Below are 57042 nucleotides of genomic sequence, written 5' to 3' on the forward strand. Positions count from 1 at the left end.
GGTCGAGGGCGCGACCTTGGAGGGCATGCTCGTCGGCTTGGGCGCCCCCGCGGGCGCCCTGGTGGTGATGGACCGCGGTATCGCCACCGAGGAGAACGTGGTGTGGCTGCGCGCGCAGGGCTATCGCTATCTGGTGGTGAGCCGGGAGCGTCAACGCCAATTCGATGCGGACGCGGCGATCGCGATCCAGACCGCCGGCGGGGATCCCATCGCCGTGCAGCGCGTCCTCGACGCCGAGGGCGAGGAGGTTCGCCTCTACTGTTACTCCGAGCGCCGGGCACACAAGGAAGAAGGCATCGCCGAGCGGTTCTGCACCCGTTTCGAGGTGGCCCTGCAGGCCCTGCACGAGGGACTGGCGCGCCCGCGCACCACCAAGCGCATCGCCAAGCTGTGGGAACGTATCGGGCGGTTGAAGGAGAAGAGTCACGGCGTCGCGCAGCACTACAGCATCACCGTCGAGCCGGATGCCGGCGGGGTCAACGCCCAAGCCATCCGCTGGGAACGCCGACCGGTCGACGGCACCTTGGTCACGCACCCCGGGGTCTATTGCCTGCGCACCAACGAGCTGACCTGGGAGTCGGAGCAGCTGTGGCGCACCTACGTCATGCTCACCGACCTGGAGGCGGTGTTCCGCTCCTTGAAGTCGGAGTTGGGTCTGCGTCCGGTTTACCATCAGACGGCGGAACGCACCGAGGGACACCTGTTCATCACCGTGCTCGCCTACCAGTTCGTCCAGATCATCCGGCGGCGCCTGCAGGCGCACGGCATCACCGACCGGTGGTCCAGTCTGCGTGCGATCCTCGCCGGCCAATGCCGGGTGACCGCCACCTTCCGCCGTCCCGACGGGCGTGCCCTACATGTGCGCAAGGCCACCCAACCGGAACCGGCGCAGCTGGCGATCATCCGGGCCCTCGGCAGCGACCCCACCCCGGGAGGTGTGCATAAAATGATTGTTTGATCCCTCATCCCGAAGAATGGCATGTTTGTAGTGCCACTCGCCCACTTCGTTCGGCGTAAGCCAATGAAAGGAAAGGGAGCTTGGGGTGGGGTGTTAAACTTAGGGTAACAAACGCGGTTCAGGCAACTTGGTCGATGGCGTGAAGACGACCTTGCTCGCGTAGGCGCTGCTGAACGCCACCAGCGCTCAGCTCAAAGCCGTTGGGCCAGCATAGTGCACCGAACTCCAGAAAGAAGCGGCGAAAGAAGGGGCGTCCTCCAGGGGCTTTACCATATCGGTGCCGCGCACGATCAGCGGCGCAAGGTCGTAGTCGCCCCCGGTGCCGTCGGATAAGGCGAGTCGGATGACCTTGTCCTGCACGAAGTCGGCTCGCACGATCTTAATCATTGTCTGCTCCCGGAATGCGTTGCAGCGGCTGGAGCGCAATGGCGCGCTGGTCGTGGCTCACGTAGTCCAGGGCCTCGAAAATGCGTCGGTCCTGCTCGCGGGTCTCGCCGTCGGCGGAGCTCCGAATCTGCGCCTCCGAAAAGCCTTGGTCCATGTCCAGGCGCATGACGGCCGTGTTCCCATGGAAGCGCACCAACTGGTCGTTCCTCATGTTCCGGTGGTCTCCAGCGTCTCGAACAGGTCGAGCTGGGCGCAGGGCTGGACCTTAGCCCTGCCCGGTTCCACCGGCTCGCCAGCGAGCGCGCGTTGCAGCGGCCGATAGAACACATCGGTGTTCTGGAAGCCGCGGCGCCGGAGGCGGTTATTGCCGCGGAAGATGATCACATCGATGCCGTCACGGCGGCAGATTTCACAGGGGCAGTGCTTCCAAGGCATCGCCTCCAGCGTCCGCCGAAGCCGATTACGCCTGTCATCGGTTCGGACACCATTCGCTTTGCTCTAAAGCTCTTGGTCGCTTCGGGGATACGGATTGCTGTGAAGAACCCATCCTCGGTCAGGTAGTTCTCCCCGCCACTGCCCATCCACGCGCGTCGAAGGTAGGACGCACTGTCTACCGACCGCACCCCAGCCTCGCAAAGTCCCCCAGCGCCCCCAGCCGCGCCAGCCCGAACAGGTGCATATCCACATGCTCAGGGACGACCTGGTGAACTGCTTCCAGCACCCGCAAGATCTCCTTGGTCGGCGAGCGCACCAGCCCGCCCGGGGCGATATAGCGATAGCCCATGGCAACGTACTGATGCGCCGCATCAGCATAGCCTTGCGGGTCCCTGCACCGCACCGATCGGGGTCGACACGAGACTGCCTTTCTCGGCGCGCCTGCATTCCACTCGACTGAAGTCCGCCGAGTCGGAGTCCTCAAGAATTTCGCTGAAGCGGGGTATCGCCGGGAGCGGTAGGTTTAGGAGGAGCGCAGCGGCGGGCGTGGCATCATCGTCACCTTGATTCGGTGAAGTGGCGTCATGAAGAGGGGCCTCGACACATACGCCTGATGCTTGGATCGGAGGTGATTGTTCGACTGAAGCGGGATCAGTTGCGGCCCGAATGTCTGCTCGGGCAGTGGTCAGGGTTAGGACTGACCACTGTCTTTACGTTGTTCAAAACGGGTCCGATTTAGGCCCGGTTTGGGCCCCGACGAAAAAACCGGCACGAGGACGGCTTCTAAGTTTCTGATTGTATTGGTGGGCGCAGGTGGGATCGAACCACCGACCCCTGCCGTGTGAAGGCAGTGCTCTCCCGCTGAGCTATGCGCCCGATTCAGCGGCGCAATCTACCAGGCGCGGTTGGCGAGGTCAACGCCGCCGAATCGCGGCGGGGCACCGGGTGGCTCCGCAGCATCGGCGGCTTAAGGGCGAGGCCATCATCAAAGGCCGGATCGAGCGTTCTGGCCGATCGCCGCCTTGAAACTCTCCAGGATCAATCAGTGCCGACGGACGTCATCCCCGGCGGCTGTGCCGATACCTAGTCTCGGGGTATCACCGTTACCCGGTCGCCCACCCGAATCAGCCCGCCCTCGCGCACGCGCAGGCAGTGCCCGCCGTAACGCCCGAGCGCCTTGGCCATACCGGCGCCGGCGACCCGATCCAGATACCCGCAGGGCGGGCGCACCCGATGCCACGCCAACAGCGCCTCGCCGATCCGCAGGCTGCGGCCCCGTAGCTCGACCCCGACCAATCCGGAGACCACCAGGTTGCGCCGATGTTGCCCGGCGCCGAGCGGCAGACCATGCCGGCGCTCCGCGCGCTGTAGATCCTCGGCCAAGATCAGGGTGACCTGACAGCCATCGGTCAGCCGCCAGAACCCACGGCCCGCGGCATAGCGATCCTCTGCCAATCCTTGGTCGACGAGCGCCAGGGTCTGCTCACAGGCACGCATCGGCGTCCCGGCCGCATCCGCGACGAAGATCGCCGTCACGCGACCGCCGGGCACTCGGCGGAAACGCCGAACGAACCGCCCGAGCCGCGCCCTCAGCCAATCAAGAGACCCTGTCACGATGACTGGATCAGCGTCTTGCGGTAGACCCGGACGATCCGGGAGCCATCCCAGACATAGGAGAGGTGGGGACCCTGCCGGGGGATGGTGACTGCCGGTGGCCGCAACGCGGCGAGGCATTCCCCTCCGGGATCCCGCACCGACCGATAGACAATCCCCCAGGACCGCACCGCGCGCATCGCCAAGCCGAATGCTTGAGATGGCCGCCAATCGTCCGGGTCATGCAGATGGTCGTAATCCGCGCCTCGGACATCGTGCAAGGGCTTGGCCACCGCCCCCACGTAGACCCGCATGTCGATCTCTCCGGCGTCCTCTCGTGTGTAGGCAAGAAACCGGGCGCGGTGGTAGCTCGTCTCCTCGATCGCCGTGTGCAGGGTCTTGGCCGCGTAATAAACGCCGAAGCTGCCGTCGCTGAATCGGCTGGCCACGCCGATGTGCGTGAACGCGGCCATCACCGGCGTCGAGCCGGGACCACAGACACGGTCCTCGCGATCGACCAGTGCGATATCCCCGGCCTCGTCGCGCAAGCGCTCGTTGGTCAGCCCTTCGAGATAGAACAGCTCATCCATCAGATCCGGGTCCACGAGCGTCTCGAACAGGTTGATGGGCGGAAACTCCGAGGAGACGATGCGGTACTGGTGCGTCCAGTCCAGATCGCAACAGGGCGGGCGCTGCGGATCAGAGTCCCCGCTGAGCATCGAGATACCGCCGCACATCCGCAAGATCGATCAGGCTGCCGCCGAGCATCCGCTCCAGCGCCGACTGCCCGTGAAACAACGGCGCCGTATTGGGCTTCTTCACCCATTCGTCGGCCGCACGCGGCGACGGCAAGAGGATGTTCAACGCCTTGGCGATACCCAGCAGGTAACTGATGCGATCCAGGACGTCCCGCCCCAGCCGCCGGGCCGTCTTCTCCGCCTTCCATTTGAAGAAGGTCGATTCCGGCGGGTTGCCGAGCAGAATCCGCTCCTGAGCGGCCGTGAGCCCCCAACGTGCGGAAAGATTAAAAAAGGCCTGCAGGGCGGCACTGGAGAGTCGCTCCGGATCGAAGCCGGTTTGGGGATGCGGGAGTGCACTCATCGCATAAGCTCTACATGTGGAGCAACTTTATATTTATCTCTAAAAATAGAGCGTTCTGTTCGGGTTATCAAGTCCTCGGGAGATTCTCGGCAGCCAGAGCCTCGATCCAGCCGGGCCACGCACACGCCCGTTGAGATCGGTGCCGGTGCTCACCGCCCACCGCCCAGGCTCTCGATCGCTCGCGCGGCTTCCGCATCACCCGCAGCCGCAGCCTTGCGCAGCCACCCAAGTCCCGCCTCGTGCGTCGGCCCGGAGGACTCATGCTCGGCCATGAGCTGGCCGAGGCGGCGCTGGACCTCGGTGTCGCCGGCCTCGGCGGCGTCGCTGTAGTAGACGATCGCGTAGGGGATGTCCGGTGCTGCGATACAGGTTCCGGGGCGATGGGTGAGCGGGTCGTAGCGACGCGCGAGGCGGGCCGCGAAGGCGGGGTCGGTGTTTGCGGCTTCGCTGTAGAGGGCATACGCGGCGGGGCAATCGCCGGTCTGCTCGAGCTGCTCGGCGCGCTCGAAGATGGCTGCCGGGGTCGGTCCGTCGGCGAGGAATCGGCTGGCCAGCGCGATGCCTGTGAGGGTGGGATCGCGTTCCGAGGGGGGTGCCGTTTCGTCCGATTGTTCGGACTCCGGCGTGTCCACTTGGGCGGGCGGGAAGTCCGGGGGCGGCTCGACGACCAGGGGTGTATCCGGATCCGACGGCAGCGTCTCGTCGAACCATCCGAGCCACCAGGCACCGACGCCGACGCCGGCCAAGAGCAGGACGGCGGCGAGTGCGAGCCAAGGCCAGCGTGCGGCGGGTCGCGGGGTTGGTCGGGGATCCGCATGACCCTCGAGGTCGAGCGAGAAGTCGTCGGCGTCGGAATCAGGCTCGGCGTCGCGCGTGGACTCGGCTCCGGGTCTGCGGATGCTGATGGTCTCTTCCAGCGGATCCTCGGATGCGGAGCGCGACGCGGCGGCGCCGGAGCCGATCAGCTCGCCGCGGATCCGCAAGGTGCCGGCGTCCTCGACACCGTCGAGCCTGGCCACCACGCGCAACGGGGCCCCGCCGACGCCGACGATGCTGTCCACCAGGTCCGCGCCGAGGGTGAGTCTGAGTCCATCCGAGAGGGGCTCGGCCGTGAAGATGGGGTGCCAATGCGGTGTGACCTGCCACTGACGATCGAGTCCCAAGTAGCGCCCGTCGTTGCGTTGCAGGGCGAGCGAGACCGTCTCCGGGCTCGGCCGTGCGCCTCCGATCAGCAGCCGGGCGGAGCCCGGACCAGCCGGGTGGAGATCGATCTTCAGGGCCATCGGGGTCTACCTATGGTCGTTGTGGGTTGAGTGTGTTGAGGGGAGCGCGTGGTCAAGGCGATGTCCGGAGAATACTTATGCCTTGTGGGTCGGACTTGAGTCCGACCAGGCGGTACCGCCATCCAGCGGCGCCTTTCTCGGGCTGAAGCCCGACCCACCGGGAGACAGTTTCGCGACAATCGCCTTATGTCGACCCGGCGCCGCCCCCGGCGACGAGGGCTAGGATCTGGCCGAGCCGGGCGTTCTGTTCGGGCGAGATGTCGCGCCCGGCGGCGTGGCCGGCGTTGGCGATGGCGAGCGCTCGGAACGTCTCGAACCAGTCGACGATGTAGAGCGCCGGGAAATTCACCGGGGTCTCGGGCAACGCGGGCATGCCGCGGTGCGGGATCGGCGGGGGCGGAGCGAAGACCGGGCGCTGTTGGCCGACCAGGGAGCGCGGGCGGTCGTCGGGCGGCAGGTCGTCGCTGCCGAGGTAATCGACGAAGCGATTGATGCGCGTTGCGGTCACGAAGACCTGACGTTCGGCGAGCTGAGAGCGCATCGCCGCAGTCTGGGACTCCGCGCTGTCGATCAGCGCGATCAGGGCTTGATCGAGGCCGGAGCGGTCGGCTCCGGTGATGAGCTCGCCGATCAGGTCTTCGAGCGCGCCCTTGTCCAGGCCCATGTGGCGCAGCCAATGCGGGTCCTCGGGCAGTGCCTTGAGATGACCGACCCAATAGCTGAGCACCGCACGGACGAAGCGTGCGGCGTTCTCGTTGGTCGCCGCGGGGGGCGGTGCATCGGCGCCGCCCTTGGTGGTCGAGGAGTCGGCGCCCGGCGGGTAGCCGGATGCGGCCCCTCCGAGCAAGGCATCCAGATCGATCAGACCGCCGTCGCTGCTCGGCGCCGGGGTGCGGGCCGCATCCGACGCGGCCGGCGTGGTCGCCGGCGCCGGTTGGCCGACTACGGCGTCGGCACGCAGATAGAGTGCGCGCAGTCCCTCCTTGGGCGGCTGCAGCGCGCCGAGCAGAGCGGCGAAGCGATTGGGTCGCTGACGCAGAGCACCGATCACCCGATCGGCGAGGCGGCGTTTGCTGTCGACCTCGGCCGCGCCTTCGGCGCGGAAATAGGGTCCGAATCGATGCCGAACGAGCTCCTCGATCCCCGCGTCGAGCTGCTCGCCGATCCGGGCGAGCTTGCCCTCGGGCGCGGCGACCCGGCCGAGATAGGCGGCGAGGCGGGAGATTCCGCCGTCGTTGAAGCTGAGCATGGAATCCCAGGCCGCTTGGGGGTCCGCGAGATGCTTCTGGACGGTCGGGTCCTCGCAGAAGGTACGCCGCAAGAGGTCGAGACGCGCCCGTTGTCCGGGGAGGATGGCCTGCTCGCCGGACGCGTCGGTCTCGATCACGGCGGTCGCCATGCGCGGCTTGCGCACCAGAAAGAGATTGTCGAAGGGCTTGCCCGGCGACCATTCGCGCAGCCAGTCGTAGGCGCCGAAGCGCTCCAGGAGGGCGAGCTTCATCATGCCTTCCCAGCCCTTGCGCATCAGGTCCTCGGTCTCGCTCGGGACCGGGTTGAGGCGGAAGTCGAACATGGTGAAGGCCCAGATCAGCCCGGGATCGCGGCGCGCGCGGGTAGCCGGATCCGCACCCTGCGTGGCATGGACCCAGGTCTCCAGTACCGGCCCCAGGTCTTTGACATCGCTCTGCTTATGCGAAGGCGCGCAGAGCACCAGGAGGTTCATCTCCTGATCGTCGGTGTAGCGTTCGAAGAGGAAGGCGACCTTGCCGCGCAGCACCAGTTGGGCGACCGGGTCGACCTGGTCGTCCTGGAGCTGCTTGCGCACCTCGGCCAGGTTCGCGACCGCGAGGCGTCCGCGATAGCCGGGAAAGTCGAGCAGGTCGACCTGCTCCAGGAGCCCGGTGCGCGGCGTCTCGGCGAGCACGAAACGCAGCTCCGTGGTCAGGGCCGCGAGCAGCGAGCGCGGCAGCGCAACCGCCGGCAGCAGGGTCTCGCCGCGACGCGGGACGATCTCGATGCGGTCGGCGTCGTCGCGCCCGAGCCGCTCGAGGATGTCGACGTTCATGATGCTGTCGCCCTGGCTCAGCTCGCCGCTCGCGTCGGTGCGCACCAGCGCGGAGAGCGGGGCATAGGCGGCGTCGGCGTGACCGGCGTCGGCCAGTCCCCGACGCAGGGCCAGATAGGTCTCGGTCAGCTCGCGCACCTCGCCCCAGAGCACGGAGAAGAGCGCGGCGCGGTCCGCGGGCTCCAGGTAGGGCGCCAGCGCGATCGCGGTCGGCCAATAGTCGGCCTTGAGCTGCTCGGTGGTCTTGGGGAAGCGCTTTTCGAAATATTCGAGCAGGTCGACCACGTCGTCCTCGCTCACCCCGCCGGTGGGCGCGGCGGTGCGGCGCGCCTGCAGGGCGGCGAGATGGCGGCGCAGATGGCCGGGCGAGAGGTCGACCTCGACCTGCTCGCGATCGAAGTCGTTGAAGAAGGCGTTGCCGAGCACCTTGGCCAGATCGACCTCGGAGAAGAGCGAGAGCTCCAGCGGATAGCCCGGCGGTGCCGTGCTCGGGCGGCGGGTGAAGCGGGTCACCAGACCGGTCGCCTCCTTGCCGTGTCCGGGCGGGTTCACGTGCTGGATAAAGTTGAGCCGTCGCCCCTCGACGTCGGTCTCGAGCTCCCCGCTCTCCCCGGCCGCGAGTGCCGAGATCAGATAGGACTTGCCGGCCTGGGACAGGCCGAAGAAGCCGACGCTGACCGAGCGCCCGGCGGCGCGTCCGAGCCGTGTGGCAAGGTTGCGGGTCCGTCTGAGCTTGTCGGTCAGGCTGTCGGACTCGCGATCGAGCCGCCGGGAATGACGGCGCACCTCGGCCACCCACTCGATCGCCTCGCCGCTGCCCTCGTAAAGGGCACGACTGCGGCGAATCAGCTCGGCTGCGCGTGACGCGTGCGATGTGTCGGTCATGGTCTCTTCGCTTGATTCTGCTTCGTCATCATTCAATTCCTTGGTCGACGCCCGCACCGAGGCTCGATGGGTTCGCTGCGCTCTACCCATCCTACAATCCATTGTTTCAGGGCGAATTGTATGGCCCGAGAAAACGCTCGCCGTTGAAATGGATCAGATGCGACGGCGCATCCGCCACCCACACTTCAGTCTCCCATGCGATCTCCGCAAGGTAGCGGCCCATGATCGCCCGGTTCGGAAACGCGGTGACATAGACGAGCCCGGCAGTCGATCTGGCAAACAGGTCGGCAAGCTCGGTGTGCCGCTTGCCATCGACCGGCCCATGACTGGTAACCGACTCCACGAGAAGCAACCAATTCTTCGCAGCATAGTGGAGCACCACGTCAGGCATCTTGCCGTGAGAATCCACATCGACACCCAATCCCGCCAGCAAGGCTGCGTCAAAATAGCCCCACTTGTCGCCCGTGTCTCCGGCATAAACCAGCACACTGGCAGGTGCGAAGCGCGGGGCGAAGTCCTCAATGACGGCACGGATCAGCTCGCTATGCTCGCCGGGGCTGATGGTGATTCGCTGGCCCGGTACAATCTCAACCGGGATGCGGTTCTGCTCGCGTTCCTTGGCGTACTTGGCGACTAATGTTTCACGTTTCGCCAGATAGGCAGCGAGGTTGTGATGCCAAGCTGGACTGCCGAAGGTGCGCAGCAGGGCCAACGCGGCGGATTCGATCTGATAGACCGCTTTGGGGCTGTTCACCGCGCGGTCGGGATTATCTGGATTGTAAAGGGCTATTCCAGCGTCGCAGAACTGATGCATGGTCTGACGGCGTACCGTCTCCCGCGTATTCGGTGCATATTCTTTGTCGAAGTGCTCTCGCGCCCAGTCCATGATCGGGGTGATGCCAATCAGTGGGTTTTCCGCGTCGGCCCATTCTTTTCCTGGCGTGAGATTCAGCAAGGCCAGCAGACACAAGGCTGAACGCTCGTTCTGTTGTGCTCGGGGTAGGCCCAACGAAACGATGATCTGCTGTGCAGCCTCGGTGTAATCGTTCTTGTTCTTCATGCCGTCAATGCTTCCAGCCTGGCGTCGATCTGGTCTTGTGAGAGCGTTCCTTGGCTAGCGGCCCACTCGCCAAGCTCAATCAGAGCGGCACGGCTTGGGTACTTCATTAGCCGAAGGTCGGTTGCGTTGACCTGTGTGTGGCCGCTAAAGCGTCGGAAACTTTCATCTACTGCGGTCGTGTTCAGGAACACGGCCAGCCCGCGGGCCAGAGGTTCAGGCAGGCCGTGCTTGTTCTCGTGAAACAGGTTTAGATGATTCTCGAAGCCCAGCAAAGGCGCGTCGCCAAATGCCCTAGGTTCCACCGTGCTCGCCACGATTCGGCGTTTTTCCTCCTTCGAGGAGAAGCGGCGCACCACACAATAATATCCGCTCGGGTAAAGCCACCTTTCGGTGTCGGCGTTCCGCGCAATGGCGTTGGACTTCTTCGTGTTCTCTATTGGCCATGTTGTGCCGATGCTGCTGAAATGGCCGGGATAGAGCAAGGGCACGGTGCCCGGCCCCGGCATGTCGCGCAGGTGCGCTTTCAGACGGAAATCGACTACCGGCCCGGTGGAAACCTTGATGCCGAGATCGCTCAGTGTGCAGCGAATCGCCGGGAATAGTTCAATGGCGTCGTGCTCTGACGATGTGGGCACATGGATAAATCGCTCGGGGTCATGCGGAAACACGATCCGGTCGAACGGGTGTTCATGGGCGGCGAGGTCGGAAAAGCTGTCATCGGCTGATGTCGAAACCGTCACCGATTCCTGCTGGGCGCCACGCTCCAAGCGGATGATGATGTTTTCCTGCAGGACATCGTCATCCTTAAAAGCTTTGCTACGCGAGTCAAACAAGTGTATGTGGCGGATGGCCGTCCGCTCGAGGATAAAATCACGGAATGGTCGGTAATACGGCCCATTGCAGAAGCTGCGCGGGATGATGGCGACGATCTGGCCTCCCTGCGCGGCTAGAGCGACGGCCAGCGCCACGAAAGCGCTATAGAGGTTCACTGTCTCGATGCCAACACGGCGCAAGGCCAACCGGTGAGGCGAATTGCTGTTGAGCTTCTTGTACGGGGGGTTAAGAATTGCGTGAGTGAAGTGTTCCATGGGGCTGGAAAACAGGTTGCCGGCCAACGATTCAACCGCACAGTGAATGAAATCTTCTCCTTGGATATTGACGGACAAATCGCCGTTGCCATTATACTTATTTAGCGTCTTCGACAAATCGTCAATCAGATCGTGGTCAAGCTCAAAGGCATCGACCGCCACGCGCTGAAAGTGAAGCCCTCCAGTCCTCCACCGATCCAAAAAAGCAGCAGATAGGGAACCGATCCCTGCTCCCGCGTCTAAAAGGAAACAATCCCCCATTCCATCCGGGAAAAGCCCCGCCATAAATGCCGCCATTCTTTCAGGCGTGAGAAACTGACCGAAATGCGCCTTCTTTTTCGCTCCGGTACTTTTTGAGAGCTCCAATCTTCTCTGTTCAACCGTCGATAGCAAAACGGTTTCTCCTTCTCCTGTGCGCCCTAATGTTCAGCACGATAGTCCGAGGACGGCTGGCCGCCGCACTGGGATCGGTATCTGGATATCCAGATCCGTCGCCAGCTCCCGGCGAAGTCGCGTCACCATGGTACATCCGACGGGGCGAGGATTTCCTGAAGGACCTCGAGCCCGCGGCCTTGTCGGCGCTCACGGCAGGCCAGGTCACGGACGACCTGCGACGCATGTCGGTCCGCTCTGATCTCTCCGAATGGCTGATGCGTCAGATTGTCGATGGCTTGCGCTTGCTATTGGTTGACCTGGCGCAGGTTCCGGCCGGGAAAGGGGTCGACCGGGACTATTGGTGCCCACGGACTGAAGCGGCCGGGTGTGCCGCCCGTGAGAGCCCGGTGCATGCGATCTAAAGGTCGTGAGTCCGCGGCGCGTCCTCCTTGGATCCATGGCTGCAGCCGCGAGCCACAACGCGCAGGCGTCTCGCCTTCCGCCCTACGCGCAGCCGATTCGCTCGGAGCTGTTCCCTCACGGCGCGATCCCGAGCGCCGCCCGCAAGCTCGCCGCGTCGCCGATGAACTGCACGCTTGTGATGTTGCCCCCTTCCGACGTGATCAGGGTCACCTTTCCGGGCTCGCGCGGCAGCATGGCGGTCTCCTCGGGATCTCGCCCGAGCAGCATGGAATAGGGCCGCTTGCGCATCTTGGGCAGGGCGATCATCGAGGTCACCATGCCGGGCATGGCACTGATGTCGGAGACGTACCGGATGCCGACCGCGGACAGCGACTCCGTCGTTTGATCCGCCAGCGCTGTTTCCACGAGGGCCGAGACCTCGCGCTCGGCGCTGAAGATCAGCAGTCGGGTGCTCGCGTCGATGGTGTGGGTGGTGTCGTATTGGTCCTGCAGCGTCAAGGCGGGCATGGGTGTACCGTTCTCGAGCGAAGCGGCAGACGCGAAGGCGGGGAACAGGAACGGAATCAGGAGCAATCGAAACGACATCTGGCAAGACCTCGGTGAGAAACGGATACGAAGACGGGTTTTGATCGGGGCGACGCGGATCCGGGACGCCGGCTGTTGTCGAACGCGACATTGGCGGTGCATCCTCTGTCTCGGCTGCATCACACCGAGTCATCGATGGGCTGCCACGCCTTGCTAAACGGACGGCTGGGCAAGTCGCCGAAACAAAGGAGAGCACAACGGAAGGACGATAAACAGCGCACGGACCGGACGGTCACCATGTCGCTCGGGTCTGGAGATCGTTGCCTGCTCCCTGAAATCAAGGCGCGCCGACTCGGGCGGCTCGCTGTCCCCTCACGGCCGTCCGGGCGTGCGCACGGCTTTTGCTTAGATGGAGACGGCTTGATTTGGGTCGGGTGATCGATCTCGGCTCGACGAGGGCCGATACGGCATCGCCCCTTCAAGCCCCAGATACACGCCGATGTCTCCGGGGACCGGACCTCGATCGGACACACCCTTTCCGAACACCTCTCAGGAGCCTGAATGGATAAGCGAGCATTCCAGTTCTCTCCGGTCCAGCGTTACCTCGACCGTATCCATGAAGAGTTGCTCGACCTGAAGGACGGCGCCGTCGCCGATTACATCCCGGAGCTGACCCGCGCCGATCCATCCTGGCTCGGGATCGCGATGGTCACGGTCGACGGGCATGTCTACCAGGTCGGCGACTCGCGTCAGAGCTTTACCATTCAATCGATCTCCAAGGCGATCACCTATGGTCTGGCGCTTGAAGATCGTGGGCTCGACCAGGTTCTGAGCAAGGTCGGCGTCGAGCCCTCGGGCGAGGCGTTCAACTCGATCAGCTTGGAGCCCGGCACCGGGCGTCCCATGAACCCGATGATCAATGCGGGCGCCATCGCGACCACGGGTCTGATCGCGAGCACACCCGATGCCCCGCCGATGCAGCGGATTCTCGACGCCTTCGGGCGTTATACCGGCAGACCGATGGCGATCGAGGAGACGGTGTATCGCTCCGAAAGCGACACCGGCCATCGCAATCGGGCGATCGCGCACCTCCTGCTCGGTTACGGGATCCTCGATCGCACGCCCGAGGAGGTGGTCGATCTGTATTTTCGGCAGTGCTCCATCCTGGTGACCGCGCGGGATCTGGCGATGATCGGCGCCTGTCTGGCCAACAACGGGGTGAATCCGGTCACCGGTGTCGTCGCGCTGCAGTCGCGATATGTCGAGAAGGTGCTGAGTGTCATGAGCACCTGCGGCATGTACGACTTCTCGGGCGCTTGGATCTTCAACGTGGGCATGCCGGCAAAGAGCGGCGTGGGCGGCGGGATCACGGCGGTGCTGCCCGGACAGTTCGGTCTCGGGGTCTTCTCGCCGCGACTCGACGCCAAGGGCAACAGTGTCCGCGGCATCGAGGCCTGCAAGCGGCTCTCCAAGGATTTCAGTCTGCACCTCTTCCATGTCGCACGCTCGACCTCCGCTACCGTCATGCGTCAGGTTTACGACTGCGCCAAGCGTACGTCGCGCCGTCGTCGCAGCGAGGCGGAGCTCGCCGTACTCGCGGAGCAAGGGCATCGCATCCGCGTCTACGAGCTGCAGGGAGAGCTGTTGTTCGGCAGTGCCGAGTCGGTCGGCGTGGAGATCCTCTCCGAGCTCGCGCGGGTCGATTATTTGGTCCTCGATCTCAAACGGGTGATCGGGACGGACCAGGCGTCGATTCTGGTCTTGAGCGAGCTGTGCATGCGGATCGCCGACGCGGGCAAGCGGCTCTTCTTCACCGACGGCAAACACCTCTATCGCTTCCGAAAACACCTCCAGGGCCAGGCCTATCGCGGACAGGAGCCCGGCCCGCTGCACTTCGAGGACACCGATCACGCGGTGGAGTGGTGCGAGAATCAGCTGATCGCCCGGGCGGATACAGCGGGTGCCGACACCTCGGTCGCGGACCTGAGCCAGCAGTATCTGTGCGCCGCGATGACCCACGACGAGCTCGAATCGCTCAGGCGTGCCGGCCTCGAGCGGGAGTTCAAGACGGGCGAGCGGATCTTCCACGCAGGGGATCGCGCCGAGTCCATGTTCTTCATCCTGAGTGGCGAGGTCGAGGTCTGGATCGATACCGGCGCGAGCCTCCCCTTGAGCCACCACCTGAGACTCTCCAGCCTCGGCCCGGGAATGGTCTTCGGCGAGGTTGCCTTGGTGAACGAGAAGCGCCGCACGGCCAATGTCTCCGCGGCCATGGAGACCCGTTGTTTGGAGTTGCGCTTCGACGCCATCCCCGACGCACTTCTGGTGAAGATGCTGATGAGCATGGCGAGCCACTTCGCCAACAAGATCGAACGCGACACCCAACTCATCCAACAACTGGCCTGATGACGGCCACGCGCGTCAGAGCCGAGTACCCCAGACCGCAAAGACCGGGTCGGATTCGGCGAGCCGGCCGGCATACCGATCGTCGGTCGGTCGCGGAAGACCCCGCAGACTGAAGGTCTCGAGCCGGCCGAATCGGCCGGACTCCCGCAGATAGTCGAGCACGAGCGCGAGCCGCTCGAACGCATGCAACTCCTGCCAGATCCGGATCACCTTCGGGGGGAACCAGCGGTTGGAGAAGGTGAGGATACAACGCCCGCCCGGCTTCAGCACCCGGGCGACCTCGCGGAAGACCTCGAAGGGTCGGGTGAGGTACTCGACCGAGACCGTACAAATCACAGCCGAGAAATCGGCGTCGCCGAACGGCAGGGTCGGATCGCGATTCAGGTCATGGACCACGCGCGCCGTCAGCACCGGATTGGCGTCCAGCTCGGACCTATTCATGCCGAGGCCGGTCACCGCCGCGGGCTCCAAGCCGGGAGGCAGGTGCGAGTGCCAGCTCGTCATCAGGTCCAGGATGTGCGCACCGGCGGGAATCAGGCGGCCGTAGAGGCCGCCGATCTCGGCGATCGCCGTGCGGTCGAGATGGTCGACGAGTCGCGGGCTTGCATAGAAATCGGCGTCCGGACGCGGATCGGGACGCGCGAACGGGTCGTCGGACCAGAAGTCGGTCGCCTGGCCGCGCCAACGTGCCTGCATGCCGGGACCATCGTCGGTGATCAACGCAGTCACCTCGGTGCACCGCCCGACGTGCCGATCCCCGCGGGCGCGAATCGCCTCGATCCGCACGGCGACATCGAGCGCCCGTTCGGCAAGCGGGTGATTGAGATCCGCGGTCAACCGTTCCGGCTGCACATCGACCAACCGCAGCGGCCGTCGGTCGCTGCCCGAGATGCCTTCGACACCTTCGAGGACGCCGCGCGGGTAGAAGCGCCCGGCACGCGGCTCGATCCATGCTCCGGCCGGGAGGCGACGGTTGAAGTGCTCGGGTCGCAGCTCTCGCAGCAGATCGTCGCGTGGCGGCGCAAGCCATGCGCCAGGCTCGAAGCGGAGGGTCGCGCAGTGGCCGACGTGGCGATCCATGATCTCGGCCTCCAACTCGGGCGGGATCAGACCACGACAGAGTGCGAGCCGGCTAGCGACCCGGCTGTCGGTGTGCATCGCGTCCTCGCTTTGCCAATGCAGGTCGAAGCGGATGCGCGCGGGCGTTTGGATGCTCGTCTTGTCAGGCGGCTCGTGCATCGGCGTCTCAGGCATCGCATTGCCCTGGTTGCGGAAGAGGTCGCGTTTCGCCGAGCGGCGCGTGCCACGGCGACCGCAGTCGGCTGTGGCGAGCCGGGGGCTCAGGGCGTTCGCGCGACAGCCCAGATCTGGATCCGCCGAACCCCCGCCTTGCGCAGCATCCGGCTCAGCTCGGCGACGGTGCTGCCTGTGGTCACGACGTCGTCAAGGATGGCGACGTGGCTCCACGGCAGCAAGCCCTGGACCTGGAAAGCGCCTCGAATATTGCGATGGCGTGCGCGCTCGTCGAGGCCGGCCTGCGGTGGGGTGGCAGCGCTGCGGATGCAGCAGGCGTGATCGATCGGCAACGCCAGATCCCGGCCGACGACGCGCGCGATCTCCATTGCCTGGTTGTAGCCGCGGGTGCGCAGCCGAGCCGCATGCAGCGGGACCGGCAACAGCACCTGCGGGAGCGGCGGATCGACCTCGCGGACTCGATCGGCGAGACATTGGCCGAGCAAACGTACGAGATTGAGCTTTCCGCGGAACTTCGCGCCTCCGATCAACGTCGGGATCGCCGCCTCGTAGCGAAAGGCCGCGAGACTGCTCTCGAACGGCGGCGGGTGCCGCTGACAGGCGGCACACCGCGTCCCCGCGGGCATCGGGCTGTCGAAGGGCACGGCGCATTGGAAACAGCAGTCGCGGTTGTGCGGCAACTCGGCCGCACAGCCGGGACAGAGGTCGCGCCCTCCTCCGCTCGTGAGGCCGGGCGCACCGCACAGAACACAGGTCGGCGGGAACAAGACCGACGCGAGCAGGGACATCACGCCGCGCTTCTCGAGCGAATCACCGAACATCGGTTGACAACCGACCGAAGCCCACTAGCATATGTGGTTTTTCCGCACTCGGAAATCGTCCCATCACGCCCATGTCACCCAAGCCTTCCCCTCTCTCCTTGTCCATCCTGCGCCACGATTGGTCGGTCGAGGAGATTCAAGACATCCTCGACCTCCCCTTCACGGATCTGATGTTTCGCGCCCAGACGGCGCATCGACTCTACTTCGATCCCAACCGCGTCCAGGTCAGCACACTCCTGAGCATCAAGACCGGCGCCTGCCCCGAGGACTGCGGCTATTGCGCCCAGAGCGCACGTCACGAAACCGGGCTGGAGCGCGAATCCCTGATGCCGATCGACGAGGTCCTGGACGCCGCGCGGATCGCCCGCGAACAGGGTGCGACGCGCTTCTGCATGGGCGCGGCGTGGCGCAATCCGACGGACAAGAACCTCGAGCAGGTCGTCGCCATGGTCGAGGGTGTCCATGCGCTCGGCCTGGAGACCTGCGTGACCCTGGGGATGCTGACCGGTGCGCAAGCGCGCCGTCTCAAGGAGGCCGGGCTCGATTATTACAACCACAACCTCGACACCTCGCCCGAATTCTATGGTCAGGTCATCACGACACGCACCTTCCAGGACCGGCTCGACACCCTCGAGCATATCCGCGACGTGGGTCTGAAGACCTGCAGCGGAGGGATCCTCGGCATGGGCGAGTCGCGGCGCGACCGTGCCTCGATGTTGCGTCAGCTCGCCAACCTGCCGGCCCATCCCGAATCCGTTCCGATCAACCTGTTGGTCCGGGTCGAGGGTACACCGCTTCAGGCGAGCGAGGCACTGGATCCGTTCGAGTTCGTCCGCGTGGTGGCGACCGCGCGCATCCTGATGCCGGCCTCCTATGTGCGTCTGTCCGCCGGGCGCAGCGAGATGAGCGACGAGCTGCAGGCGCTCTGCTATCTCGCCGGGGCCAACTCCATCTTCTACGGCGAGCGCTTGCTGACCACGCCGAATGCCGAGTCCGATCGGGATCGCGCCTTGTTTGCGCGCTTGGGTCTGGCCTTCGAAGAGATGGACCCCGAGCGCACCGAGCCCGGCGCCTGCCACAAGGCCAAGCAGGCATTGGATGCGGTTGTCGAGAACTGACGGCCTTGCGCGCCCGTGCTAGCGCCTCGATGTCACGCAAACGGAGAATGAGATGCACGCAACGATGACGGGCACCCTGGTCCTTGCGGCCGGCCTTGCCCTCACGCTCAACACGGCCGCCGCGGACGAGGTCACGGACCAGATCGATGCGGCGAAGCAGGCTTACGCGTCCGGCGAGCTCAGAACAGCCGCGGAGACCCTGAACGGCGCCGTCGAGGCGATTCGCGCACAGATCACGGCCGGTCTTCTGACGCTGTTTCCGCCGCCTCTGGAGGGATGGGTCGCGGACGAGGCCCAGTCCCAGTCGGGCGGCCTCGCGTCCATGTTGACCGGGACCCACCTCAGTCGGCGCTACGTCCGGGAAGACAACGCCGAGGTGACCCTCACCCTGATGGCCGACTCCCCGATGATGCCGATGCTGACCATGGCCATCTCGATGCCGTTCATGATGCAAGCCAACGAGGATCTGAAGAGCTTCTCGCTCAAGGGCGAGCGCGGCATGATGGAGCACACCCCGGGCAGCGAGACCTACAAGATCACCCTGATGGTCGGTAGCCGTCTTCTGGTGCAGGGCGAGGGTTCCGGTCTGGCGGATGCGGCCCCGCTGGAGGCGTATCTGAATGCGCTGGACCTGGAGGCCATCCAGGGCGCCTTGACGGACTGAACCGCGTCCCGAGCAACATGCAGCGTTGCGTTGTGACGATGAGCGCGCCTCGACACAAGACCTCGGCAGGACGCGGTTCAGGAGATCTCAACACGGAAATTCAATGCCGGTAGGGTCGACGAGCCCCCGTAGGGTGGACGAGCGATAGCGAAGTCCACCGAACCCCGAACGCCGATCGCGCAAAGAGCAGAGTGACGCGGTTTCATTTCAGGCCCGCTCGACGGGGAAGGCCAAGACCTGATCGATGTGCGTGGCCCCCGTGGCGATCATCAACAAACGGTCGAGCCCGAGCGCGACTCCGCTTGATGCCGGCATGCCGGCCCGGAGTGCCGCGAGCAGACGCGTGTCGGGCGGGATTTCGGCCAAGCCGAGACGGCGACGCTCGGCGCAGTCGCGTGCAAAGCGCGTACCCTGCTCCGTGGCATCGGTCAGCTCGTGAAAGCCGTTCGCCAGCTCGACCCCGTCGATGTAAAGCTCGAAACGCTCGGCAACCGCCTGATCATCGAGCGGCTCTGCGGCCGGCCGGATCCGCGCCAAGGCGGCCTGGCTCGGCGGGTAGTCGCAGAGAAAACTCATGCCTGACCGCCCGAGACGCGGTTCCAGACACTGGGTGAGCAGGAGATCGAGCCAGGCGTCGCGTTCGAGATCCAGCCGATCGGCATCGGGTATGCCGGCCGTGATCGCGGCCGCGCGTAAGGTCCGCACGGGTGACGTGAAGGGATCCAGGTCCAAGACCTCGCGAAACAGGTCGCGATAGCGGATCCGCTCCATCGGCAACCGCGGGCGTTGCAGCGCGGCGCGCACCAGATCGGCCACCTCGTCCATCAGCTGCCCGTCGTCGAAGCCCGGTCGATACCACTCCAGCAGGCTGAACTCCGGGTGGTGTCGCCGCCCGCGCTCTGCGCCGCGAAAGACCTTGCAGATCTGATAGACGGGACCGCTTCCGCTGGCCAGAAGGCGCTTCATCGGAAACTCGGGCGAGGTCTGCAGGAAGAGCCTCCGATCGGCGTTCGACCCATCCCCCGATAGGCCGCCGGAGAGCGAGAGACTCGCGAGCGCCGGATCCGTGGCACCGGCGTGCGAGAGGATCGGCGTCTCGACCTCCATCACGCCGGCGGCGGCAAAAAAGGCGCGAATCCGGGCCAGCATCTCCGCACGAGCACGCAGGACAGCGGTCGTTGCGCACGAGGACCAGTCTTCGCAAGCAGGCATCAGGACGGGTGGATCGACGACGAGGGCGAGCGGACGGGGCCGGTCGTGCCGGCATCGCTCGACCGCGCCTTGCCTTCAGGCCTCCTTGGCACGCGAGACATACTCGCCGGTCCGCGTGTCGACCTTCACGAGCTCGCCGGACTGAACGAACAAGGGCACACGCACCACGGCGCCCGTCTCGAGGGTTGCCGGCTTGCCGCCGCCGCCCGAGGTGTCGCCCTTGAGCCCGGGGTCGGTCTCGGTAATCGCCAGCACCACGAAGTTGGGCGCCTCGACGATCAGCGGCACCCCATTCCAGAGCGTCACCCTGCAGATGTCTTCTTCCTTGATCCACTTGGCCGCGTCGCCCACGGCGTTTGCATCCGCCGTCATCTGCTCGAAGCTGGCCGGATCCATGAAATGCCACTCTTCGCCGTCGTTGTAGAGATACTGCATGTCGGTATCATGGACGTCGGCCGCCTCCACCGTATCGCCCGACTTGAAGGTCTTCTCGACGGTTCGCCCGGTCTTGAGATTGCGCACCCGCACGCGGTTGAATGCTTGGCCCTTGCCGGGCTTGACGAATTCGTTCTCGACGATGTTGTAAGGATCGCCGTCCAACATGATCTTGAGTCCGCCCTTGAACTCGCTGGTACTGTAAAAGGCCATATCGTCCTCGTTGACTGTGGAGCTAAACCGCACAATGGTACCGCGAAGTATCGCTGCTTGTCAGACCGCGACCTCGGACCCGTTGCGCTCCTCCGAGCGGGAGCCGGCCTGGAAACGAGACCTCGCCGAGGCCTACCGAGACGCAGCCGACCTGCTCGCCGCACTCGGTCTGCGTCCGGAGGCGATCCCGGATCTCGACCCCGCTGAATCGGGATTCCGGATGCTGGTCCCGCGCGCCTTTGCCGCCCTGATGACGCCGGGCGACCCTCGCGACCCCCTGCTCAGACAGGTCCTGCCGCTCGGGGCGGAGCGCTTGACGGTCACCGGATTCACCCGCGATCCGGTCGGCGACACGTCCGCGGATCTCGGTCACGGGCTGCTTCGAAAATATACCGGCCGCGCCCTCCTGATCGTCACGGGCGGGTGCGCCGTACACTGTCGCTATTGTTTTCGGAGACATTTCCCATACACGGCGCTCGGCCAAACGCCGGATCGCACCGCCGCCGCGGTAGCCTCCATCGCCGCGGACCCGGGGATCTCCGAGGTGATCCTCAGCGGCGGGGATCCCTTGATGCTGGATGACGATCGGCTCGGCGCACTGCTCGAGCGGCTCCACGAGATCCCGCACCTGAACCGCCTGCGGATCCATTCACGCCTCCCCGTGGTGCTTCCCTCTCGGGTGACGGAGACGCTCTGCCGACGCCTATCGGGCTCCCCTCTCGCGAGCGTCCTCGTCATCCACGCTAATCATCCGAGCGAACTCGGCGCCGATGCCGCGGACGCCCTGCGGCGACTGCGACACGCAGATGTGACCTTGCTCAATCAAAGTGTTTTGCTGCGCGGGGTCAATGACGCGGCGCAGACACTCGGTGCGCTCAGCGAGCGGCTCTTCGAGTGCGGTGTCCTCCCCTACTACCTCCACCAGCTCGATCCCGTGGAGGGCGCTGCACACTTCGCGGTTCCCGACACGCAGGCCCTCCAGCTCGGCGAGGCGTTGCGCGATCGATTGCCCGGCTATCTGGTCCCACGCCTGGTCCGCGAGCTTCCAGGTCGCGGAGCCAAGACACCCTTGAACGACGCCGCCCGCATCGGATCACCGTTCTTGTGAACTCGATCGTTTCCCTAACGGGCCGCAAAGCCGGATAATCGCGCAGACGACAATGTCCCGAAACCTCGTGGATCCCGCACTAGGTCGCATCATGTCCGCGCAACCCCAACTGCTGGCCTTGCTGTTGTTGACCACCGACACCGTCGCCGCGGAGCGCTTGGTGGAGCGCCTGCGTGCAGCCGGTCTCGCGGCCAGGGCGCTCGTGACCGCGCGTGCCGATCGATTGAACGATCTGCTCGCTCGTCGGGCCTTCGACATGATCTTGTGGTGGCGCCACGACAACGACCAAGACCTAGCGGAGGCAATCCGGCGTCGCGGCGAGCATGCAGCCGAGAGACCGCTCATCATGATCGCGACGGACACGCCCGGTCCGGATCAGGTGCTCGAGGCACAACAATTCGGCGCACGTGGCCTGCTCGCCCTCGCCGACGAGGAGCAGCTGATCTGGACCATCAGGCGCGAAGCCGACGACCTTCGACAGCGTCGCCGATACCGTGATCTGCTGGCCCGGCTCAAGCAGTGCGAACGACGCTCCCGTGAGCTGGTGGACCATACCGGCGCCGCGATCGCGTTCGTACAGCAGGGTCTGCATCTTCACGCCAACAGCGCCTATCTCACGCTTCTCGGCTATCCGAACCTCGACGAGATCGAGTCGATCGCATTCCTGGATCTTGTCGAACCGGACCAGCGCGACAAAGTCCGCGATCTGCTGCACAGCGCAGAGCGCACGGATCATGCAGAGCCGGTCGAGATCACCACGCGTCTGCACTCGAGCCGGGGCAAAGCGTTGGCTGTCGACCTATCCGCGGCGCACGCCATACTCGACGAGGAGCCCTGTCTGCGGTTGATCCTGGATCCCGTGCGCCACCCCGAGACCCCGGCGAAGGGCGGCGAAATGGTCTCCGACATCGCCGCCGCCCGGAGTGCCTTCTTCGACGAAATCGAGACGCGACTCGGCACCGATCGTTCGGTGCCGCTCCCCTTTGCGGTCTTTTTCGTCCGCTTGCGACGCCATTCCGAGCTCTTGCGCGATCTGGGATTGACCCATGGGTTGGACGTCGTCGACGGATTCGGGCCTGTCTTGGCCTCGGTTGCCGCCCGGGCCCACGCACTCACCCGGATCAGCGACGACGGCTTCGCCATGATCGTCGACGGTTTGGACGAGAAAGAGGCCGAGGCGCTTGCCGAGCACATCCGCGAGCACGCACGCCTGCCGCAACGCCCTGCGAGCAATGCCCGCATCGCGCCTGACTGCGATATCGGCTACTACCTCGTGAAGGGGCGTGCTGCGGCCGCACAAGACATTCTCAACGCCGCGCATCGACTTTGCGTCTACAGTGCGGGATCGCCCGGGGATTGTGCCGGCGGGATGCAGACCCCCACGTCGTTGGCTGCGCGAACCAAGCAAACCGCGATGGACGGCGACACCGAGGTCGCGGACAAGATCGCAACCGCGCTCGGCAACCAGCAGTTCAAGCTCGTCTACCAGCCCATCATCAGCCTGATGGGCGACAACCAGGAGAACTACAGCGTCTTGGTGCGCCTCCTCGACGGGAACGGCGAGCTCCTGGAGGCCAAGGATTTCATCGGGGCCGCGATCCGGCGCGGTCTGATCGAGGAGCTCGACAAATGGGCGATCCGCGACGCGGTTCGCGTGCTCGCCGAGCAGCGCCGTGCCGGCCACAACCTTCGATTCTTCATCAATCTAGCCGAAGATACCTTCCGAAACCCGAGCATCATCCTGCATATCTGCGACTGTCTGCGCGAGCTCGACGTGCGCGGCAACTGGCTTGCCTTCCAGTTTCAGGAGGAGCTGGTTGCGGAGAATCTGGCCAGTCTCGGCAAGCTGGTCGATGCCTTGAAGCAGATCAAGTGTCGGGTCGCGATCAATCGTTTCGGCGCGACCAATCGCTCCGAGATGATCCTTCAGGCGCTTCCGGTCGATTTCGTCGTTCTGATGCCGGATTTTGCCCGCGCGCTCGCCGAGGATCCGGCGAAGCAGCAACGGCTCATGGCCATCTCCAATCTCGCGCGCGAGTTCAACGTCAAGAGTGTCGTGACGGGGGTAGAAGACGCGCGCGCGCTCACCGTGCTCTGGACGGCCGGGGTCGATTATGTGCAGGGCAATTTCCTGCAGCGTCCCTCGCCGACCCTGGACATTCAGCCCTAAACTGCGCCCGGTAAAATGTGCGATGTTCGTGAGCTTGGAAAAGCCTCGGAGCAATCAACAACCTTTGGAGTCGGCGCAGTTTAGGAGTCACACTCCAGGTTAGCGACGCCGTGCGGAACATGGCCGGTTGCCACGTGACGGCTCGCCGCGTCGCAATGCACACGTTGATCGTCGAAAAAGATGTCCGCGTCGAACGCTGCGAGAAACCGGCCCTTCTCGAGCCCGCCCAGAAAAAGCGCCTCGTCGATGCGGATGCCCCAAGCGCGCAGGGTACGGATCACGCGCTCGTGCGAGGGTGCGCCGCGCGAGGTCACGAGCGCGGTTCGCAGCGGCGACGCCTCGGGCGGAAAGAGCGCTTGAAGTTGATGGATCGCCACCAGCAAGCCCTTGAACGGTCCGCCGGGTAGAGGCTCATGCGCAGAGGCCAGCTCGGCCGCGTTGAAGACCTCGAGCCCTTCGCTGCGGAAGAGTCTCTCGGCGTCGTCGGAGAACAGCACCGCATCGCCGTCGAACGCGATGCGCACCTGCTCGTCTTTCTCCGGGCCCGCCGGAAATGCCGCCGGCAGGACCGTCGCCGCGGCACACCCGGCATTCAAGGCCGAGCGAACATCTCTCGGATCGGCGGACAGGAAGAGATGGGCGCCGAAGGCGGACAGGTATCGATAGGGGCTCGCTCCGCCCGTAAAGGCCGCGCGGGCGATATCCAGGCCGTGGTGATGTGCGGAGGTCAGGACGCGTAAGCCGGTATCGGAGCTGTTGCGTGAAATCAAGATGACCTCGACGCGTCCTCGATCACCCAGGGCAAGATTGAGGCTCATGAGCTTCTTGGCGAGCGCGAAGGCCACGCCGGGTTCGAGGATGTCGTTCTCGTGCGCGACCTGATAGTCGCGATAGGCGTCGACGCCTTGCGACTCGAAGACCTGGTGAGACTCGCTGAGGTCGAAGAGTGCGCGCGAGGAGATCGCGACGATCAGTCGCACGGATTCGCGGTGGCTCGGATTCACGGTCGACTCCGCCCCGAAACCCTTCTAAGCATCCTTGCAGGGCACCCGACCGATTACCAAGGCATGAACCAATTCATGAACTGCAACGGTCGACCGATGCTTTGATTCATCCCCGCCATATCGTTGCGCATGGACGAGGTCGACATCGTCATCGCCTGCATCGAACGGTCCATCGTCTGGATGCTCGTCAACATGGGCTCGAGCGCATTCACGTCCCTCGCCATCGAATCCACGCTGACGGCCATGGTGCGGACGTTGGCGCTCATTTGCCCCATGTTGTCCGAGATCGACTGCATGTTGCTTGCCAGTACCGTCATATTGGTGTCGACACTGATGGCCAGATAGTGGACATCTTTGGCAAGACTGAAGACCAAATAGAACCCGTAAGCCGCGAGGATGATGAATGCGAATAGGCTGGGATAGACAATCAGCTCCCAGCGCTTTGCACTGGTTTCGAAGGCCTGGGAGAGGCGATCGATGGCGAAAGCGTGGAGTTGCGTCTCCGTGACACCTGCTGCGCGCGCATCGGCCTCGTCTTGGTCTTGCGGTATCCGGCTGTCCGAGGAAGCATCGTCCCTCGGGATTTCGTTCTGCGCCATGATTCGGGCCGATTCTGGATCAGTGATGGAAAAGTCGACGGGGTCGGCGAATGACCGCCCGGTTTCTCAAGAGCTTAACAGAATTGCAGCACGCGACAAGGCGGAGCGCCCCTAGCGGTCGATTCGAGATCGCAACGTGTCCGCCGGACAGCCGAAAAGCAGGGAAGGCACGCGCGAGCGACCTTCCCCGGAAGATCAGCTGACCAGGTGCGGATAGAGCGTTGCGGCCAACCCGAGAAACTCGCGCGCCGCCTTGCCGCGAGACTCCAGCTCGAACACCGCCAATCCCTCGCTGAACGAGCGCCGAAAGACGGTGCGTTGCGAGAGCCTAGGCTTGATGAAGCGGATACCGGGAAGCGACACCAACGCCGCGGCAGCCTCGTTGGTCTCGCGTACGGCATGGTGTGTATCGCCCCGATTGATGAACCCGATGATATCGGGAGGCGCCTCACGCTCGACCGAGGCAATCAACTGAATAAAGCGTTGGGTCGACCAGATATCCGCCTGCGACGGCGGGACCGGCACCACGACACGGTCGCATAGGGAGAGCGCCCTGCGCAGGCTTTCCATGTCCGAGGTCCCGACATCGATCAGGGTTTCGTCGGCCCCTTTCAGCTGCTCGGGCGTCAGGGCACGCTTGTCCGACGCCTGCAGGACCGGATCGAATCCCTCCTCCTTGCGCACGTCGATGACGTCGGTGAGGGTCGCCTGAGGGTCGGCATCGATCAGCTGGATCTTTACGCCGGCCATCGAGAGCCAAACCCCCAGATTGAAGGTCAGGGTACTCTTGCCCGAACCGCCTTTAAGACTTCCGACGATCGTGATCATGACGTCCTTCCGCGTCCGCGTTCATCCCCCGATACCCTTTCCGAGCGATTATTGTCCGGGCTGGGATCCGGGCTGAGACGTCTCCATCCGCGTGTACCCCGCAGGGACCGCGAACAGATGATCCGGTTGGGGACCGATCCGAATCGATTTCAGCTCGCGCACGCCGCCGCCCGGGAACTCCTCGCGCACCGACAGCTTCAACTCCGGATCGTACCATTGGAGGACCCGAGTCGGCGGCCGATCGGGTGCAGTCGTGGTCATCTCCCATTTCTCGACCTCGCGCCCGTCGATGGTCTCGGTACCGACCATCAGAAGCTCCATCTTCTCGCCGTTGGACATCTCGTGCTTCAACGGAATCGCCCGCTCGGCGTCGATCCAGAGGGTCCCGTTCATGGTCTGGCCCTCGTGGGTCATGACCATCTCCCACTTGATCGCTTTGCGTCCTCCGACATCTTCCTCGCCGACACGTCGACAGGTCAGGCCCGGCATTCCTGCGCAAGGATCCGTCTCGGCGGTCGCCGGCGGCACGGGCGCACCGCCCTCGCCAGCAGCCCCTCCTTGCTCCAGATAGGTCTGGCGATCGGGGAACAGGACCCACATCATCCCTCGCGTCTGGTCGACGATCTGAACCACCTCTTGGCCCTGCTGAGTCATCTCTTTGCGCATGCGACCGTCGCCGACGAACATCTTGACGGTTTCGGCCTGTCCATCCGGGCCTTGACTGATCATGTCCGCGGAGAACTGGACACCCGCGATCTCCGCATGCGCCGCACCCGCCAGGGCGGATGCGAGCGCGATACCCAACAAAGCCTGCGTTTGCGTTCTCATCTTGCCTTATCCTCCCGTCGATCGGTGATCGGTCTTGACGACATCCCGCCCCTCGCCCGGGGCGATTGCGGCTCCACGCGGCAGAACACCCTCTGCAAGGTCCTGAACGACCTGCGCTTCCGCCATTCGACTCGACCCCGGACCCTCGCAGCTGTGGGTTCGCGCGATCCGGCCCCGCATCGGGGCTAGGGTCGCGGCTCGAAGCCGAAGGTACGCGGGGGCGGCGTCAGCGCATCCATCAATCCCGCCGGAGGTGACGTACGCCCTGCGCGGTTGCTCCGAGCGGGCTCCAGCGGGCGCCAGCCCAGCGTCTGCGAGCGCTGTTCCGCTTCCCGCTCGGTCAGCGGCCGAAATCTGTATTCCTGTGTTCCGTCGGACCCGCTCCACCGATCCGAGGAAGGCTGCGGGTCGCCGCGAAATCGGTACTCGGGGTACGGGTTTGCCGATCCGGAAAATCCGTTCCCATCTGCCCGGCCGTAGGTCGCGTCCGGCCAACCTCCGAGCGCGCCCCGATCGTCCGTCGCCATACCGCTGCCGGGGTCGCCCCTCCGAGGCGAAACCGAATAGCGATCGGGCTCTTCCCCGTAAGGGAGGTCGCGAGAATACCCCGTCGGCTCTCGGCCGTATTCCATCCAACGCCCGTCGCGCCAACGCCCGTCGCGATCGATAAAGCCACCCTGCCCCGGAGGAGCCATGTCGTAGTCACCGTAACCCGTCCCTGACCGGTTTCCCTGCGTGTCGAGGCGCACATCGTCGGCACGGTAGGCGTCCGGATATCGCGGGTCTCGATCCTGCGCGACCGGCGGCATCTTGTATCCACGCAGATAAAGCGACTCGTTGTCCCATGCGGGCTGTCGAGCTTGTTCCCATGGCTCGGCCGCGAGGACCGCCTGATGCGCCGTCGCGTAGACCAAAAAGAGCAGGAGCCTGCCGCAGAGCGGGACCTCCGTCATGTATCGCTCTCGTCGTCGATCTTCAATCGAATGCCGCGCCGCGGCGCCTTCTTTTGAACGCCTTGGCTCGATTTCTCCGCTGCCGCCGACGTCTTGGCGGACGTCTTGCGCGTCGTGGGCTTGGCGTCCGACGCCGTCGCTGCGCGTTTCTTCTTGGCAACGGTTCGAGCAGGCTCCGACGCTGCGCTGTCGCCCTTGGCGGATGGTGCATCCTCCTCGGGGCTCTCCGCCGGGGGTCCCGTCTCGGCCGGCGCGCTCGTCTCGACGGGCCGCTTCACCGGTGAACGCGCCGTCCGGGCCGGTTTGGGCTTCAGCGCGGTCTTCGCAGCATCGAAGAGCAGTATGAAGATCCCGCGAATCGCATAGAGGGCCAAAATGAAGAACTCGACGACCTTGCCGGAAAACCGGCTGACACCGCCTCCGGAGCTCTTGCGCGGGGCTTTGACGGGCGCGGCATCCGTTGCACAGGGTAGGCTGGTTCCGGGCGGCGCCGTCGCAAGGGCCACCCGACACATATCGTCGCCCGCGGCGACGCAGCCGAGCGGGATGACGATCAGGGTCAGAACGGTCGAGACCAACACGCCTGACAGCAACGAGATCGCCATACCCTGGAAGATCGGGTCGGTGATGATGACGCTCGAGCCCGCAACCAACGCCAAGGCCGTGATCACGATCGGGCGTGTGCGGATCTTGCAGGAGCGGATCATCGCCTCGGCAACCGGCACACCCTTCTGGATCTCGTGGATCGCGAAATCCACGAGCAGGATCGAGTTTCGCACGATGATGCCGGCCAGCGCGATCCAGCCGATCATCGAGGTCGCGGTGAACTCCCCGCCGAGACCGAGGCTGAACATGAGTGCATGCGCCGGGATGATCCCGAGCAGAGTCAAGGGGATCGGCGCCATGATCACGAGCGGGATGCGGAAGTTGCCGAACTCCCAAACCACCAAGATATAGATCAGGATCAGCGCAACGCCGAATGCGGCACCCATGTCGCGGAAGGTCTCGTAGGTCACCGTCCACTCGCCCGCCCAGGTCCAGGCCAGGCGGCTGCTGTCGGGCGGGGCGTCCAGCCAGAAGATGGCGTCTTCCATCTCCTCGGCACCTTGCGGCTTGGTGCCGTCCGGTGCGGTGTAGTCCTGCTGATTGAGTATGCGCTCGACCTGGAACATCGCGTACACGGGTGCTGCCAGCCGCCCGCCGACATCCGCCACCACGTACTCCACCGGACGCAGATCCTTGTGGTAGATGATGTCCTCTTCGGGCGTCAACTGGAACTCGCCGAGCTCGCGCAGCGGCACCGTATATCCCTGATTCGACTGAATGGGGAGATCGCCGAGGCGATCGACCTGGGAGCGCTCCGCCAGGGGCACCTGCAGGACGATCTGCACGGGCTCGTGGCCCATCTGACGCCCCGCCTGCGGCTTGATGTCGCCGATCGGCGAGCCGCCGAGGGCCATCGCGAGATTACGGTTGATGGTGTCGACCGAGATCCCTCGACGCACCGCCTTTTCCGTATCGACATTGAAACGCCAGTAATCGAAGGCCCCGCGAAGATAATTGTCGACATCGCGCGTGCTCTCGGCCTGCGCGAAGATCCCGGTGAGCTCTCGGGCAAACTGACGCCGCAGCTCCGGAGAAGGCCCGTAAACCTCCGCGACGACCGATTGAAGTACGGGCGGACCCGGCGGCATTTCGACCACGGCGAGCGTCGCACCGGTTCCCTCGACGAGCTTGCCGAGCAACTCGCGCGCCTCGACGGCAATCTCGTGACTGCTTCGATCCCGGTCGTGCTTGTCGGTCAACTGGACCTGAAGCTCACCCTGCCAGGGATCCGAGCGCAGATAGTAGTGACGCACCATCCCGTTGAAATCGAACGGTCGAGCGGTCCCGGCATAGAGCTGAATGGCCGTCACCTCGGGCATACTGCGCAGCTTCTCGGCCATGCGATGCGCGAGGTTCGCGGTCACCGGCAGCGCCGTGCCCTCGGGCATGTCGAGCACCACGGAGAATTCGGGCTTGTTGTCCAGCGGCAGCATCTTGACCGCCACCAGATTGAAGTAGAAGAACGACAGTGTGACGAGGAAGGTGCCCCAGAGCGCCAGCTTGAAGACCGTGCGCTTGCCGCGGTTCTCGATCAGGGGTGTCAGGATCCGCCGATACAGTTTTTCGAGGCCCTCGGCCTCCTTGTGCTCGCGCTTCTCGGCGGCCTCGAGATATTTCATCGAGGGACGCAGCCACTTGGAGATCGCCAGATAGGGCGTGAAGACGAACGCGGCGAACAGCGAGATAAACATCGCCACCGAGCCCAACACCGGGATCGGCGCCATGTAAGGCCCCATCATGCCGCTGACGAAGCCCATCGGCAGCAAGGCCGCGATGACGGTAAAGGTGGCGAGGATCGTCGGATTGCCGACCTCGCGCACGGCGTCGATCGCCGTATCTTCGTCGGTACGTCCCTCTTCGAGCCAGCGACGATAGATGTTCTCGACGACCACGATGGCGTCGTCGACCAGGATGCCGATCGAGAAGATCAACGCGAACAGACTCACCCGGTCGATCGTGTAGTTCGTGACCCAGGCCACGAAGACCGTCATGAAGAGGACCACCGGGATGACCAGCATGACGACGATCGCAGGACGCACCGCGCGGAACGCCAGCAGGACCAGGATGACCACGAACATGGTCGCCTTGATCAACTTGCCGATGAGCTCCGAGACCTTTTGGTCGGCGGATTGTCCGTAGTTGCGCGTGATACTGACCTCGACGTTGGCCGGGATTCGAGAGCCCTTGAGCTCCTCGACGCGTTCGATGATGGCGTTTGCCACCGTCACGCCGTTGGTCAGCTCCTTCTTGGCGACCGCGATGGTCACCGCCGGTCGGCCATCCCCTGCGTCCTCGATCTCGGATGCCGGCCCCGTATAGAAGGCGACCAGCTCCGAGGCATCCTCGGGACCCTGGCTCACGCGGGCCACGTCGTGGATATAGATCGGGAGGTTGTTGAAGGTACCGACCACCAAGCGGTTAATATCCTCGACGCCGGTCAAGAAGGCGCCGGTGGTGACCGAAAAGCGTGCACCTCTCGCCTCGAGGCCGCCTGCAACCTGCTCGGCGTTGGCGCTGACGAGGGTTTGTGCGACCTGATCGAGACTGATCTGATATCCGGAAAGCCGCTCGGGTAGGACGTCGACGGTGACCACCTCGCGACGCCCGCCGACGATGAAGGCGTTGCCGGTATCCTGAACCTGCTTCACGGCCTGCAGCACGTCCTGTGCGAGCAGGCGCAGCTGGCCGTCGTCGACATCCGGAATCCCGTTGCTGTCGAGATCTCGGGACCAGAGCGTCAAGGTCACGATCGGGACATCGTCGATTCCCTTGGTCTTCACCAGCGGCGGCATGACGCCGGGCGGGATCTTGTCCATGTTCGAGGCGACCTTGTCGTTCACCTTCAGCAAGGACGGCCCCATCTCCTCGCCGACCACGAATTCGACGGTCACGATGCCTTGGCCACGTTGGGACGCGGAATACACATGCTTGACGCCGGGGATCTCGCTCATCATCCGTTCGAGCGGCTGCATCGCCATATTGGCGACCTGCTGGGCCGAGGCGCCCGGGTACTGCACCATGATGTCGATCATGGGCACCGAGATCTGGGGGTCTTCCTGGCGCGGCGTCATGACGAGGCCGAGTAGGCCCATCATCAGCATGGCGACGTAGAACAGCGGTGAAAGCGGAGAGCGGATGAAGAATCGGGCTGTACGCCCGGCAATTCCGAGATTGCCCTCGTCGTAAGCAGGTTCCTTGCGATCCTGCGGGGGAGATGTGACGTCTTGGCTCATGTCGAATCCAGATTAACCGGGCCTGCGCCGCATCGCTGCGACATGGGTTGCGCAGGCGATCGCGTGACCGATCGCCGGGGCTGAAGGGAAGGCGTGTCAGCGATCGGCGGGGGTCCCGCTCGCCCAACCGGCCGTGACCCGAGGGCCGGGATTTGTCAGGACGCTCTCGCCGGCACGCAGCCCGCTCAGCACGGTCACCATCCCGCCGGAGAGCTCCTCGCCGACCCGGATCAGACGCAGCTGCGGCTCTCCTCGCTCGTTCACGACATAGACGCCCGGCAGGCTCCCGTTGTAGCGCACCGCGCTGCTCGGGATCACCGGGTTGGCCCGCGCGGGTGCACTGAGGTCGGGGACCAGGACCTTGGCGTACATCCCTGGCTCGGAAACGCCTTGCGGGAGATCGAACTTGATCTTGACGGTGTGGCGCTGCGGGTCCGCCATCGGGAAGATCTGCGCCACGCGGACCGGAACGCGCCGATTGTCCGGATCAAGCTCCGCCTGCACCATCATCCCCTCGCGCAGGCCGGGACGCAGCCGGGCCGGCACGTCGACTTCGACCTGGAGGTATTCCACGTCGGCATAATTGAGCATGGGCTGCCCGGGCTGGACCGTGTCCCCGACCTCGATGAGCTTGCGCACGATCACGCCGTCGAAGGGTGCGATGCTGCGGGCGTCGCGGATTTTGGCATCGAGTGCCTGCAGCTCTGCTTGGAGGCGAAGCATGGCGTTCTGCGCCTCCTGGATCTGTATCCCGGAGGCGAAGAGGTCGGCCGAGCGCTCGGCGGTGCGGTCGCGCTCCCCGACGAAGCTCTCGACGGGTTGCGTGAACATCTGATCGAAGAGATTCGGCAACCCCATCCCGCCCATCGCCGAGCGCGACTGCGGAGAATAGATCTCTCTCGAGTATTGGACGCCGGCATTGCGCAGCTGGGCATCGGCGCTCGCCATCTGCGCGAGCAGAGCGCGCCGATTCGCGAGCAGCTCCTCGTCGCCGATCGCCACCAGGAGATCCTTCTCCTTGAAGGTATCGCCTTCGCGACCGGCGATGAAGGTCACCCGCCCCGGGAGCTGGGCGGCGAGTGTCACCTCTTTGTAGGGGACGACGCTCCCGCCGAGCGACACCGTCGGGGCACCTTGCGACTGTTGAACAACGAAGACCTCGCCCGAAGGGGCCTGCTGCATCTGGGCCTGAGCCAGGCCGGACGACACAGCCGCTGCAACGGCGAGCGTGCACGCAAAACGAGCGGTTCGAAACTGTATTGACATCGGATCGCACACCAAACGCTGGGTTTTTTGTCGCACGTCCGATTGACGCAAGGGCGGTCGGACCTGCCGTGGACACCGGACAGCCTCGTGGGTCCGGCGCTCATCCGTTGCGGATCCGCGGCATCCGAGCCCGGGCGCTTTGGGCCTGCTCAGTGCCGCGTTGTCTTTTCGTTCTCCGGACGGCGCAGTGGCGCAGTATGCCTTCGACAACGCTCGACATTCAAGCCGACGAAAGCAGGTTCGGCGCGACTACCGCGACAACGCCGCATGAATGACCGAAAAGAGCGCATGCGATCGGCGCTCGAGCGCCAAGTGCGATTCGATTAACCCTATCCGGCAACCGGCTATCCATCTCGCCGGACTTCAGTGTAACATCGTGCGCCATTGCGGCCGGGGCCGCGCCGACCCGACCGCAGCAACCGACGCGGCCTGCCGACGATCGGATCGCGCATCTCCGAGGCCGTTGAACCGATTGCTTCGCCCCCTCGCCTCGAGCGCGATTGGACTCGACGCGAAGCATCCTGACCCACACCCAGGAGCCGACCCTATGCCGTCCACCGCCGAGGCCGTTCAACAGCGCATGCAGGAGCTGGAGTCTCATCTCGAGCAAGAGAACCCGGTCCTGCTCAGTGCCGTGCAGAGCTTCCGGGCGATCGACCGCGTGGCCTACGGGACGGGCCTGCTCGAAACCAATCAATCATTCGCGACCCAGATCCCCTGGTGGCCGCTGATCTCGATCCTGGGCACCTTCTCGGCGGGCAAGTCGACCTTCATCAACTATTTCCTCGGGCAGAAACTGCAACGCACCGGTAACCAGGCCGTCGACGATCGCTTCACCGTCATCGTCTACAGTCCCGAGACCGTCAGTCATTCGCTTCCGGGTGTGTCGCTCGACTCGGATCCGCGCTTTCCCTTCTATCAGATGTCCCACGACATCGAGCAGGTCGCCGGCGGCGAAGGCAAACGCATCGACGCCTATCTGCAGCTCAAGACCTGCTGCAGCGAACGTCTGCGCGGCAAGATCCTGATCGACTCCCCCGGCTTCGACGCCGACGCGCAGCGCACGGCGATTCTGCGCATCAGCGACCACATGATCGGTCTGTCGGATCTGGTGCTGGTGTTCTTCGACGCGCGTCACCCCGAGCCCGGCGCGATGCGCGACACGCTCAGACACTTGGTGAAGGACACCATCCACCGGGCCGATTCGGGCAAATTCCTTTACATCCTCAATCAACTCGACACCGCCGCGAACGAGGACAATCCCGAAGACGTGGTCGCCGCCTGGCTACGCGCGATCGGCGAGGCGGGCCTGACCGCCGGCCGCTTCTACACCATCTACAATCCGGACGCCGCCAACACCATCCAGGACGAGCACAAGCGCAAGCGCTTCGAGAAGAAACGCGACGAAGACCTCGGCGAGATCTTCTTACGCATGGAGCGCGTGGAGATCGAGCGCGCCTATCGCATCATCGCGGCCTTGCGCGAGACCGCCAACGCCTTCGGTCACGAGGCGGTTCCCCTTTTGCAGAGCGCCGTGCGGCGCTGGCGCGCCCGCACCCTGGCCGTCGACTCGGCGCTCGTCGCGCTTGTCGGTGCGTTGTTTCTGTATTGGAGTATCGGCGCAGGTCATTGGGTCGGGCTGTCCTATGAACCCGCCTGGCTGGACGTGCTGACGAGCCAGGTCCCGTGGGGCCGCGATGCCTTGATCGGGGTGTTGATTGCGCTTGCCGTCGGCACCCATTTCACCGTTCGCAAGCTGGCCGCGATGAGCGTCGAGCCCTGGCTGAGAAAGCAGGTCGCACGCAAGAACCCGCCGGGAAACCTGATGTCTGCCTTCAGGAAGAACACCCGTTTCTATCGCCCGGTCATCATCGGCCGACCGATCGGCTGGAGCGGCAAGGCCCGGGCGCAGATCAACGAGGTTCTTCAGAATTGCGAGAATTTCGTGCAGACGCTCAACGAGCGCTACACCAACCCCAAAGGTTTGAAAGAGTCGCCGCATAAGCCGCACACGGTGCACCTGCCGGAAGGACCCGCGAGTGTCGCCGGCAAAAAGGAGCGCTCTGCGGCTTGAACGAACCGCGAATACAGGTCACACGATGAGCATCCGAACACCCGAGCACGCGTCGCGACCCGCCATCGAGGTCCCGCCCCACCCGCAATGGCCGGCCCTGAGCGCCCCCGAGAAGAGCGCGCTCAGGGACCGGATCAAGGCGCTGCTCAGGGCGCAGGATGCGGTCTTGGTCGCACACTACTACACGGATGCCGATCTCCAGAGCCTTGCGGAAGAGACCGGCGGTTGTGTCGCCGATTCGTTGGAGATGGCAAGGTTCGGGTCCGCCAGCAGTGCACGGACGCTGGTGGTCTGCGGCGTTCGCTTCATGGGCGAGACGGCGAAGATCCTCAATCCCGAGAAGCGGATCCTGATGCCGGATCTTCGCGCCACCTGCTCGCTCGACGAAGGCTGCCCGGCCGACACCTTCGCCGCCTTCTGCGATGACCATCCCGATCACACCGTCGTGGTCTACGCCAACACCAGTGCCGCGGTGAAGGCACGCTCCGATTGGGTCGTCACCTCCAGCATCGCCCTGCCCGTCGTCGCCCATCTTGCCGAGCAGGGCCGCAAGATTCTCTGGGCGCCCGACAAGCATCTGGGCCACTATGTCCAACGCATGACCGGGGCGGACATGCTGCTCTGGGACGGCGCCTGCGTGGTCCACGAAGAGTTCAAATCGTTTGCGCTGGAACGTGTACGCAAGCTGCACCCCGAGGCGGCCGTGCTCGTCCATCCCGAATCTCCGGACGAGGTCGTCGATCAGGCCGACGTGGTCGGCTCGACCACCCAGCTCATCAAGGCCGTGGTCGACATGCCGAACCGGGAGTTCATCGTCGCGACCGACGCCGGCATCTTCTGGAAGATGCACCAGCTCGCGCCCGAGAAGACATTGATCCCGGCGCCGACGGCCGGCGAAGGCGCGACCTGTGAAAGCTGCGCGCACTGTCCGTGGATGGCGATGAATGCATTGCGGAATTTGGAGCAGGTCCTGCTCAACGGCGACCAAGAGATCCTGATCGATCCAGCCCTCGGCGAGCGCGCGCTGGTGCCGATTCGCCGGATGCTCGAGTTCGCGCGCGAGCGCGGGATCGGCGCGCGACGCGACGCGGACTAAACCGCGTTCGCAGCGAGATGCCCCTCTTCGAGTGACCTCGACGTTCGGTGCATCCACAACCCTTAGCGGGAACGCGGTTTAAAGTGATCTATTTCTTGGCATCTTCAACCGCGCCGACCCCAACCGTCGTCAAGCCGGCCGTTGCCGATCCCATCCAAGACATCGCATACCGCGCCGGGCGCGGTTGAAGACCCGATCGATCCGGTTGACCCGGTCCGACGCCGTCCGGCCTTCTCGACCCGATAATTGATGACCGAACGCTTGCCCACCTTGGCAAGCATGGTTCGGATGCCTTACCATCGATTGCGAATCGTCAAAGAATAAACACCCGTCCGGCGCCCACAACAACAAGAGCCGCGACGGCCAACGACGTCCCCCCAAGTCGTCGCCGCAAAGAGGATGTCTATGTCTGAGGCCCGCACATCCAAACGCAGGACATCGTTTGTCGTCTTGGCATTGGTGTTTGTGGCGGGTATCGGGTTTGCCGGCGCCATGACCGGCGGTCTCGCCTATTCCAACCGCATGGAGCTCTGCGTCTCCTGTCACAGCCTCCAAGTCCCCTACGCCGAATATCGGGAGTCCGTCCATTTCAAGAACGCCTCCGGTGTCCAGGCGACCTGTGCGGATTGTCATGTGCCGCGCGAGTTCTTCCCGAAGCTCCACGCGAAGTTGATGGCCGCCAAGGACGTGTACCATGAGATTCTCGGGACGATCGACACCCCGGAGAAATTCGAGACGCACCGATGGACGATGGCGAATCGTGTCTGGGATCGTATGAAGGCCAACGATTCGCGCACCTGCCGTTCCTGCCACGAATTTTCAAATATGGATCTGTCGGCCCAGGGTCGCTCCGCCCGCAGCAGGCACGGTGCGGCCGAAGATCGCGGTCAGACCTGTATCGATTGCCATAAGGGGATCGCACACGAGCTCCCTGATGAACCGCCCGAGGAATCGGCAACAGCCGAGGAGAGCGCATCCATTGATCCGGACGCCGCCTGAGCGCATCACAGCGAACCCGTCGAGGTCCGTCATGAGTCAGACTCCCCGTGCAGCGCGACATCCGCGCTGGATCGCACTGCTGGTGCTCACGGGCGCGATGCTGCTCGCTCCGGTTCTTGCGTGCGCCGCGACGAGCGATGATTCGAGCCCCGATCTCGGCAAGGAGCTGCGGCTCGCCGCGATGATCGGCGACACCGAGGCCGTCTCGGACCTGCTCGATCGGGGTGTTCCGGTGGATGCGGCCAACGAGTTCGGCAAAACGGCCCTGATGATTGCCGTGGAATCCGACGATCTCGAAACGGTTGCCCTGCTCTTGAGCCGCGGGGCCAACGTGAATGCCCGCACCGTTGCGAGCTGCACCCCGCTTACCTTTGCCGCCGAGCACGGCAATATCGGGATCACCGCGATCCTGATCGAGCGCGGGGCCAACGTACACGATCGCACCCGCAGCGGCTGGGATCCGTTGATGATCGCATCGCGTTACGGGATTTCGGACATGGCCGAGCAACTGCTCTTTCGGGGCGCGGATCCCAAGGCCTCGGACCGGGACGGGCGCACCGCGCTGATGTTGGCCGCCGCGCACGGACAGATCGAGGTTGTCGACCTCTTGATCGACGCGGGTGCGGAGCTCGAATCCAGAGACAAGGAAGGCGAGACTGCATTGTTGATCGCCGCCGACGCGGGGTATTGGCATGTCGTGCAGGCGTTGCTGGATGCGGGTGCCGAGGTCAATGCACGCGACGGTCTCGGGGCAACGCCGCTGATCCTGGCCGTCAGCCAAGGGCATCCGGATGCCGCAAAGCTTCTGCTGGAGCGCGGCGCCAATCCGAATCTTCAGGATGAGGACGGCACGACCGCGTTGATGGAGGCCGTCGTCACGGACCACGGGGGGTTGATTCGACTTCTGTTGGACTATCGCGCCAACCCCGCCTTGGTCGACCGCGACGGGCGCACCGCCGCAGACCTGGCGGAGCAACGCGGAAACCAAGAAGCCGCCGCGCTCCTTGCGCAGCGGCCGGGCTCCTGAGCTCGGCGTCCGAGCGACGACGCCGAGCACACCACCAATGCACGCAGGGGTGCAACGAGGACGCCCCTTCTGCATCGCGGCACGCATTGCCGCATGTGACCGAAACGACCTTTAAAGACCACTCGGAGGAAGCATGGCCACGATTTCACCAAGATTGGCCCTCGTTGCCGGCGCGCTCGCGCTCGGCTTATCGTCGGGCGCCAACGCCGATGCCACCGCATCGATGCTTGCCAATACCTGTGCCGGCTGTCACGGCACCCTGGGGCAAAGTGCCGGACCGGCATCGCCCATCATCGCCGGGATCAACCAGATCGTTTTCGTCGATATGATGGAGGGCTACAAGAGCGGGGACATCTACTCCACGATCATGGGTCGAATCGCCAAGGGCTACACGGAGGAGGAGATCGAGAAGATGGCGGCGTTCTTCAACTCCCAGGAGTTCCAGCCCGCCCAGCAGGACTACGACAAGGCGTTGGTGGATCAAGGCGCGAAGCTGCACGACAAGTACTGCGAGAATTGCCATGCCGAGGGCGGCATTCCCTTGCGGGACCCGGACACCGGCGAAGACGCCGAGGATTTCTACCTCCTCGCCGGCCAGTGGACACCCTATCTCGAATTCACCATGTCGGACTTCCGGGAGGATCGTCGCGAGATTCCCAAGAAGATGAGAAGCAAGCTGGACGACCTTCTCGAGAAGGATGGAGACGCGGGTCTCGCCGCCGTGTTTGCTTTTTATGCGAGCCAGCAGTAACGCCACCGGAGGAAACAACAAGATGAAGATCAATAGACGTGATTTCGTAAAGGTTGCCGGTGCCGCGACGGCTGTCGGACTGGTCGGTGCGCCACACCTGGCATTCGGCGCGACGCAGAAGGTCGTGATCGTCGGCGGCGGAACCGGCGGGGCGACTGCGGCCAAATACATCAAGATGGCGGATTCGAGCATCGACGTCACGGTCATCGAGCCCAACAAGGAATACATCACCTGCTATCTGAGCAACGAGGTGCTCGGCGGCGATCGCGCCTTCGATACACTCAAGGTCAGCTACGACGGGCTCAAGGCGCTCGGTGTCAACGTGGTGCACGACACCGCCAGCGGTATCGACGCCGAGAAGAAGGTCGTCAAGACCGCAGGCGGGACCGAGTTCGGCTACGACCGATGCATCGTCGCGCCCGGTGTTCAGATCCTCTATGACAAGGTGGAGGGCTACAGCGAAGAGGCCGCGCAAAAGGCGCCGCACGCGTGGAAGGCCGGCGAGCAGACCCTGATCCTGCGTAAACAGCTCGAAGACATGGCCGACGGCGGCGTCGTGGTCATCTCCGCGCCGGCCAACCCCTTCCGCTGCCCGCCCGGGCCTTACGAGCGCGCCAGCCAGATCGCCCACTACTTCAAGGCCAACAAGCCCAAGTCGAAGGTGATCATCCTCGACTCCAAGCAGGCGTTCTCCAAGCAGGCACTCTTCACCCAAGCGTGGGAGCGTCTCTACGGTTTCGGGACCGACGACTCCCTGATCGAGTGGCGTCCGGGCCCGGACGCCGCAGTCAGCCTGGTGAAGGTCGACGAGATGATGGTGGAGACCGGTTTCGGAGACGAGATCAAGGCCGACGTCATCAACATCATCCCGCCGCAACGGGCCGGCGAGATCGCGCAGACCGCAGGGCTTGCCGACGACAGCGGCTGGTGCCCGGTGGAAGCCATCTCGTTCGAGTCCAAACTTCAAAAAGGCATTCATGTGATCGGCGATGCCTGTATCGCCGGCGCGATGCCGAAATCCGGCTATGCCGCCAACAGCCAAGCGAAGGTCGCCGCGGCTGCCGTGGTTGCCATGCTCAAGGGCGAAGAGCCGGGGACGCCGTCCTACGTCAACACCTGCTACTCGATCGTCGGCACGGACTACGGCATCTCGGTCGCCGGTGTCTATCGGATGTCCGCAGACGGCAGCACGATCGACAGTGTCGAGGGCTCCGGCGGCGTCACACCGATCGATGCCCCCGATTGGGCGCATGCGCGCGAGGTTCAGTACGCCTACAGCTGGTACAAGAACATCGTGAAGGACTCCTTCGGCTGAAGATGTCCGAAACGAACGACGAATCGAGCCCCGTTTTGGGTTGATCACGTCGCGATGGTGTTAGAAGGGGCCGAAAGGCCCCTTTTTCGCTTGTCTTCTCCTGAACCGCAGAAACTCCAGCGCCGCCTAGTTCACTCAACGCCGAAACCAGGCAACAACAGCGCCTGTACGTACGAGGGAAGCGGTTCAGCCCTGCTGCATCAAAATCCGCAGATCGAGCACCGCCGCATTGGCGCGCGAGATATAAGACGCCATCACCAGGGAGTGATTGGCCACGAAGCCATAGCCGTGCCCGTTGAGCACGATCGGACTGACCATCGGCTTGCTCGCGCCCTCGAGATCGCGAATGATCTGTTGCATAGACATATCCGCATTCTTGGAGGCGAGGATATCGGCAAAATCGATGGAGATAGCCCTCATCATGTGCAACAAGGCCCAGGTATAGCCACGCGCTTCGTAGAAGGTGTTGTCGACCAGGTGCCAAGGCGTCGCCGAATCGCCGGAGCCAACCTGCGTCGCCTCGGGCTCGACATTGCTTCCATCGACGTTTTGCACCAGGGCAGCGGTCAGCTCGTGATCGCCCACGCTCGCACTCAAGCGCAGCGCAAGGCTGCCGAGCCGCTTCTCGACGATCGAGAGATAGGCCGCGAGATTGTCGGCACGGGCGTAGAAGCGCACGCTTCGGTCTTGCCCCGTGGCAAGATCGCGCATGAACAGACGCAAGGAATCGACGGCTTGGCGATACTCCTCTTCGGCCGACGGGAGGAGCCAGGACGAGGCATCGATCGCGAGCTTCACGTCGGCCTGCTTCGCATGTTCACTCTCGATGGACTGGGTCTGGGAGCGGCTGAAATCGTTGCGAAGCGCACGGACGGAATCACGAAGCTCCTTGAGCGCCCCGTATTCCCATTTCGGCATGTTGTCCAGATACAGCCCCGGCGGGGTGAGATCGTTGTAGAGGAATCCACCGGGCTTCTCCAAGAGCGTCTCCCCCACGCCGATCGCCGCGGCGACGACGGCCGTCCCGGGCACCGCCTTGCCTCCGTAGGTCTCGATCTCTTGGCTCTGGAGCGTCGCGACATCGAATTTCGCAGGCTGACGAGACCAGACGACGCCAAGCGCAAGCACCACGAGGGCATAGAGAGTGATTCCGATCGCCAGGATCCGCAGCGCGGAGAATCGCGACCCCTTCCGGGCGTGTGATCGCGCATCCGACACACGCGACTGATCCGCTTTCCCCGAGTCGTGGCCGGAATTGCGCGGCGGATCCATGCGTTCATCGGGGCCCAGCGGCACCATTGCCGGTTTCTCGTTCATATCCTCGTTCCTCTAGGTTGCTTTGAATTCAGCGGTTTGCCGCACGCGCGCCGAGCGGGCAGGTGATACCGTCGGCCGCGAAGGCGGCTGACGTCGGCGTGCTCGGACGCTCGCCCCGGCTCGCACCGGGACGGGTGAATCGGATCGTCTCGGGCGCGGTCGTGCCGCCCGAGACGACAAAGGTCATGGCCTCGTCGACCGACCAATCCTGCGGGATGATGCGATCGACGGGGACGATCTCGAGGTAACCGCCGGTCGGGTTCGGTGCGGTCGGAACATAGACCGCCGCCAACTCGATGCCTGTGTCCCGGTCGATCATGGTGTGCGTGTGAAAGCCCACGGCCTTCATCTCGCTGTGGGGGAATTCGATCAAGACGACCCTCTGCGGCTTATCCATCCCGTCGCTGCGAAATGCCTCGACGAGCCTCTTCGTCGCGCCGTAGATCGTCGTCACGAACGGGATGCGCTTGAGCCAGCCCTCGAGACCGGACAGGATCCTGCGCCCGACAAGGTGTGTGACGGCCCATCCGAGCAGATACAACATCAACAGGGTAAGCGTGATCGCGAGCGCCGAGGACAGCCACGGCACGTCCAGGATCCAGCGGGAGATCTCCGGCGACAGCGGTCGCACGGCGTTGGCGAGGATGATGACCTTGGGTCGCCCGATCCCCGAGAGCAGATCCAGGAAGAAAATGAAGACGAAGGAGGTCACCATGAGGGGGATCACGGTCAGAACCCCGGTGAGCAGATTTCGCCGAATATGTGTCATCGATGTCCTGTGGTCGCTGCCGAGCGGTTGCGGTCAATCCGAGGGCCGGAACGCTTCGGAGATCCGGTTGCAGCGATCGCGCGGACTCCGGCGAGGTTCCTTGACCAATTGCCAGGCCGCGCCGACGTCGACGGCCGTTAAGTCTGCCGGGCCCGATCCTTATCCAAGAACAGCGCGTACCGAGCTGCTCGCGGCCTCACAAACTCTTAGATAGAATGGCTTTCGCCGTTATCAATTCGTCTTTTGGATCGTTTCACTTCGCCTTATCCTTCCCTGCGCGATTTTCCAATCGAGCCCCATTGGAGTGACGCCGTCGACGCCCCAAATCAAGCTTTCGGCCGAGAAGGCGCGCCTCTTCATGTGCACGATTCCGGTGGAACATCGTCGACGCTCGCCGGTATCAAGCGCGTCTCGCCGGGATCGAGGATATCTGCGAGGCCGAGCGAACAACGACAACAACGCATATCGGCCTGGACGCGGTTCAGCGCCGGGCACCCGCAACGAAACAACACGACTCGACGCTCGAACCATGCACCTTCAGACCGTCTTCGCACACCCTCGAGCAGTGCTGATCAGAACGGCCGGCTTCGCGCTCGTCTGGCTCGTCTTGGTCGGGCCGGATCCCGCATCATGGATCGTCGGCGGACCTTTCGTGATCGCAGCGACGCTGGCAAGCTTGAGGCTCTCGGAGCCGCGGAAACGGAATTTGTCGCTGCCGAGCCTGGCCCGATTCATCCCTTATTTCTTGCGCGAATCGCTCCGAGGCGGTCTTGATGTCGCTGCCCGTGTGCTGCTCCCGAGGCTGCGCGTTCAACCCGGAAATCAAGACTACCGGATCAACCTGACAAGCTCGGAGGCGCGTTTGGTTTTCATCGACAGCATCAGTCTCCTGCCCGGGACTCTAAGCGCAGATCTGCGCGGAGATCACGTGACCGTACACGCCCTCGATGTCCGTACGGAGGTCGTCGGCGACCTGATGACGCTCGAACGCCACGTCGCCGCAATCTTCGGGGAATCTCCCGCACCCCGTCCGGACCAGACGACGGCGCACCGATCGCCGGCGCGCCCGCTCGAACAACCGGCGCGCCCCGAGGATCACTCGTGAGCACACTCCTCTTGGGCGTAGCACTCGTGCTGATGGCCGGCATTGCGGCGGGGCTGATCCGGGTCGCCGTCGGCCCGACCCCTTCGGACCGAATGATGGCTGCGCAGCTGATGGGGACATCGGGGATCGGCGTCGTTCTGCTCCTTGCCCCGGTTCTCGCCGTCCCGGCACTGATCGATGTCGCGCTCATCTTCTCGCTGCTCGCCGCCGTCGCCGTCGCGGCCTTCACGCGACGGCGACGCGCGGATAACGGAGACTGATTCGATGGACCCGCTACACCTTGTCTTCGGCGCCTCGCTGATCGCGGGCGCGTTCTTCTTCGTTGCCGGAACGGTCGGCCTGATCCGTCTTCCAGACCGATTCAGTCGGCTCCATGCCCTGACCAAGGCCGACAACGTGGGCCTGGGCTTCATCGTGCTCGGGCTGATGCCGCTGGCGCCCGACATCTTCTACGCACTCAAGCTCGTCTTGGTCTGGCTGCTCGTGGTGATCGCGGGCGCGACAGGCGCTCATCTCATCGCCAAACGCGCGCTGCGCGGCGACGGCGAGGACGTCCTATGAACCTGCTGCTCGCGCTCTTCGATCTGTTGCTCACCTTGACCCTGGTCGGGCTTGCCGTGGTCACCCTGACAAGCCGCGAGCCGCGGCGGGCCGTGATCCTCTTCATTGCGTTCGGGCTGCTGCTCGCGTTGGTCTGGGCGCGCCTACGTGCGCCCGATCTCGCGCTTGCGGAGGCTGCGATCGGGGCCGGCCTCAGCGGCGCCTTGATGCTGGCCGCGGCGCGACGCGCCTCGGATCGAAACAGCGTGTCGACCGAAGGCAGCAACAGGGAAGACGCGCCGTGATTCGGCCTCTGGAGCACATCGTCATCCCGAGCGGACTGATCGCCCTCGGCGGCCTTCTCGGCTGGTCCCTCTTCCTCGCGATCACGGGCGAGACGGGCGACAGGCTCGCCGAAATCGCCCTCGCGCGCGTGCCCGACAGCGGCGTGTCCAATCCGGTCACCTCGGTTCTTCTCAACTTCCGCGCTTACGACACGCTACTCGAGCTCGCGGTGCTCTTGACCGCGCTGCTCGGCATCTGGTCTTTGGGGGCGGCAGGCCCCGGCTTTCAGAAGGCCGCAAGCGTCCTCGAGGGCATGGTCGCCGGGTTTGTCCCCCTGCTGATCCTCTCGGCCGGCTATATGCTGTGGGTCGGGGCCTACGCTCCGGGCGGCGCTTTTCAGGCCGGCGCCCTGTTGGGCGCGGCAGGCGTCATGCTCGCGCTCGCCGGACATCGCAACGCCGGGCTTCCGTCCGAAGATCGGCTGCGACCGCTGGTTGCGCTCGGCGTCTTCGTGTTCGCGATCACGGGCGTGCTGCTCGCGGTTGTCGGCGGCGGCTTTCTGACCTACCCCGCGGGCCTCGCGAAATGGCTCATCTTGATCATAGAAACGGCTGCCACTCTGTCCATCGGCGCGACCCTGGCTGCGGCCTACTTGGGCGGCAGACCCGCCCCCGAGCACGCAACCCGGGAGAGCGCATGACCAGTCACGTCCTCGGTACCCAGCTCCTCTACGGCGGATCGGGAATCCTGCTGGTGCTCCTCGGTCTGTGGTCGTTTCTCGTGCATGCGCCGCTGCTGCGTAAGCTGATCGCAATCAACGTCATGGGGGCCGGTGTGTTTCACCTCCTGGTCGCGATCGCCTACCGCGGAATCGACACCCCGCCGGATCCGGTCCCGCATGCCCTGGTACTGACCGGGATCGTGGTCGCCGTCAGCGCGACGGCACTCGCCTTGGCGTTCGGCAAGCGACTGGATCGAGACGGTGATTGACGCACTGCCGCTTGCAGTCACCTTGCCGTTGATCGGCGCACTGGCGGTCACGGTCTGGCCCGCCCACGCGCGCGGTCTGGGCCTTGCGGGCGCACTGATCACGGCCGTGAGCGCGTTGACGGTCACGACAGAGGTCTGGAGCAGAGGCGCCCTGCGGGCCGATCTCGGCGGCTGGGGCGCCCCGCTCGGGATCGCGCTGGAGGCCGACGGGCTCTCGGCGGCCTTCCTGGCCATGGCCAATTTAGTTGCCCTCGCCGTCAGCGTCTATGCCGGTGGCTACTTCAAACGCGAGACCGCACGTCACTTCTGGCCCCTCTGGCTGCTGCTGTGGAGCGCATTGAACGGACTCTTCCTTGCGGCCGATCTGTTCAACCTCTACGTGACGCTGGAGCTTCTCGGCCTGTCCGCGGCCGCCTTGGGCGCACTCACCGGAACGCGCGAGGCGGTCGCCGCGAATCTGCGCTACCTGCTGGTCGGTCTACTCGGCTCCATGAGCTATCTGCTCGGCGTCGCGCTCGTCTACGCCGCCTACGGGGTGCTGGACATCGGCTTGGTAGCCGAGGCCGTCGAGCCCGGGCCGGTCGCCTGGACCGCCATGACCCTGATGATCGGCGGACTGATCCTGAAGGCCGCCCTCTTTCCGATGCACTTCTGGCTCCCGCCCGCCCATGCCAACGCCCCGGCACCGGTAAGCGCCGCCTTATCGGCGCTGGTGGTGAAGGCCGCCTTCTATCTGGCCTTGCGCCTCTGGCTCGACGTCTTCGCGCCGGTGCTCGGCGAGGCCGCTGCGAATCTGCTCGGGATTCTCGGAGCCGGCGCTGTCGTCTGGGGGTCTTGGCGGGCGCTGCGTGCCGAGCGGCTCAAACTGCTCGCGGCCTATTCGACCGTCGCCCAGATGGGCTACCTCTTCATCGCCTTCCCGCTGCTGGCCGCGACCCCGCCTGGCCTGGCCCGGGAGAATCTCCTGGCCGCCGTCGTCTTGCTCGCCCTGACCCACGGCTTTGCCAAGGCCGGTCTCTTTCTAGCCGCCGGAATGGTGCAGAAGACCGCGGGGCACGACCGGATCGACGAGCTCGGGGGCGCCGCGCAGGCACTGCCTGCGGCCACCTTCGCGATCGGATTGGCCGGCGTCGCCCTCATCGGCCTGCCGCCGAGCGGGACCTTTCTCGCCAAGTGGATGATGCTCGAGCAGGCAATGATTCTGGGGCTCTGGTGGTGGCTGGTCGTGATGATGGTCGGCACGCTGCTCGCGGCCGCCTACATCTTTCGCGTCCTCAGCCGGGCCTTCAATCGGGAGCCCACGCCCTATCGGTTCGTCAACGACGCAAGCACCGAGCTTCCGGCACTGCTGCTCGGGCTGATCGCGACCTTCGGGCTCGGGATCGCCGCACAGCCGCTGTGGCGCTTGCTCGAGCAGGGAGCATTCGGATGAGCTTCGACGCCTGGCTGCCGGTCGCGATCCTCCTCAGCTCGATGATCCCGGGCATGCTCATCTTCCTCTTGAGGGAAGAAAGTCATCGCCTGCGCACCGTCCTGAATATGACCGGCGCACTGGTCAAACTCGGCCTGGTGATCTGGATGATCGGGGGTGTCTACGACGGCCAGAGCTACGAAACCCGCTGGACGCTCGCACCCGGGCTGGACCTGGTGCTCAGCGCGGATGCCTTGTCGGTGCTCTTCGTCGCCCTGTCCACGATTCTGTGGTTGGTGACCACCGTCTATGCGATCGGGTACCTCGAGCATTCGCCGAACCGCAGCCGTTTCTTCGGCTTCTTCAGCATCTGCGTCTCGGCCACGGTCGGCATCGCCCTCTCCGGAAACCTCCTGACCTTCGTGATCTTCTACGAGGTCCTGACCCTGGCGACCTATCCCTTGGTCGCGCATCGCGGCACGCCCGATGCCGCGCACGGGGCCAAGGTCTATCTCGCCTACACCATGGGCGGCGGCGCCCTGCTCCTGGTCGGAGCGATCTGGCTGCAGGCGCTTGTCGGCCCGGTTGAGTTCACGCAGGGCGGTATCCTGGGGTTGTCCCCCGAAGAGATCCGCGTGCAGCTGATCCTGATCTTCTTCGTGCTGCTGGCCGGGCTGGGGGTGAAGGCGGCCCTGGTGCCGCTGCACGGTTGGTTACCGCAGGCGATGGTCGCGCCGGCACCGGTGAGCGCCTTGCTGCACGCGGTCGCGGTGGTGAAGGCCGGGGCCTTCGGGATCGTGCGCGTGGTCTACGATGTCTACGGCGTTGACTTCGCCTATGCCAACGGTCTGCTCCTGGCGCTCGGCATCCTGGCGTCGATCACGATCCTTTACGGGTCGCTGATGGCCCTGACCCAGGACAGCCTAAAGAAACGGCTCGCCTACTCGACCGTCAGTCAGGTGTCCTATATCGCGCTCGGCGCCTCGATCTTCGGACCGATCGCGACCATCGGCGGCGTCGTCCATCTGGTCCATCAGGGACTCATGAAGATCACGCTCTTCTTCTGTGCCGGGAATTATGCCGAGGCACTGGGCGTTCACAAGGTCAGTGAAATGGACGGCGTCGGGCGGCGCATGCCCTGGACCAGCCTCGCCTTCACCGTCGGGGCGCTCGGCATGATCGGGGTTCCGCCGATCGCGGGCTTCGTGAGCAAGTGGTATCTCGGGCTGGGCGCCGCGGATGCCGGCTCGAACTGGGTCATCGCGGTCCTGGTTGCCAGCAGCGTGCTGAATGCCGCCTACTTCTTGCCGATCCTTCACCGTGCCTGGTTCAGACCCGCTCCGACGCAGTGGCCGCAGGAGCACCGCCGGATCGGGCGATCGGAGATCGCGGGCGCCCTGCTTTGGCCGCCGGTGATCACGGCCGTGCTTGCGCTGAGCGCCGGACTCTTCGCAGCCGCGCCATTCTCTCCGCTGGAATGGGCGACGCTGATCGCCGAGCGGGAGTACGGCCGATGACCTGGCTCCTCCCGCTCGTCGCCGCGATTCCGCTTCTGGCAGCGGCCTTCGCCATGCATCGGCTCACCTGGTGGAGCCCCGCAGTGGCCGCCGTACCGGCGCTGGTCGCCGCATTGACGGTGCCGATCGGGGAGTCGCTCGACCTGCCCTGGCTCCTGCTCGGCGCGCATGTCGGTCTCGACGAGATCGGACGCATCTTCCTGATCTTCACCTCGATCCTCTGGATCGCGGCCGGAATCCATGCCGTTGCGAGCATGCGCGGCACCCCGCACGTAGGGCGCTTCAATACCTTCTTTCTGCTGGCGATGGCCGGCAACCTCTGGTTGATCGTCGGTCAGGATCTGGTCAGCTTCTATGTCGGCTTTGCGCTCATGGGGCTCTCCTCCTACGGCCTGGTGATCCACGAGGGCGACCGCAGCGCCTTGAAGGCCGGCAAGGTCTATCTCGTCTTGACCCTGGGCGCGGAGCTTGCCCTGTTCGCGGCATTGGTCATGATCGCCTCCACCACCGGGTCGATCCTGCCGACACCGGAGGATCTGGCCGAGCTCGACGACCTCGCGATCACCCTCCTGGTGCTGGGTCTCGCGGTGAAGGCCGGCCTGATCCCGCTCCATGTCTGGCTTCCGCTCGCCCATCCGGCCGCACCCATTCCGGCCAGTGCGGTGCTCAGCGGCGCCATGATCAAGGTCGCCCTGCTCGGCTGGCTGAGGTTCCTGCCCGTCGGCGAGATCGCCTTGCCGGGCTGGGGGGTGCTGTTCGTCTTTGCCGGACTGGCGACGGCCTTGTATTCCGCCCCTATCGGTCTTGTTCAGTCCAACCCCAAGGTCCTGCTCGCCTACTCGAGCGTCGGCAAGATGGGGCTCATGGCGATCACCTTGGGACTCATGCTGATCGAGCCCGCGATGGCTCCGGTCGCGGCCACCGGGTTGGCGCTCTACGCCGGCCATCACGCGCTGACGAAGGGCGGCCTCTTTCTCGGCATCGGGCTTCGCAAATCCTCGGGGGCACAGGGATTGGTCTTCGGCGGGCTCGTGCTGCTGGCCTTATCGATGGCCGCCGTGCCCCTCACGAGCGGCGCCGTGGCCAAATACGGGATCAAACCCATTTTCGTCGATTCGGATTGGGCGTGGCTGCAGGTCGCGGTCGCACTGACCACCGTCGCCACGGCCTGGATGATGGTGCGGTTCGTCTGGTTGATGTGGGGTTTGAAGGGCGTCCAGGGAGCGGATCTCGATGTTCCCGCGGATCACGATCCAGGCGTGAACCAGGAGATCCAAGCGGAAAGCGCTTCAAAGAGGTTTTTTGATCGAGACCGAGTGGCGCGATGGTTTGGGTTCGGCGCGCGGCTCGAGACTTCCGGGGAGGGTGCGGATCACTCCCGGCGCGCTCCGGTCGCAAACCCGATGCCACGGGTCACTTGGGCGCTCATTGGCTGGGTTCCGCTGATCGGCTTGGTGATCCTCTATCCCTTGTTGCTCGGATCACCAACGGCTTGGCTAACCGATGTCCGGCTCATCGCACTGGCGGGCCTGCTGGCGCTTCCCGTCGCCATCCTCGCCGCACGGCGGCCGGCGGCGCTGGCGCCCCTGGTCGACAGCGTGAAGCCTGGCGATCTTCTCGGGCTCGTACGCCCGCTCCTGATGAGTGCACGCTGGACCCTACGCTGGTCGATCCGCGCCTATCGCAATGCATCCGATCGGATAGCGGCGCAACTTCGGAAGCGCCTGAGCAAGCTCGCTCGGCGCCCGCCCTCCGATCTGGACCACCGGCTGACCGCTTGGCCTCTTGCCGGGGGCCTCTGGCTCGGCATCATGACGCTGATGATCGTCTTGGCCCTGGTCTTGCCGACGCAGAGACCGCCCTTTTCCCGAGTCGATCGTGACGAGGGGCGTCCCTTCACGGCACCGCCGCCGTCCTCGGTCTCGCCCGATGCCGTGCCGGCCGATCCCCCTGCGCCGCCCCGCGTCACGGATCCGGACCCGAGCACACAGCCGAGCACCGGGCCGGCCGCTCGGCCGGACACGCTCTCCCCGACCGCCGAGCCGGAGGCTGCCTCGGCCGATGCGCCGAGTGAATCGGCCGAATCAGCGGATGTGGGCCTTGTCACGGCAGGGTCGCCTTCGCCGCAGCCCGAGTCCGCCGAGCGGCCGTGCGATCCCGGAGAGCCCTACATCTTCCGTGACGCCGCGAGCGGTCGGGAAGTCGTTTTAGCCCGATGTGTCTCCGCGGACGGTGCGCTCCAACGTGTCGATGCCCCGCCCCTATCGAACGCTTTAGTTCTGCTGATCCAGACCCGCCTTGACGCGCTCGGCTTCAACCCCGGCGCGGCCGATGGCCTCATCGGTCCCCGCACCCGCGACGCGATCAGACGTTTCCAGACCGATCGCGGGATCGAACCCACGGGCGCCATTACATTCGATCTGCTCGATCGGCTGCGCGAGACCGATTAGACCGGAGAGTCCAACCTGCCTGTAGGCGCACGACGTTCGCAATCGACCATCACCAACTCCGTCTCGGGACTTCTTTGTCACTGCAAGCGTCCATTGATAGGTCTGGAAGGACTGACGTCCTCCCCGCCCGCCGAACTGTGCAGGCGGTTCTCCCGCACACAGCTCTCCAGTCGGTCGTTACCTAATCGGGATCACCAGGTGTCAGGATAGACGTCGCCGCCCTTTGGGAGAAAGTGTGGGAGGATGGGGCATCACCGACCCGGGGCTCGGCGATGACTCATCACCCGCGCGTGCACTGTATCGTGACGGGCGGAGGACTCTCGGCGGATGGGTCACGCTGGGTCGCTTGCCGGACCGGATTCTTTCTGCCCGTGCGCGTGCTCTCTCGGTTGTTCCGGCGGCGTTTCCTCAAGCAACTCAGTGCCGCGCATCAGGCCGGACACGTGGCGTTCTTCGGCGAGCACGCGCACCTGGCCGCGCCCGATGCCTTCGCCGCCTGGCTGGCTCCGCTGCGCCGGCAGGAGTGGGTGGTCTATGCCAAGGCACCGTTTGCCGGACCCGAAGAGGTGCTCGCCTATCTGTCACGCTATACCCACCGCATGGCGATCGCCAACCCTCGCCTGATCGCCGATGATGCGAAGGGCATCACCTTTACCTGGAAGGACTACCGTGCCGGCGGGCGCCACCACCGCAAGCGCATGACCCTTGCGCCGGAGGAGTTCATGCGCCGCTTCCTGCTGCACGTCCTGCCCTCCGGCTTGCATCCCATTCGACATTACGGGCTGCTGGCCAATACAGCACGCGTGCGGAACTTGGAGCGCGCTCGCGCGCTGTTGACCACCCCGGCCACCCCGGGCCTCGCCATCCCGCTCGCGACCGAAGCGGCTGCGTTGCCGGATCCGAGCACCACCACGGCTCGGCCCTGTCCGTGTTGTGGCGCCCCTCTGCGTATCATCCTAGATCCGGCAGTTGACCGCTTCGTGCTTCATGCAAGGCTTTGACTGCCTTGAAGATCGTGGTCGTCCGAGGGATCACCCGCCGGGTGAAGGCCGCTACGCCCCCGGAGCACGCCCCGCGCGGCGCCCGGCTGCATTGCAACGCGTTGGCGTGGAACCACTACGCCGCCTCGTTACGCCTTGCCGGACACCGCGCGGGACGCACTCTAGGGGGCGTTCAACTGCCGGATCTAGGATCATCGAGATTTTCGCGCGAGGCCACCTCCCACGCGCTGCCCCTTAACCGCGCAGTGCTTCGCCATGAGCGCCACCCACGACCCCGCGACGGCGGCGCAGAATCGGCGCCCGATGCGCCGGCTCGGCACCGGTCACGGACGGGTTGTGCCTCAACTCCCGATCAGGGGCAAAGCGAAGATGACCGCCAAGCTGCCGATGGCCAACGCTTGGGCCATGACCCGCGCCGGGGAGGCTCGACCAGCCCATCCGCGCAGACCCGATCCGCTTTCCGGACCGCTCACGCCGAGACCGCGCCCCTCAAATCCCCATAGCCCCGAGCCAACCTCCCGCGGTTACCTCCCTCGAGGCGTATCAGACGCCTACCGCCGCTCACGCTCCGAGTCTTAGTCTTCAGCCCGCTTCAATGCCGTGCCAGCCTCCACCGTAATCCCGCGACGGCAGGCATCTAATAACCCTTAACAAAGCCGGCCGGGCCATCGTTCCCGGCCAAAAAACATCGGCATCAGTCGACGTACACCACCGCGTACCGTCCGCCGTATGGTTGATAGTAGGTTCCGCCGCAGCTGTACAAGGAGGTGCCGTCGATCACGACCGTGCGACAAGCCGCAGGCAGTGTGGACACATAGACCGCCGAGCGGCGAATCGTCCGGCGCGTGGTACGGCGGGCGACACCGGCCACGCTTCCGGGCGTCATAGGACGCCCCACGACTGCGTGCGCATCCTTGATCGCGATGCCGATGGGTAGCCAGCCATCGACCATGAGCGCTGCGGCGATGAGTCCGGTTCCCATGACGATGGAGTTGATTGGACGGCGTTTCTTCATCACGGAGTCTCCTCGATCATGAGCGTGCCCAGGTCGTCGACCGAGAGCCTTTCCAATTGACGGGCACCCTCGGGCGCGACGAAGGTAAAGCGATCGGCCGGGATCTTCGGCGCCGTATCCCAGTCGCGGAACCGCACCGCGTATTGCGGGGCGCCGGTGACCCATTTGCTGGTGATGACATATTTCAGCGGCAGCGGCGCGTCGCCGGTGCGGACCCAGATCTGCCAGTCGACCTTGGTGGCCCGGAACGCGAGATGATGGGCCTCGGTCCCGTCGACATAGGCGGTTCCGAGATACGCACCCGCGCTCACGTCGGTCATCAAGCCCGGATAGGGATCGGCATAGAGCAGATCGCCCGCCGGGGCGTCGAAGCCCGTCGCCGCACGCAGCTCGGTTACCGCCTGCTCGATGGTGCCGGGCGCGTCGACCCGGGCGTAGATCTGGAGGCGCTTGCCATGCAATGTCAGGGTCTGGCCGTCGAAGAGGACCTCCAGATCGGCCGCGGGGCCGCGCCGATGGGCATGGAAGTGATCGGGCCGCTCGACCAACAGGCTTGCAGAGCTGCTCATCTGCAGCTTCTGGCCGGCGAGATCGATGATCTCGTCATCCACATCGGCCTGTACGCTGAAGGCGGCCAGACCGCCCAGATAGCTCGACATAGCGCGCAGGATCCGATCCGCTTCGGGATCGACGCCCTGCTCGGTCGCCGCAGCGCCGCCCGCGAACCCGAGGCTCAAGGCGATGCCCGTCGCCTGAACGAACCCCCGACCGGGGAGTATTCGCAAACATCGCTGGATCAATGGAGTGTCCTCTTCTGTTGATGATTCCGAAAGCCAAACCTGGACCCGGAAGACAGCTGCGGAGACCTCGGCGGGTCAATGCCGAGGCAGGCTCACGCCGCTGAACTCCACGCCTGAACCGACTGATGAAGACCTGCCTTCGAAGACAGTTCCGATCCCGGAGGCGCAAGCGTATTCTTTTGGTCTCGGCGCTTCACGCACCGATCGGCGCGGACGCGCAATCAATCCAATCTCCTGGGACAGCATCATGACCGAGACCTCGCACCAAGACGGTGTCATCGTCGCCATTCTCGATCGCTTCGAGAAGTTTCGGCTTCCACGCGCCCTCGACATCAAGTTGAAGGTGGACCGCGGCGAGAGACTCGACGACACCGACCTCGCCCACCTCCATGCGGTGCTGGAGGACGCGGAAGACATCAAGCGCTACGTCGATCGGCGGCCGGACCTGCAGGGGATCTATACGCGCGCCGTAGCGCTGTATCAGGAGATCACCAAGAAGGCATTGGAGAACGAGCAGTCCGGGTAGATGTCGGACGCTTGCCGAATCCGAGTCCGGTTGACTCCGCCGCGCCACCGCGAAGAACGCGCCCGCTCACCGTCGCGCCTGCATCGCTGCCGCGCAACCTCTCGGCGCGCCTCGTCTCAGCCGTTGCCGCCCTCCAGGGCGCAGGCCTCGCCCGTGCCGATCCAAAAGTCGAGACTCTTGTGCAGGAAGTCGCCCCAAGGCATGTAGTGCGAGCCATCGCATGAGAAATTCAGCCCGACGATGCCGTTGTAGATGTTGAGCGACCCCGAGCGCAAGTAAATGTTCTCGTCCATGAAGCGCAGCGCCCGGAAGGTCTTGAAGACCTCGGCGATACGCTCCGACGGAATATCTGCATCGACCGGATAGGGGCGCTGCGGATAGGCGAGGCAGGTGCCCGGATCCGCGAGGTCCTCGAAGTCGAGAATCCGGAACCGAAAGGGGTCGTCGACCAGCCAGAGGGTCGCGCGCGAGCTGGAGAAATGCAGCTTGCCGTGAAAGACCCCGTGCGCGGCGATCAGCTCGACGATGAGATCGAGGATCTGGTCGATGTGCCCGTCCATCAGGCTCTCGACGCGCTGTTGATCGAACAGACCGCCGCGGATCGCCGGATCACCTTTGAGCTGGAGCCATTGATCCGGCTGCTCGTAGAGCTCGCGGGTCAGCGGAAGCTCGCGCAGATCGAAGTCGGCACCGAGGTAGCCCAGCAGGACGCCCTCCTCGTCCTCGATTCGCTGAATGGCGGTGAGGGAGGGGCGACGTGCGTTGCGGCTGATATAGACGGGCGACAGCGAAAAACGCTCGCCGGCGAGCGCCTCTGCCAGGTAGGGGCGTTCGCGCCGATCCCGACCGCAATGCTCCGGCAGCAGGCCCTGCGGGGAAACGTTCGCGGTCAGTTGGCGAGCCTCATGGTCGAGCACATACAGATACTTGCAGGATGCCAGCGTCGGCAATGCCTCGAGGAGGATGCGCTCCAGGGCGGCGCGATCCGGCCAGGGCGCGCGACACGGCTCGACCAGCCGCCCGAGCGATGCCGCCAGGCGGCCCTGCAAGAGGATACGTTGACGTGCGACGACCGTTTTGAGCGCTTGGCTCATCGCAAGGATCTCCCCGTTCGAGTGAAGGGCGGATTCTATCCGGAATCGACCGGATGAGCCGATCGCGCTTGAGGCTATGATCGGGAACGTCGAGAAATACGAACGAAATCCCGACCGAATCGGAAGGATTAGGCATTTGGATTCGCCTCGAAATCATCGACGTTTGCGTTACAGCCGAAAACCTTAGGAGAAGACTCGAGATGCGCATTCCAACAGCAGCCGATGTGTCGAACATCGTTGAGGCGGCAACACGTCTTCGTGAGCGACTCGCATCGATGGATGCGGGCAAGGTTGCCACACGCACGGTCGGCGGAGCCATCGTTCTGACCGCATCGTTTTTGGTCGTGGCCAACCCTCACGCCACACCGACGCCCGACCCGAGCGCGGTTGTCGCGTCGCGGATCGCACCCGTGGGCACCGTGCAGCTCGGCGAGCCGATCATCGTCGCGGCGGTCGAGTAAAGCAGCAGCTCGGACTGCCTCGCCCCGCAGTTCCGAAACAAGACGTTCGAAAGGCGCGAAGGAAACCTCTTCCTTCGCGCCTCTTTGGTTAGTTCCTCATCTCTACAGCATTTCCCCCCGCAGCACTCGCTCGAAGGCGAGCTGACCGTTCTCTAGACCGACCTCGATGAGATCGCCCGGCCCGAATTTCCCCGAGAGGATCTCCTGCGCGAGCGGATTCTCCAGCTGCGCCCGGATGGCACGTTTGAGCGGACGCGCCCCGTAGACCGGATCGAAACCGGCCTCGCCGAGATGATCCAAGGCGGCATCGCTGACCTCTAGTGCCATGTCCCGATCGGCCAACCGCTTGCGCAGATAATCGATCTGGATGCGCGCGATCGCCCGAATCTGCGCCGGCTGCAGCGGATGGAAGACCACGATCTCGTCGAGCCGGTTGATGAACTCGGGCCGGAAGGCCACGCGCACGATCTCCATCACAGCGTCCTTCATCTCGGCATAGTTGGCCTCGCCGGCGACCTGCTGGATCACGTCCGAGCCCAGATTCGAGGTCATCACGATCACTGCGTTTCGGAAGTCGACCGTGCGCCCCTGCCCGTCCGTCAGACGCCCGTCGTCCAGCACCTGAAGCAGGACGTTGAAGACATCCGGGTGCGCCTTCTCGACCTCGTCGAGCAGGATCAGGCTGTAGGGACGGCGCCGAATCGCCTCCGTCAGATAGCCGCCCTCCTCGTAGCCGACGTAGCCCGGCGGGGCCCCGATGAGACGCGCGACCGAGTGTTTCTCCATGAACTCGGACATGTCGATGCGGACCATCGCCTCTTCGGTGTCGAAGAGGAAGGCCGCGAGCGCCTTGCACAGCTCGGTCTTGCCCACGCCGGTCGGCCCGAGAAAGAGGAACGAGCCGATCGGGCGGCCCGGATCCGACAGACCCGCACGCGAGCGCCGAATCGCGTCGCTCACCGCACGCACCGCCTCGGCCTGGCCCACCACGCGCTTCTCGATTTCCTGCTCCATACGCAGCAGCTTGTCGCGCTCGCCTTCGAGCATGCGCGAGACCGGGATGCCGGTCCATTTGGAGACGATCTCGGCGATCTCCTCTTCCGTGACCTTGTTGCGCAGGAGTCGGTTCTCGCCCTGCTCGGCATCCGCTGCGGAGGCAAGCTGCTTTTCGAGCTCCGGGATACGCCCGTATTGCAGCTCGGACATGCGCGCGAGGTCGCCGGCACGTCGCGCGGTCTCCATCTCGACACGCGCCCGGTCGAGCGCCTCCTTGATGTGTGCCGTCCCCTGCACCGCCGCCTTCTCGGACTTCCAGATTTCGTCGAGATCCGAGAACTCGCGCTCGGCACGCTCGATCTGACTTTCCAGATCGGTCAGGCGTTTCTTAGATGCCTCGTCCGACTCCTTCCTCAGTGCGACCTGCTCGATCTTCAGCTGGATCAGACGCCGGTTGAGCCGGTCCATCTCCTCGGGCATGGAGTCGATCTCCATGCGGATCTGCGAGGCCGCCTCGTCGATCAGGTCGATCGCCTTATCCGGCAGCTGACGATCGGAGATATAGCGATGCGAGAGCACGGCCGCTGCGACGATGGCCGGATCCGTG

General features: G+C 64.6%; 52 protein-coding genes, 1 tRNA gene and 1 pseudogene (1 of these 54 only partly in view). 24 read left to right on the plus strand and 30 right to left on the minus strand.

Annotated elements, in window-relative coordinates:
* Window positions 1–958: IS1634 family transposase (locus THIMADRAFT_RS16040; RefSeq protein WP_007194125.1), on the plus strand; the 958-nt coding region annotated here is incomplete at its 5' end.
* A gap of 186 nt (window positions 959–1144) precedes the next feature.
* Here THIMADRAFT_RS16040 and THIMADRAFT_RS16045 read toward each other — a convergent pair.
* From THIMADRAFT_RS16045 to THIMADRAFT_RS16105, 13 genes are all read right to left on the minus strand, one after another.
* Window positions 1145–1345, minus strand: coding sequence for a hypothetical protein (locus tag THIMADRAFT_RS16045; protein WP_007194126.1), 201 nt, complete (start codon window positions 1343–1345; stop codon window positions 1145–1147).
* Window positions 1338–1556, minus strand: a complete 219-nt coding sequence (locus tag THIMADRAFT_RS16050; protein WP_007194127.1) for a hypothetical protein — start codon at window positions 1554–1556, stop codon at window positions 1338–1340. Before THIMADRAFT_RS16050 ends, THIMADRAFT_RS16045 begins: the two co-directional genes overlap by 8 nt.
* Window positions 1553–1780 carry a hypothetical protein gene (locus tag THIMADRAFT_RS26730; protein WP_007194128.1) on the minus strand — a complete coding sequence of 76 codons (228 nt, stop codon included), beginning with the start codon at window positions 1778–1780 and terminating at the stop codon, window positions 1553–1555. Before THIMADRAFT_RS26730 ends, THIMADRAFT_RS16050 begins: the two co-directional genes overlap by 4 nt.
* 175 nt (window positions 1781–1955) lie before the next feature.
* Window positions 1956–2183, minus strand: a complete 228-nt coding sequence (locus THIMADRAFT_RS26735; protein ID WP_139052867.1) for a hypothetical protein — start codon at window positions 2181–2183, stop codon at window positions 1956–1958.
* Window positions 2184–2581: 398 nt separating this feature from the next.
* Window positions 2582–2656, minus strand: a tRNA-Val gene (locus tag THIMADRAFT_RS16060).
* A 207-nt stretch (window positions 2657–2863) separates the two neighbouring features.
* Complete coding sequence (locus THIMADRAFT_RS16065; protein WP_007194130.1) at window positions 2864–3394, minus strand: MOSC domain-containing protein; 531 nt, start codon at window positions 3392–3394, stop codon at window positions 2864–2866.
* Entirely contained in the window at window positions 3391–4092 is a 702-nt protein-coding gene (locus THIMADRAFT_RS16070; RefSeq protein ID WP_007194131.1) for an RES family NAD+ phosphorylase, read from the minus strand. Before THIMADRAFT_RS16070 ends, THIMADRAFT_RS16065 begins: the two co-directional genes overlap by 4 nt.
* Complete coding sequence (locus THIMADRAFT_RS16075) at window positions 4073–4474, minus strand: MbcA/ParS/Xre antitoxin family protein (RefSeq protein WP_007194132.1); 402 nt, start codon at window positions 4472–4474, stop codon at window positions 4073–4075. The genes THIMADRAFT_RS16070 and THIMADRAFT_RS16075 overlap by 20 nt, the downstream gene beginning before the upstream one ends.
* A gap of 149 nt (window positions 4475–4623) precedes the next feature.
* Complete coding sequence (locus tag THIMADRAFT_RS16080; RefSeq protein ID WP_007194133.1) at window positions 4624–5757, minus strand: SEL1-like repeat protein; 1134 nt, start codon at window positions 5755–5757, stop codon at window positions 4624–4626.
* A 184-nt stretch (window positions 5758–5941) separates the two neighbouring features.
* The gene (locus tag THIMADRAFT_RS16085) at window positions 5942–8707 is read right to left on the minus strand and encodes a putative virulence factor (protein WP_040731905.1); all 2766 of its coding nucleotides are present in this window, start codon (window positions 8705–8707) and stop codon (window positions 5942–5944) included.
* A gap of 106 nt (window positions 8708–8813) precedes the next feature.
* Window positions 8814–9767: a BsuBI/PstI family type II restriction endonuclease gene (locus THIMADRAFT_RS16090; protein WP_007194135.1), complete on the minus strand. Its 954-nt coding sequence runs from the start codon at window positions 9765–9767 to the stop codon at window positions 8814–8816.
* Window positions 9764–11221 carry an Eco57I restriction-modification methylase domain-containing protein gene (locus THIMADRAFT_RS16095; protein ID WP_233490272.1) on the minus strand — a complete coding sequence of 486 codons (1458 nt, stop codon included), beginning with the start codon at window positions 11219–11221 and terminating at the stop codon, window positions 9764–9766. Before THIMADRAFT_RS16095 ends, THIMADRAFT_RS16090 begins: the two co-directional genes overlap by 4 nt.
* A 546-nt stretch (window positions 11222–11767) precedes the next feature.
* On the minus strand, window positions 11768–12238 hold the full coding sequence (locus THIMADRAFT_RS16105) for a hypothetical protein (RefSeq protein WP_007194137.1): 471 nt from the start codon (window positions 12236–12238) through the stop codon (window positions 11768–11770).
* A gap of 501 nt (window positions 12239–12739) precedes the next feature.
* Here THIMADRAFT_RS16105 and glsA point away from each other — a divergent pair.
* Entirely contained in the window at window positions 12740–14584 is a 1845-nt protein-coding gene (glsA, locus tag THIMADRAFT_RS16110) for a glutaminase A (protein ID WP_007194138.1), read from the plus strand.
* Window positions 14585–14599: 15 nt separating this feature from the next.
* On the opposite strand, the gene THIMADRAFT_RS16115 is transcribed toward glsA, so the two are convergent.
* Together THIMADRAFT_RS16115 and THIMADRAFT_RS16120 are read right to left on the minus strand one after the other, a co-directional pair.
* The gene (locus THIMADRAFT_RS16115; protein WP_040731910.1) at window positions 14600–15823 is read right to left on the minus strand and encodes a methyltransferase domain-containing protein; all 1224 of its coding nucleotides are present in this window, start codon (window positions 15821–15823) and stop codon (window positions 14600–14602) included.
* A 101-nt stretch (window positions 15824–15924) separates the two neighbouring features.
* Window positions 15925–16659, minus strand: coding sequence for a ComF family protein (locus THIMADRAFT_RS16120; RefSeq protein WP_007194140.1), 735 nt, complete (start codon window positions 16657–16659; stop codon window positions 15925–15927).
* A 71-nt stretch (window positions 16660–16730) separates the two neighbouring features.
* Between THIMADRAFT_RS16120 and bioB the strand changes: the two genes are divergently transcribed.
* Both bioB and THIMADRAFT_RS16130 read left to right on the plus strand, forming a co-directional pair.
* Window positions 16731–17777, plus strand: a complete 1047-nt coding sequence (gene bioB / locus THIMADRAFT_RS16125) for a biotin synthase BioB (protein WP_007194141.1) — start codon at window positions 16731–16733, stop codon at window positions 17775–17777.
* 52 nt (window positions 17778–17829) lie between these two features.
* Window positions 17830–18441, plus strand: a complete 612-nt coding sequence (locus THIMADRAFT_RS16130) for a hypothetical protein (protein WP_007194142.1) — start codon at window positions 17830–17832, stop codon at window positions 18439–18441.
* 207 nt (window positions 18442–18648) lie between these two features.
* On the opposite strand, the gene epmA is transcribed toward THIMADRAFT_RS16130, so the two are convergent.
* On the minus strand, window positions 18649–19653 hold the full coding sequence (gene epmA, locus THIMADRAFT_RS16135) for an EF-P lysine aminoacylase EpmA (protein WP_040731915.1): 1005 nt from the start codon (window positions 19651–19653) through the stop codon (window positions 18649–18651).
* 75 nt (window positions 19654–19728) lie between these two features.
* Window positions 19729–20301, minus strand: a complete 573-nt coding sequence (gene efp / locus THIMADRAFT_RS16140) for an elongation factor P (RefSeq protein WP_007194144.1) — start codon at window positions 20299–20301, stop codon at window positions 19729–19731.
* A gap of 34 nt (window positions 20302–20335) precedes the next feature.
* On the opposite strand from efp, the gene epmB reads away from it, so the two are divergent.
* Both epmB and THIMADRAFT_RS16150 read left to right on the plus strand, forming a co-directional pair.
* Window positions 20336–21409 (plus strand): EF-P beta-lysylation protein EpmB, encoded by a 1074-nt coding sequence (gene epmB / locus THIMADRAFT_RS16145; RefSeq protein WP_007194145.1) that lies wholly within the window; start codon window positions 20336–20338, stop codon window positions 21407–21409.
* Between the two features lie 91 nt (window positions 21410–21500).
* The gene (locus THIMADRAFT_RS16150) at window positions 21501–23579 is read left to right on the plus strand and encodes an EAL domain-containing protein (protein ID WP_007194146.1); all 2079 of its coding nucleotides are present in this window, start codon (window positions 21501–21503) and stop codon (window positions 23577–23579) included.
* An 80-nt stretch (window positions 23580–23659) separates the two neighbouring features.
* On the opposite strand, the gene THIMADRAFT_RS16155 is transcribed toward THIMADRAFT_RS16150, so the two are convergent.
* The 7 genes from THIMADRAFT_RS16155 to THIMADRAFT_RS16185 form a co-directional block, all read right to left on the minus strand.
* Complete coding sequence (locus THIMADRAFT_RS16155; protein WP_007194147.1) at window positions 23660–24583, minus strand: 5'-nucleotidase; 924 nt, start codon at window positions 24581–24583, stop codon at window positions 23660–23662.
* A gap of 53 nt (window positions 24584–24636) precedes the next feature.
* Window positions 24637–25182, minus strand: coding sequence for a hypothetical protein (locus tag THIMADRAFT_RS16160; protein WP_007194148.1), 546 nt, complete (start codon window positions 25180–25182; stop codon window positions 24637–24639).
* Window positions 25183–25377: 195 nt separating this feature from the next.
* Window positions 25378–26010 carry a nucleotide-binding protein gene (locus THIMADRAFT_RS16165; protein ID WP_007194149.1) on the minus strand — a complete coding sequence of 211 codons (633 nt, stop codon included), beginning with the start codon at window positions 26008–26010 and terminating at the stop codon, window positions 25378–25380.
* Between the two features lie 48 nt (window positions 26011–26058).
* Window positions 26059–26838 carry a hypothetical protein gene (locus THIMADRAFT_RS16170; protein ID WP_007194150.1) on the minus strand — a complete coding sequence of 260 codons (780 nt, stop codon included), beginning with the start codon at window positions 26836–26838 and terminating at the stop codon, window positions 26059–26061.
* A 185-nt stretch (window positions 26839–27023) separates the two neighbouring features.
* Window positions 27024–27791, minus strand: coding sequence for a hypothetical protein (locus tag THIMADRAFT_RS16175; protein WP_007194151.1), 768 nt, complete (start codon window positions 27789–27791; stop codon window positions 27024–27026).
* The gene (locus THIMADRAFT_RS16180) at window positions 27788–31630 is read right to left on the minus strand and encodes an efflux RND transporter permease subunit (protein ID WP_007194152.1); all 3843 of its coding nucleotides are present in this window, start codon (window positions 31628–31630) and stop codon (window positions 27788–27790) included. Before THIMADRAFT_RS16180 ends, THIMADRAFT_RS16175 begins: the two co-directional genes overlap by 4 nt.
* Before the next feature lie 96 nt (window positions 31631–31726).
* Entirely contained in the window at window positions 31727–32812 is a 1086-nt protein-coding gene (locus tag THIMADRAFT_RS16185) for an efflux RND transporter periplasmic adaptor subunit (RefSeq protein ID WP_007194153.1), read from the minus strand.
* Between the two features lie 631 nt (window positions 32813–33443).
* On the opposite strand from THIMADRAFT_RS16185, the gene THIMADRAFT_RS16190 reads away from it, so the two are divergent.
* The 6 genes from THIMADRAFT_RS16190 to THIMADRAFT_RS16215 all read left to right on the plus strand — a co-directional run bounded on the left by THIMADRAFT_RS16190 (window position 33444) and on the right by THIMADRAFT_RS16215 (window position 40158).
* Window positions 33444–34970, plus strand: coding sequence for a dynamin family protein (locus THIMADRAFT_RS16190; RefSeq protein ID WP_007194154.1), 1527 nt, complete (start codon window positions 33444–33446; stop codon window positions 34968–34970).
* 25 nt (window positions 34971–34995) lie between these two features.
* Window positions 34996–36066, plus strand: a complete 1071-nt coding sequence (gene nadA / locus THIMADRAFT_RS16195; protein ID WP_007194155.1) for a quinolinate synthase NadA — start codon at window positions 34996–34998, stop codon at window positions 36064–36066.
* Between the two features lie 405 nt (window positions 36067–36471).
* The gene (locus THIMADRAFT_RS16200; protein WP_007194157.1) at window positions 36472–37065 is read left to right on the plus strand and encodes a NapC/NirT family cytochrome c; all 594 of its coding nucleotides are present in this window, start codon (window positions 36472–36474) and stop codon (window positions 37063–37065) included.
* 31 nt (window positions 37066–37096) lie between these two features.
* Window positions 37097–38092: an ankyrin repeat domain-containing protein gene (locus tag THIMADRAFT_RS16205; protein ID WP_007194158.1), complete on the plus strand. Its 996-nt coding sequence runs from the start codon at window positions 37097–37099 to the stop codon at window positions 38090–38092.
* Between the two features lie 133 nt (window positions 38093–38225).
* On the plus strand, window positions 38226–38843 hold the full coding sequence (locus THIMADRAFT_RS16210; protein WP_007194159.1) for a c-type cytochrome: 618 nt from the start codon (window positions 38226–38228) through the stop codon (window positions 38841–38843).
* 22 nt (window positions 38844–38865) lie between these two features.
* Window positions 38866–40158 (plus strand): FCSD flavin-binding domain-containing protein, encoded by a 1293-nt coding sequence (locus tag THIMADRAFT_RS16215; protein WP_007194160.1) that lies wholly within the window; start codon window positions 38866–38868, stop codon window positions 40156–40158.
* A 186-nt stretch (window positions 40159–40344) separates the two neighbouring features.
* On the opposite strand, the gene THIMADRAFT_RS16220 is transcribed toward THIMADRAFT_RS16215, so the two are convergent.
* Together THIMADRAFT_RS16220 and THIMADRAFT_RS16225 are read right to left on the minus strand one after the other, a co-directional pair.
* Complete coding sequence (locus tag THIMADRAFT_RS16220) at window positions 40345–41475, minus strand: DUF2333 family protein (protein ID WP_007194161.1); 1131 nt, start codon at window positions 41473–41475, stop codon at window positions 40345–40347.
* 28 nt (window positions 41476–41503) lie between these two features.
* Window positions 41504–42244, minus strand: coding sequence for a DUF502 domain-containing protein (locus THIMADRAFT_RS16225; protein ID WP_007194162.1), 741 nt, complete (start codon window positions 42242–42244; stop codon window positions 41504–41506).
* 529 nt (window positions 42245–42773) lie between these two features.
* Between THIMADRAFT_RS16225 and THIMADRAFT_RS16230 the strand changes: the two genes are divergently transcribed.
* The 10 genes and pseudogenes from THIMADRAFT_RS16230 to THIMADRAFT_RS16275 form a co-directional block, all read left to right on the plus strand.
* Window positions 42774–43349 (plus strand): Na+/H+ antiporter subunit E, encoded by a 576-nt coding sequence (locus tag THIMADRAFT_RS16230; protein ID WP_007194163.1) that lies wholly within the window; start codon window positions 42774–42776, stop codon window positions 43347–43349.
* Window positions 43346–43609, plus strand: coding sequence for a monovalent cation/H+ antiporter complex subunit F (locus tag THIMADRAFT_RS16235; RefSeq protein ID WP_007194164.1), 264 nt, complete (start codon window positions 43346–43348; stop codon window positions 43607–43609). The genes THIMADRAFT_RS16230 and THIMADRAFT_RS16235 overlap by 4 nt, the downstream gene beginning before the upstream one ends.
* A gap of 4 nt (window positions 43610–43613) precedes the next feature.
* Window positions 43614–43910: a cation:proton antiporter gene (locus THIMADRAFT_RS16240; RefSeq protein WP_007194165.1), complete on the plus strand. Its 297-nt coding sequence runs from the start codon at window positions 43614–43616 to the stop codon at window positions 43908–43910.
* Window positions 43907–44194, plus strand: coding sequence for a Na(+)/H(+) antiporter subunit B (locus THIMADRAFT_RS16245; protein ID WP_007194166.1), 288 nt, complete (start codon window positions 43907–43909; stop codon window positions 44192–44194). Before THIMADRAFT_RS16240 ends, THIMADRAFT_RS16245 begins: the two co-directional genes overlap by 4 nt.
* Window positions 44191–44874, plus strand: coding sequence for an MnhB domain-containing protein (locus THIMADRAFT_RS16250; RefSeq protein ID WP_007194167.1), 684 nt, complete (start codon window positions 44191–44193; stop codon window positions 44872–44874). Before THIMADRAFT_RS16245 ends, THIMADRAFT_RS16250 begins: the two co-directional genes overlap by 4 nt.
* Window positions 44871–45164: a Na+/H+ antiporter subunit C gene (locus tag THIMADRAFT_RS16255; protein WP_007194168.1), complete on the plus strand. Its 294-nt coding sequence runs from the start codon at window positions 44871–44873 to the stop codon at window positions 45162–45164. Before THIMADRAFT_RS16250 ends, THIMADRAFT_RS16255 begins: the two co-directional genes overlap by 4 nt.
* Window positions 45157–46596, plus strand: a complete 1440-nt coding sequence (locus tag THIMADRAFT_RS16260; RefSeq protein ID WP_007194169.1) for a complex I subunit 5 family protein — start codon at window positions 45157–45159, stop codon at window positions 46594–46596. Before THIMADRAFT_RS16255 ends, THIMADRAFT_RS16260 begins: the two co-directional genes overlap by 8 nt.
* Window positions 46593–48092 (plus strand): proton-conducting transporter transmembrane domain-containing protein, encoded by a 1500-nt coding sequence (locus THIMADRAFT_RS16265; protein ID WP_007194170.1) that lies wholly within the window; start codon window positions 46593–46595, stop codon window positions 48090–48092. The genes THIMADRAFT_RS16260 and THIMADRAFT_RS16265 overlap by 4 nt, the downstream gene beginning before the upstream one ends.
* A complete protein-coding gene (locus THIMADRAFT_RS26740; RefSeq protein ID WP_007194171.1) occupies window positions 48089–50542 on the plus strand; it encodes a proton-conducting transporter transmembrane domain-containing protein in 2454 nt (817 codons plus the stop codon). Before THIMADRAFT_RS16265 ends, THIMADRAFT_RS26740 begins: the two co-directional genes overlap by 4 nt.
* A gap of 200 nt (window positions 50543–50742) precedes the next feature.
* Window positions 50743–51543 (plus strand): annotated as a pseudogene (locus THIMADRAFT_RS16275) (IS91 family transposase); the annotation flags it as partial.
* 694 nt (window positions 51544–52237) lie between these two features.
* Here the strand turns inward: THIMADRAFT_RS16275 and THIMADRAFT_RS16280 are convergent.
* Window positions 52238–52558: a DUF6515 family protein gene (locus THIMADRAFT_RS16280; protein ID WP_007194173.1), complete on the minus strand. Its 321-nt coding sequence runs from the start codon at window positions 52556–52558 to the stop codon at window positions 52238–52240.
* Complete coding sequence (locus tag THIMADRAFT_RS16285; protein ID WP_007194174.1) at window positions 52558–53358, minus strand: DUF2092 domain-containing protein; 801 nt, start codon at window positions 53356–53358, stop codon at window positions 52558–52560. Before THIMADRAFT_RS16285 ends, THIMADRAFT_RS16280 begins: the two co-directional genes overlap by 1 nt.
* 247 nt (window positions 53359–53605) lie before the next feature.
* On the opposite strand from THIMADRAFT_RS16285, the gene THIMADRAFT_RS16290 reads away from it, so the two are divergent.
* Window positions 53606–53884: a hypothetical protein gene (locus THIMADRAFT_RS16290; RefSeq protein WP_007194175.1), complete on the plus strand. Its 279-nt coding sequence runs from the start codon at window positions 53606–53608 to the stop codon at window positions 53882–53884.
* A 116-nt stretch (window positions 53885–54000) separates the two neighbouring features.
* On the opposite strand, the gene THIMADRAFT_RS16295 is transcribed toward THIMADRAFT_RS16290, so the two are convergent.
* The gene (locus THIMADRAFT_RS16295; protein ID WP_007194176.1) at window positions 54001–54978 is read right to left on the minus strand and encodes a PDC sensor domain-containing protein; all 978 of its coding nucleotides are present in this window, start codon (window positions 54976–54978) and stop codon (window positions 54001–54003) included.
* 200 nt (window positions 54979–55178) lie between these two features.
* Here THIMADRAFT_RS16295 and THIMADRAFT_RS16300 point away from each other — a divergent pair, with 200 nt between their 5' ends.
* Complete coding sequence (locus tag THIMADRAFT_RS16300) at window positions 55179–55439, plus strand: hypothetical protein (RefSeq protein ID WP_007194177.1); 261 nt, start codon at window positions 55179–55181, stop codon at window positions 55437–55439.
* 102 nt (window positions 55440–55541) lie between these two features.
* Here THIMADRAFT_RS16300 and clpB read toward each other — a convergent pair whose 3' ends face one another.
* Window positions 55542–57042: the 3' portion of an ATP-dependent chaperone ClpB gene (gene clpB, locus THIMADRAFT_RS16305; protein ID WP_007194178.1), read on the minus strand. Its footprint extends 1094 nt past the window's final position; 1501 of the gene's 2595 nt are visible here — the last part of the coding sequence; its start codon lies beyond the right edge, outside the window; the stop codon is at window positions 55542–55544.

It is taken from the genome of Thiocapsa marina 5811 (assembly GCF_000223985.1).
GTDB classification, from domain to species: Bacteria; Pseudomonadota; Gammaproteobacteria; order Chromatiales; family Chromatiaceae; genus Thiocapsa; species Thiocapsa marina.

Bases quoted from the DNA above. Each gene is read 5' to 3' on its own strand.
- THIMADRAFT_RS16300 (WP_007194177.1), top strand. From the start codon at position 55,179: ATGCGCATTCCAACAGCAGCCGATGTGTCGAACATCGTTGAGGCGGCA.
- THIMADRAFT_RS16210 (WP_007194159.1), top strand. From the start codon at position 38,226: ATGGCCACGATTTCACCAAGATTGGCCCTCGTTGCCGGCGCGCTCGCG.
- bioB (WP_007194141.1), top strand. From the start codon at position 16,731: ATGTCACCCAAGCCTTCCCCTCTCTCCTTGTCCATCCTGCGCCACGAT.
- THIMADRAFT_RS16070 (WP_007194131.1), bottom strand. From the start codon at position 4,092: ATGCTCAGCGGGGACTCTGATCCGCAGCGCCCGCCCTGTTGCGATCTG.
- THIMADRAFT_RS16105 (WP_007194137.1), bottom strand. From the start codon at position 12,238: ATGTCGTTTCGATTGCTCCTGATTCCGTTCCTGTTCCCCGCCTTCGCG.
- THIMADRAFT_RS16225 (WP_007194162.1), bottom strand. From the start codon at position 42,244: ATGACACATATTCGGCGAAATCTGCTCACCGGGGTTCTGACCGTGATC.
- THIMADRAFT_RS16245 (WP_007194166.1), top strand. From the start codon at position 43,907: ATGAACCTGCTGCTCGCGCTCTTCGATCTGTTGCTCACCTTGACCCTG.
- efp (WP_007194144.1), bottom strand. From the start codon at position 20,301: ATGGCCTTTTACAGTACCAGCGAGTTCAAGGGCGGACTCAAGATCATG.
- epmA (WP_040731915.1), bottom strand. From the start codon at position 19,653: ATGCCTGCTTGCGAAGACTGGTCCTCGTGCGCAACGACCGCTGTCCTG.
- THIMADRAFT_RS16175 (WP_007194151.1), bottom strand. From the start codon at position 27,791: ATGACGGAGGTCCCGCTCTGCGGCAGGCTCCTGCTCTTTTTGGTCTAC.
- THIMADRAFT_RS16205 (WP_007194158.1), top strand. From the start codon at position 37,097: ATGAGTCAGACTCCCCGTGCAGCGCGACATCCGCGCTGGATCGCACTG.
- THIMADRAFT_RS16290 (WP_007194175.1), top strand. From the start codon at position 53,606: ATGACCGAGACCTCGCACCAAGACGGTGTCATCGTCGCCATTCTCGAT.
- THIMADRAFT_RS16190 (WP_007194154.1), top strand. From the start codon at position 33,444: ATGCCGTCCACCGCCGAGGCCGTTCAACAGCGCATGCAGGAGCTGGAG.
- THIMADRAFT_RS16165 (WP_007194149.1), bottom strand. From the start codon at position 26,010: ATGATCACGATCGTCGGAAGTCTTAAAGGCGGTTCGGGCAAGAGTACC.
- THIMADRAFT_RS16085 (WP_040731905.1), bottom strand. From the start codon at position 8,707: ATGACCGACACATCGCACGCGTCACGCGCAGCCGAGCTGATTCGCCGC.
- THIMADRAFT_RS16265 (WP_007194170.1), top strand. From the start codon at position 46,593: ATGAGCTTCGACGCCTGGCTGCCGGTCGCGATCCTCCTCAGCTCGATG.
- THIMADRAFT_RS16160 (WP_007194148.1), bottom strand. From the start codon at position 25,182: ATGGCGCAGAACGAAATCCCGAGGGACGATGCTTCCTCGGACAGCCGG.
- THIMADRAFT_RS16045 (WP_007194126.1), bottom strand. From the start codon at position 1,345: ATGATTAAGATCGTGCGAGCCGACTTCGTGCAGGACAAGGTCATCCGA.
- THIMADRAFT_RS16050 (WP_007194127.1), bottom strand. From the start codon at position 1,556: ATGAGGAACGACCAGTTGGTGCGCTTCCATGGGAACACGGCCGTCATG.
- THIMADRAFT_RS16120 (WP_007194140.1), bottom strand. From the start codon at position 16,659: ATGTTCGGTGATTCGCTCGAGAAGCGCGGCGTGATGTCCCTGCTCGCG.
- THIMADRAFT_RS26730 (WP_007194128.1), bottom strand. From the start codon at position 1,780: ATGCCTTGGAAGCACTGCCCCTGTGAAATCTGCCGCCGTGACGGCATC.
- THIMADRAFT_RS16185 (WP_007194153.1), bottom strand. From the start codon at position 32,812: ATGCAGCAGGCCCCTTCGGGCGAGGTCTTCGTTGTTCAACAGTCGCAA.
- nadA (WP_007194155.1), top strand. From the start codon at position 34,996: ATGAGCATCCGAACACCCGAGCACGCGTCGCGACCCGCCATCGAGGTC.
- THIMADRAFT_RS16295 (WP_007194176.1), bottom strand. From the start codon at position 54,978: ATGAGCCAAGCGCTCAAAACGGTCGTCGCACGTCAACGTATCCTCTTG.
- THIMADRAFT_RS16130 (WP_007194142.1), top strand. From the start codon at position 17,830: ATGCACGCAACGATGACGGGCACCCTGGTCCTTGCGGCCGGCCTTGCC.
- THIMADRAFT_RS16215 (WP_007194160.1), top strand. From the start codon at position 38,866: ATGAAGATCAATAGACGTGATTTCGTAAAGGTTGCCGGTGCCGCGACG.
- epmB (WP_007194145.1), top strand. From the start codon at position 20,336: ATGGTACCGCGAAGTATCGCTGCTTGTCAGACCGCGACCTCGGACCCG.
- THIMADRAFT_RS16115 (WP_040731910.1), bottom strand. From the start codon at position 15,823: ATGCACGAGCCGCCTGACAAGACGAGCATCCAAACGCCCGCGCGCATC.
- THIMADRAFT_RS16180 (WP_007194152.1), bottom strand. From the start codon at position 31,630: ATGAGCCAAGACGTCACATCTCCCCCGCAGGATCGCAAGGAACCTGCT.
- THIMADRAFT_RS16170 (WP_007194150.1), bottom strand. From the start codon at position 26,838: ATGAGAACGCAAACGCAGGCTTTGTTGGGTATCGCGCTCGCATCCGCC.
- THIMADRAFT_RS16090 (WP_007194135.1), bottom strand. From the start codon at position 9,767: ATGAAGAACAAGAACGATTACACCGAGGCTGCACAGCAGATCATCGTT.
- THIMADRAFT_RS16220 (WP_007194161.1), bottom strand. From the start codon at position 41,475: ATGAACGAGAAACCGGCAATGGTGCCGCTGGGCCCCGATGAACGCATG.
- THIMADRAFT_RS16280 (WP_007194173.1), bottom strand. From the start codon at position 52,558: ATGAAGAAACGCCGTCCAATCAACTCCATCGTCATGGGAACCGGACTC.
- THIMADRAFT_RS16230 (WP_007194163.1), top strand. From the start codon at position 42,774: ATGCACCTTCAGACCGTCTTCGCACACCCTCGAGCAGTGCTGATCAGA.
- THIMADRAFT_RS16240 (WP_007194165.1), top strand. From the start codon at position 43,614: ATGGACCCGCTACACCTTGTCTTCGGCGCCTCGCTGATCGCGGGCGCG.
- THIMADRAFT_RS16075 (WP_007194132.1), bottom strand. From the start codon at position 4,474: ATGAGTGCACTCCCGCATCCCCAAACCGGCTTCGATCCGGAGCGACTC.
- THIMADRAFT_RS16200 (WP_007194157.1), top strand. From the start codon at position 36,472: ATGTCTGAGGCCCGCACATCCAAACGCAGGACATCGTTTGTCGTCTTG.
- THIMADRAFT_RS26740 (WP_007194171.1), top strand. From the start codon at position 48,089: ATGACCTGGCTCCTCCCGCTCGTCGCCGCGATTCCGCTTCTGGCAGCG.
- THIMADRAFT_RS16255 (WP_007194168.1), top strand. From the start codon at position 44,871: ATGACCAGTCACGTCCTCGGTACCCAGCTCCTCTACGGCGGATCGGGA.
- glsA (WP_007194138.1), top strand. From the start codon at position 12,740: ATGGATAAGCGAGCATTCCAGTTCTCTCCGGTCCAGCGTTACCTCGAC.
- THIMADRAFT_RS16150 (WP_007194146.1), top strand. From the start codon at position 21,501: ATGTCCGCGCAACCCCAACTGCTGGCCTTGCTGTTGTTGACCACCGAC.
- THIMADRAFT_RS16080 (WP_007194133.1), bottom strand. From the start codon at position 5,757: ATGGCCCTGAAGATCGATCTCCACCCGGCTGGTCCGGGCTCCGCCCGG.